General features: G+C 43.6%; 57 protein-coding genes (2 of these 57 running past the window's edge). 32 read left to right on the plus strand and 25 right to left on the minus strand.

The genetic code is table 11. From position 1 onward, the window contains the following. On the plus strand, window positions 1–2,224 hold the 3' portion of the coding sequence (locus MSHOH_RS25440; RefSeq protein WP_394297775.1) for a PKD domain-containing protein. The gene continues 716 nt to the left of window position 1, outside the view; the window shows 2,224 of its 2,940 coding nt (coding positions 717–2,940); the start codon falls outside the window, past its left edge; its stop codon occupies window positions 2,222–2,224. Between the two features lie 152 nt (window positions 2,225–2,376). On the opposite strand, the gene MSHOH_RS20275 is transcribed toward MSHOH_RS25440, so the two are convergent. Then, window positions 2,377–4,731: an ATP-dependent DNA helicase gene (locus tag MSHOH_RS20275; RefSeq protein WP_048142416.1), complete on the minus strand. Its 2,355-nt coding sequence runs from the start codon at window positions 4,729–4,731 to the stop codon at window positions 2,377–2,379. Window positions 4,732–5,033: 302 nt separating this feature from the next. Here MSHOH_RS20275 and MSHOH_RS20280 point away from each other — a divergent pair, with 302 nt between their 5' ends. Beyond that, complete coding sequence (locus tag MSHOH_RS20280) at window positions 5,034–6,437, plus strand: MATE family efflux transporter (protein ID WP_048142418.1); 1,404 nt, start codon at window positions 5,034–5,036, stop codon at window positions 6,435–6,437. A 45-nt stretch (window positions 6,438–6,482) separates the two neighbouring features. Here MSHOH_RS20280 and MSHOH_RS20285 read toward each other — a convergent pair whose 3' ends face one another. After that, window positions 6,483–6,869 (minus strand): winged helix-turn-helix transcriptional regulator, encoded by a 387-nt coding sequence (locus tag MSHOH_RS20285; protein WP_048142420.1) that lies wholly within the window; start codon window positions 6,867–6,869, stop codon window positions 6,483–6,485. 162 nt (window positions 6,870–7,031) lie between these two features. Between MSHOH_RS20285 and MSHOH_RS20290 the strand changes: the two genes are divergently transcribed. The 11 genes from MSHOH_RS20290 to MSHOH_RS20340 all read left to right on the plus strand — a co-directional run bounded on the left by MSHOH_RS20290 (window position 7,032) and on the right by MSHOH_RS20340 (window position 15,298). Then, entirely contained in the window at window positions 7,032–7,589 is a 558-nt protein-coding gene (locus tag MSHOH_RS20290; RefSeq protein WP_048142422.1) for a flavodoxin family protein, read from the plus strand. 106 nt (window positions 7,590–7,695) lie between these two features. Next, window positions 7,696–8,220, plus strand: a complete 525-nt coding sequence (locus MSHOH_RS20295) for a nitroreductase family protein (protein ID WP_048142424.1) — start codon at window positions 7,696–7,698, stop codon at window positions 8,218–8,220. Between the two features lie 50 nt (window positions 8,221–8,270). Continuing rightward, window positions 8,271–8,561, plus strand: a complete 291-nt coding sequence (locus MSHOH_RS20300) for a putative quinol monooxygenase (RefSeq protein WP_052730949.1) — start codon at window positions 8,271–8,273, stop codon at window positions 8,559–8,561. 121 nt (window positions 8,562–8,682) lie between these two features. Further along, window positions 8,683–9,270 carry a flavin reductase family protein gene (locus MSHOH_RS20305; RefSeq protein WP_048142426.1) on the plus strand — a complete coding sequence of 196 codons (588 nt, stop codon included), beginning with the start codon at window positions 8,683–8,685 and terminating at the stop codon, window positions 9,268–9,270. A 55-nt stretch (window positions 9,271–9,325) separates the two neighbouring features. Then, window positions 9,326–9,901, plus strand: coding sequence for a flavodoxin family protein (locus MSHOH_RS20310; RefSeq protein WP_048142428.1), 576 nt, complete (start codon window positions 9,326–9,328; stop codon window positions 9,899–9,901). Window positions 9,902–9,973: 72 nt separating this feature from the next. Beyond that, window positions 9,974–10,615: an NAD(P)H-dependent oxidoreductase gene (locus MSHOH_RS20315; RefSeq protein WP_048143720.1), complete on the plus strand. Its 642-nt coding sequence runs from the start codon at window positions 9,974–9,976 to the stop codon at window positions 10,613–10,615. Between the two features lie 172 nt (window positions 10,616–10,787). Continuing rightward, on the plus strand, window positions 10,788–11,606 hold the full coding sequence (gene modA, locus MSHOH_RS20320; RefSeq protein WP_048142430.1) for a molybdate ABC transporter substrate-binding protein: 819 nt from the start codon (window positions 10,788–10,790) through the stop codon (window positions 11,604–11,606). A gap of 68 nt (window positions 11,607–11,674) precedes the next feature. Then, entirely contained in the window at window positions 11,675–12,472 is a 798-nt protein-coding gene (locus tag MSHOH_RS20325) for an ABC transporter permease (protein ID WP_048143722.1), read from the plus strand. Then, window positions 12,469–13,530, plus strand: a complete 1,062-nt coding sequence (locus MSHOH_RS20330) for an ATP-binding cassette domain-containing protein (protein ID WP_048142431.1) — start codon at window positions 12,469–12,471, stop codon at window positions 13,528–13,530. Before MSHOH_RS20325 ends, MSHOH_RS20330 begins: the two co-directional genes overlap by 4 nt. A gap of 112 nt (window positions 13,531–13,642) precedes the next feature. After that, a complete protein-coding gene (locus MSHOH_RS20335; RefSeq protein WP_048142433.1) occupies window positions 13,643–14,434 on the plus strand; it encodes a beta/alpha barrel domain-containing protein in 792 nt (263 codons plus the stop codon). A 27-nt stretch (window positions 14,435–14,461) separates the two neighbouring features. Next, entirely contained in the window at window positions 14,462–15,298 is an 837-nt protein-coding gene (locus MSHOH_RS20340) for a Rossmann-like domain-containing protein (protein ID WP_048142435.1), read from the plus strand. Window positions 15,299–15,370: 72 nt separating this feature from the next. On the opposite strand, the gene MSHOH_RS20345 is transcribed toward MSHOH_RS20340, so the two are convergent. Together MSHOH_RS20345 and MSHOH_RS20350 are read right to left on the minus strand one after the other, a co-directional pair. Continuing rightward, on the minus strand, window positions 15,371–15,991 hold the full coding sequence (locus MSHOH_RS20345; protein ID WP_052730950.1) for a hypothetical protein: 621 nt from the start codon (window positions 15,989–15,991) through the stop codon (window positions 15,371–15,373). A 297-nt stretch (window positions 15,992–16,288) separates the two neighbouring features. After that, entirely contained in the window at window positions 16,289–17,038 is a 750-nt protein-coding gene (locus MSHOH_RS20350) for an SIMPL domain-containing protein (protein WP_048142437.1), read from the minus strand. Between the two features lie 502 nt (window positions 17,039–17,540). Between MSHOH_RS20350 and MSHOH_RS20355 the strand changes: the two genes are divergently transcribed. Further along, entirely contained in the window at window positions 17,541–18,287 is a 747-nt protein-coding gene (locus MSHOH_RS20355; RefSeq protein ID WP_048142439.1) for a class I SAM-dependent methyltransferase, read from the plus strand. A gap of 275 nt (window positions 18,288–18,562) precedes the next feature. Here the strand turns inward: MSHOH_RS20355 and MSHOH_RS20360 are convergent, their stop codons facing one another. From MSHOH_RS20360 to MSHOH_RS20390, 7 genes are all read right to left on the minus strand, one after another. After that, window positions 18,563–18,868 carry a PKD domain-containing protein gene (locus MSHOH_RS20360; protein WP_048142441.1) on the minus strand — a complete coding sequence of 102 codons (306 nt, stop codon included), beginning with the start codon at window positions 18,866–18,868 and terminating at the stop codon, window positions 18,563–18,565. Window positions 18,869–19,278: 410 nt separating this feature from the next. After that, entirely contained in the window at window positions 19,279–20,580 is a 1,302-nt protein-coding gene (locus MSHOH_RS20365) for a formylmethanofuran dehydrogenase subunit B (RefSeq protein ID WP_048142443.1), read from the minus strand. A gap of 2 nt (window positions 20,581–20,582) precedes the next feature. Further along, window positions 20,583–20,972, minus strand: coding sequence for a molybdopterin dinucleotide binding domain-containing protein (locus MSHOH_RS20370; RefSeq protein WP_048142444.1), 390 nt, complete (start codon window positions 20,970–20,972; stop codon window positions 20,583–20,585). Between the two features lie 10 nt (window positions 20,973–20,982). Further along, window positions 20,983–21,849 carry a formylmethanofuran dehydrogenase subunit C gene (locus MSHOH_RS20375; protein ID WP_048142446.1) on the minus strand — a complete coding sequence of 289 codons (867 nt, stop codon included), beginning with the start codon at window positions 21,847–21,849 and terminating at the stop codon, window positions 20,983–20,985. A gap of 4 nt (window positions 21,850–21,853) precedes the next feature. After that, on the minus strand, window positions 21,854–23,608 hold the full coding sequence (locus tag MSHOH_RS20380; protein WP_048142447.1) for a formylmethanofuran dehydrogenase subunit A: 1,755 nt from the start codon (window positions 23,606–23,608) through the stop codon (window positions 21,854–21,856). Further along, window positions 23,609–24,649 carry a 4Fe-4S binding protein gene (locus MSHOH_RS20385; protein WP_048142449.1) on the minus strand — a complete coding sequence of 347 codons (1,041 nt, stop codon included), beginning with the start codon at window positions 24,647–24,649 and terminating at the stop codon, window positions 23,609–23,611. An 18-nt stretch (window positions 24,650–24,667) separates the two neighbouring features. Then, complete coding sequence (locus tag MSHOH_RS20390) at window positions 24,668–25,237, minus strand: FmdE family protein (RefSeq protein WP_239451083.1); 570 nt, start codon at window positions 25,235–25,237, stop codon at window positions 24,668–24,670. Window positions 25,238–26,253: 1,016 nt separating this feature from the next. Here MSHOH_RS20390 and MSHOH_RS20395 point away from each other — a divergent pair. The 7 genes from MSHOH_RS20395 (at window position 26,254) to MSHOH_RS20425 (ending at window position 33,080) form a co-directional block, all read left to right on the plus strand. Beyond that, window positions 26,254–27,021: a class I SAM-dependent methyltransferase gene (locus MSHOH_RS20395; RefSeq protein ID WP_048142453.1), complete on the plus strand. Its 768-nt coding sequence runs from the start codon at window positions 26,254–26,256 to the stop codon at window positions 27,019–27,021. Between the two features lie 43 nt (window positions 27,022–27,064). After that, entirely contained in the window at window positions 27,065–28,717 is a 1,653-nt protein-coding gene (locus MSHOH_RS20400; RefSeq protein WP_048142454.1) for an ABC transporter substrate-binding protein, read from the plus strand. A gap of 113 nt (window positions 28,718–28,830) precedes the next feature. After that, entirely contained in the window at window positions 28,831–29,772 is a 942-nt protein-coding gene (locus MSHOH_RS20405; protein WP_048142456.1) for an ABC transporter permease, read from the plus strand. A 4-nt stretch (window positions 29,773–29,776) separates the two neighbouring features. Beyond that, window positions 29,777–30,682 carry an ABC transporter permease gene (locus MSHOH_RS20410; protein WP_048142458.1) on the plus strand — a complete coding sequence of 302 codons (906 nt, stop codon included), beginning with the start codon at window positions 29,777–29,779 and terminating at the stop codon, window positions 30,680–30,682. A gap of 15 nt (window positions 30,683–30,697) precedes the next feature. Next, on the plus strand, window positions 30,698–31,639 hold the full coding sequence (locus MSHOH_RS20415; protein WP_048142460.1) for an ABC transporter ATP-binding protein: 942 nt from the start codon (window positions 30,698–30,700) through the stop codon (window positions 31,637–31,639). Next, entirely contained in the window at window positions 31,615–32,322 is a 708-nt protein-coding gene (locus tag MSHOH_RS20420) for an ABC transporter ATP-binding protein (protein ID WP_052730951.1), read from the plus strand. The genes MSHOH_RS20415 and MSHOH_RS20420 overlap by 25 nt, the downstream gene beginning before the upstream one ends. Beyond that, window positions 32,319–33,080, plus strand: a complete 762-nt coding sequence (locus MSHOH_RS20425; RefSeq protein WP_048142462.1) for a class I SAM-dependent methyltransferase — start codon at window positions 32,319–32,321, stop codon at window positions 33,078–33,080. The genes MSHOH_RS20420 and MSHOH_RS20425 overlap by 4 nt, the downstream gene beginning before the upstream one ends. A 297-nt stretch (window positions 33,081–33,377) precedes the next feature. Here the strand turns inward: MSHOH_RS20425 and MSHOH_RS20430 are convergent, their stop codons facing one another. Further along, window positions 33,378–33,758: a hypothetical protein gene (locus MSHOH_RS20430; protein WP_048142464.1), complete on the minus strand. Its 381-nt coding sequence runs from the start codon at window positions 33,756–33,758 to the stop codon at window positions 33,378–33,380. Window positions 33,759–34,656: 898 nt separating this feature from the next. Between MSHOH_RS20430 and MSHOH_RS20435 the strand changes: the two genes are divergently transcribed. Further along, on the plus strand, window positions 34,657–34,863 hold the full coding sequence (locus MSHOH_RS20435; protein WP_162197671.1) for a hypothetical protein: 207 nt from the start codon (window positions 34,657–34,659) through the stop codon (window positions 34,861–34,863). Between the two features lie 336 nt (window positions 34,864–35,199). On the opposite strand, the gene MSHOH_RS20440 is transcribed toward MSHOH_RS20435, so the two are convergent. The 5 genes from MSHOH_RS20440 to MSHOH_RS20460 all read right to left on the minus strand — a co-directional run bounded on the left by MSHOH_RS20440 (window position 35,200) and on the right by MSHOH_RS20460 (window position 39,161). Beyond that, complete coding sequence (locus MSHOH_RS20440) at window positions 35,200–35,505, minus strand: hypothetical protein (RefSeq protein WP_048142468.1); 306 nt, start codon at window positions 35,503–35,505, stop codon at window positions 35,200–35,202. Between the two features lie 230 nt (window positions 35,506–35,735). Next, on the minus strand, window positions 35,736–36,077 hold the full coding sequence (locus tag MSHOH_RS20445; RefSeq protein ID WP_048142470.1) for a hypothetical protein: 342 nt from the start codon (window positions 36,075–36,077) through the stop codon (window positions 35,736–35,738). 969 nt (window positions 36,078–37,046) lie between these two features. Beyond that, on the minus strand, window positions 37,047–37,724 hold the full coding sequence (locus MSHOH_RS20450; protein ID WP_048142472.1) for a type IV pilin N-terminal domain-containing protein: 678 nt from the start codon (window positions 37,722–37,724) through the stop codon (window positions 37,047–37,049). Between the two features lie 115 nt (window positions 37,725–37,839). Further along, window positions 37,840–38,703 (minus strand): DUF5803 family protein, encoded by an 864-nt coding sequence (locus MSHOH_RS20455; RefSeq protein ID WP_239451408.1) that lies wholly within the window; start codon window positions 38,701–38,703, stop codon window positions 37,840–37,842. A gap of 200 nt (window positions 38,704–38,903) precedes the next feature. After that, window positions 38,904–39,161, minus strand: a complete 258-nt coding sequence (locus MSHOH_RS20460; RefSeq protein WP_048142476.1) for a hypothetical protein — start codon at window positions 39,159–39,161, stop codon at window positions 38,904–38,906. A gap of 185 nt (window positions 39,162–39,346) precedes the next feature. Between MSHOH_RS20460 and MSHOH_RS20465 the strand changes: the two genes are divergently transcribed. After that, complete coding sequence (locus MSHOH_RS20465; protein ID WP_048143728.1) at window positions 39,347–39,652, plus strand: signal recognition particle protein Srp19; 306 nt, start codon at window positions 39,347–39,349, stop codon at window positions 39,650–39,652. 369 nt (window positions 39,653–40,021) lie between these two features. Next, window positions 40,022–40,291: a hypothetical protein gene (locus tag MSHOH_RS20470; RefSeq protein ID WP_158024248.1), complete on the plus strand. Its 270-nt coding sequence runs from the start codon at window positions 40,022–40,024 to the stop codon at window positions 40,289–40,291. Window positions 40,292–40,325: 34 nt separating this feature from the next. On the opposite strand, the gene MSHOH_RS20475 is transcribed toward MSHOH_RS20470, so the two are convergent. The 3 genes from MSHOH_RS20475 to MSHOH_RS20485 form a co-directional block, all read right to left on the minus strand. Further along, entirely contained in the window at window positions 40,326–40,649 is a 324-nt protein-coding gene (locus MSHOH_RS20475) for a ribonuclease P protein component 4 (RefSeq protein ID WP_048142479.1), read from the minus strand. Between the two features lie 113 nt (window positions 40,650–40,762). Continuing rightward, the gene (locus tag MSHOH_RS20480) at window positions 40,763–41,434 is read right to left on the minus strand and encodes an MBL fold metallo-hydrolase (RefSeq protein WP_048142481.1); all 672 of its coding nucleotides are present in this window, start codon (window positions 41,432–41,434) and stop codon (window positions 40,763–40,765) included. Window positions 41,435–41,570: 136 nt separating this feature from the next. Beyond that, entirely contained in the window at window positions 41,571–42,350 is a 780-nt protein-coding gene (locus MSHOH_RS20485; RefSeq protein ID WP_048142483.1) for a TrmB family transcriptional regulator, read from the minus strand. A gap of 223 nt (window positions 42,351–42,573) precedes the next feature. Here MSHOH_RS20485 and MSHOH_RS20490 point away from each other — a divergent pair, with 223 nt between their 5' ends. Genes MSHOH_RS20490 through MSHOH_RS20500 form a run of 3 tightly spaced genes read left to right on the plus strand, consistent with a single transcriptional unit; the run spans window position 42,574 to window position 47,163 of the window. Then, window positions 42,574–44,934: a hydrophobe/amphiphile efflux-3 (HAE3) family transporter gene (locus MSHOH_RS20490; RefSeq protein ID WP_052730952.1), complete on the plus strand. Its 2,361-nt coding sequence runs from the start codon at window positions 42,574–42,576 to the stop codon at window positions 44,932–44,934. Then, window positions 44,931–46,109: a COG1361 S-layer family protein gene (locus MSHOH_RS20495; RefSeq protein ID WP_048142487.1), complete on the plus strand. Its 1,179-nt coding sequence runs from the start codon at window positions 44,931–44,933 to the stop codon at window positions 46,107–46,109. Before MSHOH_RS20490 ends, MSHOH_RS20495 begins: the two co-directional genes overlap by 4 nt. Beyond that, on the plus strand, window positions 46,102–47,163 hold the full coding sequence (locus MSHOH_RS20500) for a COG1361 S-layer family protein (RefSeq protein WP_048142489.1): 1,062 nt from the start codon (window positions 46,102–46,104) through the stop codon (window positions 47,161–47,163). Before MSHOH_RS20495 ends, MSHOH_RS20500 begins: the two co-directional genes overlap by 8 nt. A gap of 142 nt (window positions 47,164–47,305) precedes the next feature. Here the strand turns inward: MSHOH_RS20500 and MSHOH_RS20505 are convergent, their stop codons facing one another. From MSHOH_RS20505 to wtpA, 4 genes are all read right to left on the minus strand, one after another. Further along, window positions 47,306–47,893, minus strand: coding sequence for a TOBE domain-containing protein (locus tag MSHOH_RS20505; protein ID WP_048142491.1), 588 nt, complete (start codon window positions 47,891–47,893; stop codon window positions 47,306–47,308). A gap of 13 nt (window positions 47,894–47,906) precedes the next feature. Continuing rightward, complete coding sequence (locus MSHOH_RS20510) at window positions 47,907–48,953, minus strand: ATP-binding cassette domain-containing protein (RefSeq protein WP_048142493.1); 1,047 nt, start codon at window positions 48,951–48,953, stop codon at window positions 47,907–47,909. Further along, window positions 48,940–49,758: an ABC transporter permease gene (locus MSHOH_RS20515; RefSeq protein ID WP_048142495.1), complete on the minus strand. Its 819-nt coding sequence runs from the start codon at window positions 49,756–49,758 to the stop codon at window positions 48,940–48,942. Before MSHOH_RS20515 ends, MSHOH_RS20510 begins: the two co-directional genes overlap by 14 nt. A gap of 117 nt (window positions 49,759–49,875) precedes the next feature. Beyond that, window positions 49,876–50,964 carry a tungstate ABC transporter substrate-binding protein WtpA gene (gene wtpA, locus MSHOH_RS20520; protein ID WP_048143730.1) on the minus strand — a complete coding sequence of 363 codons (1,089 nt, stop codon included), beginning with the start codon at window positions 50,962–50,964 and terminating at the stop codon, window positions 49,876–49,878. Window positions 50,965–51,461: 497 nt separating this feature from the next. Between wtpA and MSHOH_RS20525 the strand changes: the two genes are divergently transcribed. Beyond that, entirely contained in the window at window positions 51,462–53,381 is a 1,920-nt protein-coding gene (locus tag MSHOH_RS20525; protein ID WP_048142497.1) for a sodium:solute symporter family protein, read from the plus strand. 74 nt (window positions 53,382–53,455) lie between these two features. On the opposite strand, the gene MSHOH_RS20530 is transcribed toward MSHOH_RS20525, so the two are convergent. Next, window positions 53,456–54,265 carry a sugar phosphate isomerase/epimerase family protein gene (locus MSHOH_RS20530; protein WP_048142499.1) on the minus strand — a complete coding sequence of 270 codons (810 nt, stop codon included), beginning with the start codon at window positions 54,263–54,265 and terminating at the stop codon, window positions 53,456–53,458. A gap of 805 nt (window positions 54,266–55,070) precedes the next feature. Between MSHOH_RS20530 and mtrE the strand changes: the two genes are divergently transcribed. The 4 genes in view from mtrE to MSHOH_RS20550 are tightly spaced (at most 1 nt apart) and all read left to right on the plus strand, a layout consistent with a single transcriptional unit that may run on beyond the window. Beyond that, window positions 55,071–55,985 carry a tetrahydromethanopterin S-methyltransferase subunit E gene (gene mtrE / locus MSHOH_RS20535; RefSeq protein ID WP_048142501.1) on the plus strand — a complete coding sequence of 305 codons (915 nt, stop codon included), beginning with the start codon at window positions 55,071–55,073 and terminating at the stop codon, window positions 55,983–55,985. Then, a complete protein-coding gene (gene mtrD, locus MSHOH_RS20540; RefSeq protein ID WP_048142503.1) occupies window positions 55,982–56,731 on the plus strand; it encodes a tetrahydromethanopterin S-methyltransferase subunit D in 750 nt (249 codons plus the stop codon). The genes mtrE and mtrD overlap by 4 nt, the downstream gene beginning before the upstream one ends. Window position 56,732: 1 nt before the next feature. Then, entirely contained in the window at window positions 56,733–57,536 is an 804-nt protein-coding gene (gene mtrC, locus MSHOH_RS20545; RefSeq protein WP_048142506.1) for a tetrahydromethanopterin S-methyltransferase subunit MtrC, read from the plus strand. Beyond that, on the plus strand, window positions 57,533–57,671 hold the beginning of the coding sequence (locus MSHOH_RS20550; protein ID WP_048142508.1) for a tetrahydromethanopterin S-methyltransferase subunit B. The gene runs 188 nt beyond the window's last position; 139 of the gene's 327 nt are visible here — the first part of the coding sequence; the start codon lies at window positions 57,533–57,535; the stop codon falls past the right edge of the window. The genes mtrC and MSHOH_RS20550 overlap by 4 nt, the downstream gene beginning before the upstream one ends.

The raw sequence follows: 57,671 nt of genomic DNA on the forward strand, positions 1-57,671 counted from the left end.
CATTGTCAGTGGAACCTATATTGGTGGGAACTACTGGGGAAAACCTGATGGCACGGGCTTTTCAGATACAGCAGTAGATAGGGATGGGGACGGAATTTCAGATTCCGCATACACCAGTATAACGAGCAGTATATACTCGGATTATCTGCCCCTCGTAAACCCTTCCAACCCCGCAGCCCCTGATGCGGATTTCAGCAGCAATGTTACCTCAGGAAACCTGCCCCTGAATGTCTTATTTACCGATGCAAGCACAGGAACGGCCACCGCATGGAACTGGAGTTTTGGGGACGGGACATATTCAACTCTGAAAAATCCGGTGCATACATATTCAGCAGCAGGAAATTATACGGTTAAGCTGACAGCAAGCAATGCGGCCGGAAACGATACAAAAATAAAAGAGAATTATATCAAGGTGACTACCCCTCAAACTCCGGCTGTAAACTTCTGGGGCTCTCCGGTCTCAGGAAATGCACCGCTGAATGTAACCTTTAAAGACAATACTACTGGCTCACCCACAGCATGGAACTGGAGTTTCGGAGACGGAACATACTCAACAGATCAGAACCCAAAGCACACATATTCAGCAGCAGGAAACTACACGGTTAAGCTAACAGCAACCAATGCCGCAGGCAGCAATACTGTGACAAAATCGAATTACATAAAAGTGACTGGAAGTTCTTTGCAAACTCCGATTGCAAGTTTCAGCAGCAATATCACTTCAGGAAGTGCACCATTAAACGTCCTGTTTACCGATACGAGTACAGGAACTCCCATTGCATGGAACTGGAACTTTGGAGACGGAACTAATTCAGCAGTCCAGAATCCTGTACATGCTTACTCCACAGCAGGAAATTACACAGTAGTACTTACGGTAAGCAATGCTGCAGGCAATACTACGGTAACAAAATCAAATTACATAACAGTTACAGGAACAGTTGCACAAAAACCTGTCGCCGCATTTTCGGCATCTCCAACTTCAGGAAATGCACCCCTGAATGTGACCTTTACTGACAGCAGTACAGGTTCGCCAGTAGCATGGAACTGGAACTTTGGTGACGGAACCAGTTCAACTGAAAAAAATCCAGCGCATACTTATTCGACGGCAGGGAACTACACAGTAACACTTACAGTAACTAATGCTGCAGGCAGCAATACCGCAACAAAGTCCAGTTATATAAGTGTGGGGACAACTGCACAAAAACCGGTCATAAACTGCTGGGGTTCTCCGAGATCGGGAAATGCACCCCTAACTGTAACTTTTAAGGACGATTCATCCGGCTCTCCCACAGCATGGAACTGGAGTTTCGGAGACGGAACGACATCAACACTCCAGAATCCGAAGCACACATATTCAGCAGCAGGGAGTTACACGATAAAACTGACAGTAACCAATGCAGCGGGAAACACCACGGCAACAAAGAACAATTACATAACAGTCACAGGAACATCCGTGCAGATGCCGATTGCAGGATTTAGCAGCAACGTTACCTCCGGAAATTTGCCATTAAGTGTCAGTTTTACTGACACGAGTACAGGGACGCCAACGGCGTGGAACTGGAGTTTCGGAGACGGGACATACTCAACAGTCAAGAATCCTGTACACATATACTCCACAGCAGGAAGTTACACGGTAACGCTCACAGCAACTAATGCTGCAGGCAGTAACACGGCAACGAAATCAAATTACATAACAGTAGCAGGAACCTCTTCACAAAAGCCGGTTGCCTCGTTTTCGGCATCTCCAACCTCAGGAAACGCACCATTGGGCGTCAGTTTTACTGACAGCAGCACAGGTTCTCCAACAGCCTGGAGCTGGAACTTTGGTGATGGAACCAGTTCAACTCAGAAAAGTCCAACGCATACTTATTCGACAGCAGGAAACTACACCGTAACACTTACAGCAAGTAATACGGCAGGCAGCAATACGGTGACAAAAACAAATTATATAACAGTCACAGGAACAACAGCACAAAAACCAGTCATAAACTGCTGGGGCTCTCCCAGGTCAGGAACTGCACCCCTGACTGTTTACTTTAAGGACAGTTCCTCAGGCTCTCCCACATCCTGGAACTGGAGTTTCGGAGACGGAACGACATCAACACTCCAGAATCCGAAGCACACATATTCAGCAGCAGGGAGTTACACGATAAAACTGACAGTAACCAATGCAGCAGGAAGCACCACGGCAACAAAGAACAATTACATAGTGGTATCAAAGGCCTGAAAGCACCGTGAAAATCAGTTTAACGGAGAAAAGAGCAATAAAAGCGAAAATAAGAAAATAAAAAAGTAAGAAACAAAAAATAAGAAGAAAATCAGGAATTTAACTGAAATAATTCAAAAAGCCAGGCTGGAGTAACGGAGCTATTTTCCGTCTCAGAGTTTTTCTGCGAGGCTCCCGAATTCCGGCCGGCGTGAAGCCGGAGACTCCGGCTCTTTTTTTCCAGTCTTTTTGATTTCAGTTTCCTTGTTTTCAGATTCATAGGGAACTATATTTGCAAAAAACTCTTCTACCAGGCTTCCTACTTCCCTGGGAGTCACATCAAGAAACTCTCTACTTTCTTCGGGTGGGAAATATCCAAAAACAGAAAATTTGCCCAGCTTGCGCATCTGAGAGCCCTGATAGCGGGCATCAAGGAGGATCCTTACCCCGAAGTCTCCGGGAGAACGGACAACCCTTCCCATTGCCTGCCTTACCTTCCTTATAGTTGGCACCTGAACTGCAAATTCCCAGCCTTCTCCGCAGCCAAAGACGGTATCATATGCCGATTCGACAGCTTTTATCCTGTCGTTCAGGGCAGGGTACCCCACGCCCACAACAATCACGGTTCTGCCGCGAGAATCTCTGAAGTCAACACCTTCGCTTAACGTTCCCCATAGATAGGTGATGAGTACAGCCTTTCCTCCCTGTTCCCCTATTTTGAAAAACTCTTGCCTGATTTCCTGAGCTGAAACCCCTACCTCATCAAGAAAAATCGGAACCGAAAGCTCAGGCTCAAGGAGTTTTGTATAGCGGAGGGCTTCGGCGTAGCTCTGGAAGTAAATAATTACATTCCCAGGTGAGGCAGCAGTAGCAGCAAGAAGCGAGTCTTTCAAACTTTCCAGAGTTTCAGGGCTGTCCCTGTTTTTTGCAAAGAGAGGAGGAACTGAAACTGCGAGAGTAAGCCTTCTTTCCTGTGGAAAAGTGGTCCCATAAGTTATTTCTTCCACTTCCCGGGCAATACCAAGTGTGGATTTAACCATCTCGAAAGGCCGGAGTGTGGCAGACATCAGAACTGCCGAATAAACGGAATCAAGCAAAGGTTGGGTCACATTCTTGGGAATGCAGGTGAAAAGTTCAAGCCTCCCGACCACCCTGTCACTTTTGAAGTCCCTCCGCATGTTTAGGATCGGATAATAGTTCTGCCTGTCCGAAAGCACAAGATAGGAAGAAAGAAAATCGGCAACATATCGGATCTGGGATCGTTTGGGCACGGAAAGGAGACCTTTTTTGTAATTTTCAGCGTAGATCTCTTCCAGCCTGCCCCCGAACTCTCCGATCTCCCGCAGCCGTGTCAGTACTTTTTCTTCATCTGCAAACCCTTCTTTCTTTGCATCCCGCAAAAAGCGAGCCTTCAGGATGTCGAGACGTTCATAAGGGTCGCTGATCTGGATATCCTGCCAGTGTTTTCCAAGCCTGTTCCTTTCCCCGAACTTCAGTTTTGAGTCATAGGTTTCCCTTACAGAGGTCAGGAGGCAGGAAAAAAGCCTCTTGGCATAGAGCCGGGATGCATAGTCCTGGTCGAGAGGAATCCCTATACCCGGTCCTGAGCCTGCTCCGAATATGGGGGAATTTTCAGGCTCAGGAATTTCCCCAACTTCGGAAAGGGCTTTTTCAATGGTCAGCTCTGAGAGCATTATGGAGGAATGGGATCGGGCTGAAGCCTCAATGTTGTGAGCTTCGTCAAAGATAAGAATAATATCTTCAGGGTCTTTTTCAAGCCATTTAAGGAGAGTTATGAAAATATCAGCGTTTAACACATGATGGAAGTTGCAGATCAGGAGTTCCGTGTTTTTGAGTTCCTTTTTAAGAAGCTCGTACCCGCACATGTCCCGATCTTCCGCATATTCCATTACTTCTTCGGGACTCTTTACATCGGAAAAAAGCCAGGAAGAAAACTCACTTCCCTCGAACCTGAGGACTTCATAAAGCCTGGGACAGGAGTGGTTCCTCAAGGACTGAGCTTTTTTTCTGGCTTCTTCAAGTTCTTTTTCAAGCTCGTTCCTGAGGGTATAAAGCGCAGGATCTTTTGTTTTTTTGTGTTTTTCATAGGCGTCTTTGAGTTCTTTTTCCTTTGAAGAGACTTCCCGTTCAAAATCAAGGAGGTCGTAGGTATTTTCACCTTTGAGCCGACATTCTTCATAGTCGAGATTATCTGGACACATGGAAGTCTTGCCCTTAAAAACAATTGTTTTTATACTGTTGTCCCTGTTGATATCCCTGGCTTCATTGATGAACTGAACCATCTGCTGGTGGACATTTGTGACTATAATTACTACCTTGTTGAGTTTCTTCCCCACATGCAGTGCAGGAGCAAGTGCACTCAGAGTCTTGCCTGTGCCACATGCCCCTTCAAAGAGCACTATTTTCTCACTCAAGAGAGCAGAATGAATCTTCTCCATAGCTTCTGCCTGGTTGGGGTAGCAGCTCTTTTTTGTAAAGTATCTCATGTATCCGTTCTTCTGTTCCATGCGCTTAATCCTGTGTTTTATCTCCGAATTTAAAAATTTCCAGACAGGGCATCAACTTAATACAGGCTTACGGGTGGAAGACTTATGTATCTGTTGAGTGGTATTCTACCTGATGGATGGCTATTTCTACCTGTCGGGGAGGTTTCTCATCGTGTTGACAGTTGAATGCATTTTCCTGCTGAGTTAATACTGATTCTCCGGCATACAGAGCATTGCCAATAAACCTTATATTATATAGGTTATTTTGAGAGTACTCACATCAGGTATAAAAAGAACATACGAAAAAATCGAGGAATTTTCAGGTGGACGAAAGAAGTCAGATGCTTGCAAACGAAAAAATAAGTAAACTTCTCCTTAAACTTTCAGTACCGGCAATTGTAGGAATGCTGGTACAGGCTTTCTACAACCTTGTGGATACGATATTTGTAGGCCATGCTTATGGAGCAGATAGTGTCCAGGCTATAGGAGGAATTGCCGTAGCCTTCCCGATCCAGATGGTAGGGATGGCTGTAAGCCTTGCCATAGGGATAGGGGGTGCATCAATAATCTCCCGTCGCATGGGAGAAAAGGAGATGAAAAAAGCCGACAAAACATTTTCAAACCTGATATTCCTGTCCATCCTTTCAAGCCTGCTGATCACCGGAGCCGGGATTTACTTCATAGTGCCCCTCCTGAAAATATTTGGAGCTACGGATACTATCCTTCCCTACTCCCTCGAATACCTGGAAGTAATCCTTTACGGTACAGTCTTCTTTTCACTTGCAATGGTGACAAATGCTGTTGCCCGTTCCGAGGGAAATGCAAAGGTTGCCATGAATTCCATGATGATGTCCGGAGGCCTGAATATAATACTTGACCCCATCTTTATTTTTGGCTTCGGGATGGGGATCAGGGGAGCCGCTATCGCAACGGTTCTGGCCCAGGTGATAGGAGTGCTTTACATTGCCCGCTACTTCCTGAGCGGGAAAAGTATACTCAAGTTTCACCATGCTGATCTTAAGCCTGACATCAAAATCATAAAAGAAGTCCTGGAAATAGGAATGTCGCCCTTTGCACGAAACGTGTCAAGCAGCCTCATGGTAATAATCCTGAATAACTTCCTTGCTCTCTATGGTGGAGACATAGCGATTGCTGTCTTCGGGATTATCAGCAGGCTTCTTATGTTTACCCTCATGCCGATGTTCGGAATTATCCAGGGACTTCAGCCGATTGTAGGCTTCAACTACGGAGCAAAAAACTTTGAGCGTGTAAGGGAATCGGTAAAACTTGCTATTATTATCACCACGTGCATGTCCATTGCAGGTTTTCTGGTACTCTACCTGTTTCCTGAGCAGCTTTTCGGTATTTTCAGCGGAGACCACCAGCTGATAATTGAAGGAAAACACGCCGTAAGAATAGTTGTGCTTGCAACTCCACTTGTAGGTTTTCAGGTAGTTGGAGGAGCACTTTACCAGGCACTCGGCAAAGCAAAACCCTCCCTGTTTTTATCCATGTGCAGGCAGGTGCTTTTCCTGATCCCTCTTGTACTTGTACTTCCCAGGTATCTGGAACTCTTCGGGGTCTGGGCAGCCTTCCCGCTTGCGGATACCCTGGCTTTTGCAGTAACCCTGATCATGGTTATCCGGGAATTCAAATTGCTTGCTGAAAAAGGAGAAAATGTGAGAGGTGACCCGGTTGCAGGAAACTTACCTGCTCGCGGGAATTGACAGGTTGTAATAAGCAGTTACTGCAAAATAGATACTGAAAAATAGTTACTGTAGAGCGGGACCATCAGCTGCTTCTAATTCCTCATTTTTACCAAGAACACATTCTCTGTCAAGGTATTTATTTCCCCATTCGCAAAGCGCATCCAGAACAGGGAGCACGGTTTTTCCAAATTCTGTCAGAGAATATTCAACTCTGGGCGGGATTTCAGGATAAACCTCTCTTAAAACAAGTCCGGCTTCTTCAAGCTCTCTGAGCTGTTTTGTTAGCATTTTAGGAGAAATTCCCTGCATGCTTTGCTGGAGCCCTGAAAATCTCAGTTTTTCTGCTTTTAACTGCCAGAGAATAAGAGGTTTCCATTTGCCGCCTATTACGTCCAGAGTCGCTTCAACTGGACAACGATAGCGTTTATTGTTTTTTGCCTCACTTACCATAAGCTTTCATTGTATCCTTTTTGTTACTAAGTACCCAGACTGTATGTATAGTATATAAGTATAGTTGCTGTAAATTAAATATCAATAAATGGAAGTTATTGACAGAGAAACCTTTGTATTGCTAAAAAAAGCTCAAATCAACAGATAAAAGGTGTAAACAAAATGAAAGTCATAGGTATTGTTGGAAGTCCCCGAAAGAACGGAAATACAAATATCCTCGTCCAGCAGGTCCTCGAAGGCGCAGCAGAAGCAGGTGCTGAGACCCGGAACTTCTTCCTCAATGAGATGAACTACAGAGGCTGCCAGGGCTGCAACTACTGTAAAGCCAATGACAAATGCAAACTTGAAGACGACCTTATGGAATTATTCGATGAACTTGCAGCAGCTGATGGCGTTGTATTTGGTTCTCCGATATACTTTGGTCAGTTTACAGGCCAGATGCGGCTATTCCTTGACCGCTGCTATTCCCTTATAAATGCTGATTTCTCTTCCCGCCTCCCTGCAGGGAAAAAAGCTGTGATTATAGGAACACAGGGAGCCCCTGAAGCTACAGCTTTCAAAGGAGTCTATGAGGAATTCGCAGGGCAGATCTCAAACTTCATGCACATGGATGTAAAGGATACGATAGTAGGAGTTGGATACCACGCCCCCGGAGAAGTAAAGAGCGATTCCGAACTTATGGAAAAAGCGAAAAACACAGGTCTTAACCTGTTTAAATAAAAAACCCGAGAAAGAAATCAAAAAGGAGAAAATAAATCGGGTGAGAGAAACTTTGAGAGAGGTTTTCTCACCCTGATCTTTCAGGAATGAACAGGAGGAAGCTGAATTGGAAACTCTTGAAGCAATCCACACTCGCCGAAGCATTCGAAAATACACTGACAGACCGATTCCAAGAGAGCTTGTTACTGAACTGCTCAGAGCTGCAATGAGTGCTCCGTCCGCGGTTAATGCCCAGCCCTGGGTCTTCATTGTAATTGATGACAGAAAACTTCTGGATGAGATTCCTACATTCAGCCCTTATGCCGGCATGTGCCGGGAGGCTCCTCTTGCAATCCTGGTCTGCGGGGATACGACCCAGGAAAAAGCGCCTGGATATTGGGTACAGGACTGCTCTGCAGCCGTTCAGAACCTCCTGCTCACAGCTCATGATGCCGGGCTAGGAGCCGTCTGGACAGGGATTTTTCCCATGACAGACAGAATCAAAGGTTTCAGGAAAACTTTTGGACTGCCGGACTACGTATTTCCTCTCGCGCTTGTGCCTGTTGGCTACCCTGCCGAAAAACCCGGACCTCAGGACAGGTACAGGGAAGATAAAGTATACCATAACAGGTACGGTCAGAGGAAAGAATGATACTGTAAGTACCAGTAGAGAATCAGGACTATTTACAGGCTGGTGATTTATTGACAATAAGAGTCGTTGCAAAAAACCAGGTCAAACCTGAAAAAGTTCAGGAATTTATGGGTTTGTGCAAAAACCTTGTTGAAGAGACATTAAAAGAAGAAGGCTGCATAGAATATGGGGTATATCAGGAACTGGAGAATCCGGAGGCCCTGACAATGTTAGAAGAGTGGAAAGATGAAAGCAGCCTGGATGAACACTTAAAATCCAATCATTTTAGAGAGATATTCCCTTTGCTTTCAGAGTGCCTTGAAAAAGAAACTGAAATAAGCATATGCAGAAAAAAGCTGTGACGTATAAATTTCAGTCCTCAAACTGTGCTCTCATTCGTTTTTTGAAGATTTTCCGTCAAACTCGGTATACACGAATTAACATAGAGGCATTAATGCGTAAGAGGGTTGGGGATAAGTAGCTATGGCAGAGAAAATCAAGATAGATAACAATGTATTCGTCTACCCAATGCCTGTGACCCTCCTCGGGGCAAACTTGAAAGGAAAAGCCAATTTCATGGCTCTGGGCTGGGTCAGTCGTGTAAATGCAAACCCGCCAATGCTTGGAGTGGGAGTTCACAAATCCCATTATACACCAGAGGGTATTATGGAGAACAGAAGTTTCAGCGTGAATTTCCCTCACTCCGAAATGGTGAAAAAAACTGACTACTGCGGGCTTGTTTCCGGGGAAAAGGTTGACAAATCAGGTCTGTTCGAAGTATTCTACGGAGAGCTCGAAACCGCTCCCATGATCAAAGAATGTACACTGAACCTCGAGTGCAGGCTTATTGAAACTCTGGAGTTTCCGACAAACTTCTTTTTTGTGGGAGAAATCGTTGCTGCTTATTCGGAAGAGCAGTACCTGACACAGGGAAAGCCCGATATTAAAAAGATGGAGTCACTGCTCCTTACCATGCCTGATAACAGCTACTGGACCGTGGGAGATTATGGGAGAGAAGCCTGGAAAACAGGTAAAAACCTGATTGGCAAAAAAGAAATTGAAAAGAATTAACCACTCAAGAGAAAGAACTTGAAAAAACAGGCAATAAGTAGTAGGAGAGATAGCAATGAAAGTCGTAGCATTTAACGGAAGCCCTCGGAAGGAAGGCAATACAGCTTCTCTAATTAAGCATGTCCTTTCCGAACTTGAAAAAGAAGGAATAGAAACCGAAGTCGTGCAGATAGGGGGAAAAAGTGTACACGGCTGTATTGCCTGTGCAAAATGTTTTGAAAAATTGGACCGAAAATGTGTAATTGACAAAGACATTGTCAATGAGTGCATTGAAAAAATGCTTGAAGCCGATGGCATAATCCTTGCCTCACCTACATATTTTGCAGACCTGACTCCCGAGCTCAAAGCCCTTATAGACAGGGCAGGCTTTGTTGCAAAGGCGAATAACGAAATGTTCAGGTACAAAGTGGGAGCAGCTGTTGTTGCGGTAAGGAGAGCCGGATCGGTCCATGTCTTTGATTCCATCAACCATTTCTTCACGATTTCCCAGATGATAATTCCAGGATCCAGTTACTGGAACATAGGGATAGGGCTTGCCGAAGGGGATGTCGAAAAAGATGAAGAAGGCATCCGGACCATGCAGGCTCTGGGCCAGAACATGGCCTGGCTTTTGAAGAAACTTCATCAGTAACTTAGCGAAAGAGGCAGCCTTAATTATTTATTCAGGGAAACGAATTTCATGGATAGAACAAGGGGGAATAAAATGAAAGTACTTTACATCCTTGCACATCCTGAGCCAAAATCCTTTAACGCTGCCATGAAAAATACAGCTCTCACCGCCCTGAAGGAAAAAGGGCACGAAGCAAAGCTCTCCGACCTTTATGCAATGGAATTTGACCCTATCCTGAAGGCTTCGGACTTTCCTGAAAGAAAAAACCAGGATTTTTTTAACCCATTCCTCGAAGCTATCAAAGCCTCAAAAACAGGGGCTTTTTCACCGGATATTAAAGAAGAAATGGAAAAAGTAAAATGGGCTGACCTGCTGATATTTCAGTTCCCTATTTACTTTACAGCCATGCCAGCCATAATGAAAGGCTGGATTGACCGCGTCCTGGCTCCGGGGTTTGGCTTTAATCCCGTAACTAACAGTGCCTACGACACCGGACTTTTCAAAGGAAAATCGGCAATGCTCTCCTTTACTACCGGCGCTCCGAAAGAAATGTATTCTGAAGGGGGAGCGCATGGGGATATTCATAAACATCTCGAGTCCGTAACTCACTGCATCTTTGAGTTTATGGGAATGAAAGTGCTGCCCTCTTTCATAGTTTATGAGGCCAGTGCCATGAAGCGGGAAAAAGGAACTGAAGAACTGGAGAGATATCGAAAGAGAATCTCTGAACTATAAATACAGAGGAAAACGCCTTATTTCTTTTTTTTGAGATTCAGGACCGGAAAACCAGCTTGAATCTCCTACTACTTTTAAATAATATTTATATAGAATATTATTATAAAAAACTTTATTAACCGTTATGTATGTTCAGACATATCATTTAACTTCCATCTGAAGAGGTTCTTGAATGAAAAAAGTCTGCACATTCATAATTATCATGTTACTTGCAATGGTTCTGTCTGGCTCAGGGTGTGCTGAGAAAGGAGCGTCCATCCCTGTTTCGGAAAACCAGGAGAAAGAGTTTACCGGGAGGCAGATTACGGTTTGTTCCGGCGCCGGGCTGATAAAACCAATGAACGAATTGATTGCAAATTTTGAAAACGAAACCGGGGCAGATATCGAGGTCCGCTACGGAGGAAGTGCCGAAATCTTCGGAATCCTTACCTCAAAAGAGTGTGACGTTTTTATCCCGGGGGATTACTTCTACACAGGACAGGCTATGGAAAAGAATTACGTTTTCAATGAAAGCGTGGCAAACCTGACCCTGCATGTCCCTGTAATTGCAGTTCCCGAGGAAAACCCGGCAAACATAAGCGGGCTTGAAGACCTGGCAAATCCCAGAGTAAAACTGGCCCTAGGTGACCCAAACGGACCTGCAATAGGCAGAGTCTCGGAAGCAATCTTCACAAAGGCGGGAATCCTTCCCGAAGTAGAGAATAACACAATTGTAAAAACTGCGACCGTAAACCAGCTTCTCATTTACGTTGTATCCGGAGAAGTTGATGCGACAATCATCTGGGAAGATATGGCAAGCTGGAGTGAAGCCAGCGGAAAACTCGAAATTATCCCTATTCCCGAAGAACAGAACAAAATAAAGACCATACCCACAGCAGTTTCCATATACACCGAAGACCCTGAACTGGCAGAAGCATTCAACGTTTATATTGCTGGAGAAGAAGCAGAAGAGGTCTGGGAAAAATGGGGCTTTGAGCCATGCGATTCCTAAAGTCCCGGTATATCTTAAGATTTCTGGACATCTTAAAATCCCTGGATATTTTAAAGTATCCAGACATCTTGAAATCTCCGGACACGAACCATTCCTGGTTCAGGAACCTCACTATAGGCATTGCCTTCTTCTTTACCTTTTTACTGTTATTATCAATCGGAGTCCTGCTCTTCGTCCTTAAACCCTCGGAAATCCTCTCAGCCCTGCTTTCGGAAGAGATGTTCTATTCCATGAAGCTTTCCATGCTGACCTCATCAGCTTCGACCCTTTCGGTCATGTGCTGTTCGATCCCGACAGCCTATGCCCTTTCCCGATTTTCATTTCCGGGAAAAAGTCTCATAAAGGCAGTGCTTGGGCTTCCGATGGCTTTTCCGGAACTGGTAATGGGCCTTGCCCTCCTGCTCCTTTTCGGGCACGGTTTTCTCGGGCCTTATCTTGAGGCAGCAGGAATAAAGGTGACCTTCACAAAGCTCGGGATAGTAGTTGCCCAGTTTTTTGTTGCTTTTCCTTATGCTGTAAGGGTTATCTACTCCACCTTTGAAGACATAAACCCGCGGTACGAACAGGTCTCAAGGAGTTTCGGGTACGGAGAATTCGAAACTTTCAGGCATGTAACCCTTCCCATGGCCAGAAGCGGGCTCTTTGCTTCGAGCATAATTACCTTTGCCCGCTGCATAGGGGCTTTTGGAGCCGTACTCGTACTTGCCGGAGGCTCTTACATGCACACCGAAGTCCTGCCCGTAACCCTCTATCTGAACATTTCCTACGGGAATCTGGAAATGGCGGTGACAAGCGGGATTTTACTTATGGGAATTGCTTTTCTTGCAATCCTTAGCTTTGAAAGGTTTGAAGGAGGAAAGCTGTGAGTTTTCTGGAAGTCAGGGACATCTGCCTTGATGTGGGGAGCTTCGAGCTTAAAGGCATATACCTGAAAGCTGAAAAAGGGGACTATGTGGCGCTGATAGGTCCCACAGGCAGCGGAAAGTCTCTCCTGCTTGAAACCATAATAGGGTTTTACGAACCCCGGAAAGGAAAAGTTTTCCTTGAAGGCAGGGACATAACCTCCTTTTCTCCTGACAAAAGGCAGATCAGCATAGTGTACCAGGACAACATGCTCTTTCCACATATGGATATTTTTGAAAATATCGCATACGCCCTCAGGAAAAAGCTCAGGGACAAAAAGCAGATAGAAATCGAGGTAACGCAGATTGCCGGAGTCCTCGGGATAAAAGAACTTCTGCACAGGAAGCCGGATACCCTGAGCGGAGGAGAAAAGCAAAGGGCATCCCTTGCAAGAAGCCTTATTGCCAGACCAAAACTGCTCCTGCTGGACGAGCCTTTCAGCGCACTTGATGCGAGAACAAGGGAAAAACTCAGGGAGATGCTGAAAAAGGCAATTGCGGACTACAGCACCACTGTCCTGCATGTAACCCATGATTTCGAAGATGTCTGGGCCCTGGCAAATAAGGTTGTAGTCATAAGAAAAGGGGAAGTTATGCAGGCAGGAGACCCTGAATCTGTCTTCAGGCGGCCATCTCCCGATTTTGTGGCTGAATTTCTGGGTACAAACGTGCTCAAAGGAACGGTAAAGGCTCTCGAAGGAAAACTCGCTGTACTCGATGCCGAAAGCCTGGAAATCTATTCCGCAGACCCAGCCGAACCCGGAGAAGATGTCACGGTTTCCATCCGCCCGGAAGAGATAATTCTTGCCAGAGAGGCCGTGGAAAGTTCGGCCCGGAACACCTTGAGGGGAAGGATTTCGGGAATTTTCAAAAAGGAACACCTTGTTGTGGTCGAGGTGAAGATGGGAAGTGCAGAAATTAAAGCCGTGGTTACACCGACTTCATGTGAGATGCTCGGGCTCGAACCGGGCAGGGAAATATATGCTGTATTTAAAGCTTCAAATGCCAGGATAATAAGGTAAATTCAGAGATAAGATAAATTCACAGGCAAATTGATACGAAAAAAGGCAGCAAAGGAAAAGGAAAGAGAAACACAGAAAAAGAAATTTATGAAGAGAATTATTGAGGCAAAGCATGATAGACCTTTTTGACCTTTACTTTTACGAGGATTGCCCCTATCAGGATGAAAGCGCAGAACTGCTCAGACTTGAAGGCTGGGGAAAAATGAGGATTGTTTCAAGAGAAAACGGGACCTGTGCCTGCGCTGGAGAGCTGGCAGAATATTACGAAAGAAAAGGCCTGAAAATCCGGAATTACCTCGAAGATGGGATGACCTTCAAGCCCGGAGATGCAATTTTCGAAGCCGAAGGAGATCTCAAACTCCTGTTCAAGCTCTGGAGAGTTTCCCAGACCTTCCTCTCCCTCATGTGTGCCATTTCCACAAAAACAGCCTCTCTGGTGAGTGCAGGCCGAAAAGCAAACCCGGATCTTATTATTGCAACAAGCCGAAAGACCCATCCGGGATCCAGGATATTTGAGCTTAAAGCTGTCCGGGCAGGCGGGGGAGATATCCACAGGAACTCCCTCAGCGACTCCATCCAGCTCAGTCAAAACCACCTGGAAGTTGCCGGAGAACTGGGAAAACTCAGGGCTATGAAAAAGATAGAAATCGAACCCCGGACAAGGAAAGAAGCATTTAAATATGTCGAAATGTCGAATATAATGCTCCTTGACCACCTTTCTCCGGAAGAACTGCGGGAACTGGGACCCGAACTTAAGAAGATCAACCCCAAGCTTGAACTTGCAGTGGGAGGAATTGAGGCAAAAAGGATTCCTGAATACGCTCCCTTTGTCGATATCATCGTCATAAGCGCTCCCTATTACGCAAATCCCCTTGACTTTACAACGAAAATCGAAAGGCTGTAAGCTGAGAAAAAAGTAAAAGGTGGACGCATGTCAGAAAGCAAAAACCTGCACGAAATCGGGAAGAAGGAAGAAAGCGGAATCCTGCCCGCCCTCGTAAGTGCGCTCAAAAACGATCTGGGTCCTGCCCTTGAAGAAATCGAAGTAAAGGATGTAAGAATAGGGCTCGCCTATACAGGAGTCCTGCTTTCAGAAAACTACGGAGGCGTTGCCTGCACCCCCCTCTACGAGTTTTCCTGCTGCCCTGCCCTCGGTTTTGCGGGCTTTCTGAAAGGTAAAACTGCGGATAAGTTGCTTGAACTCTCCCTGTCAAAAAATCCCCTTGAAGCAGCCGTTGGAATTGCAACAGCAAATGCACTTTCCCATATGCTCCGTGATATGGAGCCTGAAAGCTTCCCAGTTTCAAATGCAGACATCCTTGACCTTGTAAAACCTGAAGACAAGGTTGCAATGGTAGGCTATTTTGGACCTCTCATCCCGAGAATCCTGAAAATAACCAGGAACTTCACAGTCCTTGAAAAACGCGAAATCGATTCCCCTAAAACCAGGATCCTGCCCTCGGAAAAAGCCAGAGAAATCCTTCCTGCATCGGATGTGATCATCCTTAGCGCAAGTACTCTCGCCAACCGGACTTTTGATGAACTCCTTTCCCTCAGGAGTACAGCAAGGGAAGTGGTCCTGCTCGGCCCAAGCACTCCTCTCTACCCTGCCCCATTTTTTAAGAGAGGAATTACTGCAATAATGGGAACCCTAATTATTGATCCCTGGACAATGCTTACGGTGGTCAGTGAGGCAGGAGGTACCAAGAAACTGCACAAGTGCTGTGGGGAGAAGATCGCGTTCCAAAATAAAAAAAAGCTAGGATAAGTCCTCTTGAGCGAGCAGAAAGAGACAGTACCGATATAGTAATGAAACCATTGAGCTTGCATATTTATCTTATTAGCGTTTGAAAACCAGTAACGATAGAAGCCCTAAAATGACCATTATTGAAGTAAATCCGGGTGTTTGACGCGTTGTTGTTTCACCATCTGCGCCCTTTTCGCCTCCACGATCTTCAATTGCCACTTCTCCCCAAATAAAAACGACTGGTACTTCATTTATTCCTTCCTTTTCACAATGATCCTCGATTATTTGATATATTTCATCAATTATTGACTCATTAATATTTTCCGGAGTATTTTTATCGAATTCTACATACAAATATCCCCCCATTCCACTACAACCAAAGGTCACTACAGAGCCACCATTTGATCGCATATATGGGTCTATTTTAAATGGAAGATCACTAAAACCAGAACAGTTAGTAAGTAAATTAATCCATTTTTGTTTTTCTTCTTCTTCCTTTCCTATTTCAGGCATTGTTCCTCGAGCAGCTATAAATCTTGGATCATTTTTAATTTCTTCGAAAAGCTCCGGTCCATAGTTAGGTAATGCAGGAATCTCTTCATCATATTCGGAGTCATTTAATTCGTTATCATCTGCACTTGCGGAAGCGCACAAAAAAACAGAAACACAAATGATAAGCGTCAGCCATTTGCCAATATTCCTTCTTTTGAGCATTTAATCAGACCTTATTAGTTATTTTAGAATTCTAACTTGCATCATTGTATAAAATAATCTCAAAATCAATCAACTGCATAATTTCCTTATGCAAAAAATTGGCAGAGCATGAAATACTTTTTAAATTTTATAAGTTTTATAGTTACGTGCTTAAAAAGAGAATATTTTAAAAATACTTTTTCTGCTTACTGTGGCTGTGACTGTCAAAAATTGACCTGAGAAGTTGCAAACAACGTCGTCATCTGCAACTCCTGATCATTTATATACTTCAATGTTCAAATTACTTAGCCCAATTTATTATTCAATGTAGTACGTGACCTGTACTGACATTGAAACGGTAGACTCGCCTGGCTGAACAGGAGTGGAACCTGCTCCCATATCTTTTTCTGCTGTTGCCATATCGTATTCGTAATATACTCTGGAACCGCTGCTTTCACTTATAGATGAGGTCTGTACACCAATTACCTCAACTCCCAGGCTCTTAGCAAGCGTAGCGGCTTTTGATGATGCATCAGCTACTGCTTCACTCATCAGGTCTTCACGAAGCTGCTTTTGCATGTCATTAGATACTGAGAAGGAAATACTTCCTATCTCATTAGCTCCGGCAGCTGTGGACCTGTCAATGATCTCACTAAGGTTGTTGAGCTTTGTGGTTGTGATCTGCACGCTGTTGGATGCAGAGTAGCCTGTAATTATTTGTTCTTTATCATAATTATATACCGGGTACACGGAAACATAGGATGTCTGTATCTCCCTGTCCTGCAATCCCATTGCTTTCAGTTCTGCTATTACAGCGCTCATAAGGGCTGCATTTTCATCGGCTGCTTCCTTTGCAGTTGCAGACTGAATTACAACACCTATTCTCAATGTTGCTGTGTCAGGGACAACTTTCTGTTCAGCATACCCACTCATGGAAATAGTACTTTCCGCATCCTTTTCGGATCCATTCTGCGAAATAGCGTAGATTGATGCCGACATTAGCACCAGAACAATTGATAGCGCAATGATACTGTAATAAAACTTATCGTTTTTATCTTCCTGTGGCATTTTTCACATACTCCTCTTTCAATGCTTTGTTAACTGGAAATTCAACTAATTCTAGCAAGTCATAGATGTACACGCACATATTAAATAATTACTTAAACTTCAACTGCAACCGCAGTTATGATAATCGCATGATATTGAAGGAAAAATATACATAAAGTAATGAAAAGAGAAAGGGTTAAAAGATGAAAAAAAGGACCCAGTTCTCCCGAAATAGGTTCTTAAAAATTATATCCATGTGTAATAATGGCATTTGATATCTTTTTTCATTAATTTGGATTAAATGCAAGAAATGGGGAGTACAAAACAATAAAAAGAAAAATAAAGGCTTATTAATTCTTAGAATTGAATATAATTTATTGACATATTGTTTTTTTATTAGGGAATCAATAAGAATATATTTAAGTCATGAAATAAGCTCTATAAGCTCTTAAATAATAGATTATTTTGGGGATACTATAGGGGATAGATAAAGAAAAACGCGAGACCTGGGGGTATGTAAAATATGTTTGGAGGATACGAAAAAAACGTTTCCAAACAAAAGGATTTCTGGATAGAGTTTTTCGCAAATAGGAGAGACGGTGGCCATAGATCTTCATCTGAAGAATTTATTTCCATGGAGGCTAAGGAAAAACTATTCCATCTTGATGGGGGCAAAACACTACTTGACTTCGGATGCGGTGCAGGCGAACTTCTGATTTATTACGCACCGGGATATGAAAAGCTTGTAGGAGTTGACTTTTCCGCATCCATGCTTGACGAAGCAAGCAAAAGAGTCAGGGAAAGAAAATGTGGGAATGTATCATTAATCCAGGCTGATGACAAAACTGTCTGGGATAAACTGGAATCTTCTTTTGATCGAATAACCGCAGCTGGGGTGCTTCAATATTTGACATTGAAAGAAATAGATAGTTTTGTCTTTAATGCATCAAACTATCTTAATAACGGGGGTAAAATAGTATTGTTCGACATACTGGACCCTCGTTTATATCCATTGTGGAAAATAGGACTGTTCTCAGAAGATGCAGATATCTGGAAAATTTTACGCAAAATCGGTTTTGAGTTAAAGGTTATATTATCGGCAAGCCTGAACAATCGCCCAAAAGATATTCTCGGGTTTGCCCACAATCCCGGTACAATTAAGAAAGTAGCAAACAAGTATGGTTTTGAGACTATTTTCGTACAATCAATGTATTATGAATACAAATATCATGCAATAATATCTCGAATTTCAGAGGCTAAGCCTCAATGATCAAAATAAAAGGGAATAGCATCGTTAAAAGAGCTTCTAAAGTTCAGAAAAAAAGGAGGAATATATTTCTTCCTTACTTCATATACTGACCCTATACCGTCCAAAGTTCTCCTTCAGCCTATTTTCACAGTCCCTATCGTCGGCATCAAACCCTCTATCTTTTCATCCTGATAAGAATAAGGAAATGACATCCATATATGCTGATTGAAGGAGTTGGATCTAAATAAATAGTGAGAAGGAAATAAATCCTTAACGAGTAACTAACGTATTATGTTTCAACAACTTATATCGACTTCATTATTATCAGTAACTTCACCAGAATCCGTTACTTCCAGATGTACCGTATAATCCCCACATTTATTGTATGTGTGTATGGGATTCGGCTCGGTTGAGGTTGTTCCGTCTCCAAAATCCCACAAATATTTAGAACCTTGACTTCCTTCTGAAGAAAAGTTTACTGTAAAAGATTTAATTGAAGCCTGAGCTATTGGGACTGCGTTTACCGATGCAGCTGTCACTGATGCTACAAAGAGTACTACCAGCAAAACAGCCAGTATCTTCTTTACTGTTAATTTCATCATTTATTTACGCTCCCTACTTTGTTTTATTTGATACAATTTAAAATCTTAATTTTACATGCCAGTAAAAGTGACTCCAAATTGTATCAATAGGGAATTATTATTCAAATAATGTAATATAACAAGAATTATAAATTAGAAATCGATTTTTAAATTTTCTAAATTTATGCTTATTCGCTTAAAAAGAGGATTTTTTTAAAAATATTCTTATTTATGCCTACTTCGACTGCAATTCTGCCGAAAAATCTGGATCGATATTGAAAGAAGAAAGTCGCTTTCGGAATACCAAGAACTGTTAAAAAATAGATTTGAAATGTATGAATGCCATACATTTTCTTTTTTTAAAAACATAAGGAGGTGTTACCCTCCTTTCATTGCTTATTCTTCCCTGGTGCAGGGAAAAACTGAATCGTTTACTTCCTTGCTTTGATCTTCTCAAAGAGCTGTTTCAACGTATCTTCGTTACTCTTCGTAAACTCAAAGGGCGAGGTTGTGAAAGGTTCGAAGTGCACTGGCACGTCATCGAGCCTGTAGAAGGTTCCATCACATTCCATGGCATCAATAACTCCCGGAAGCACAACATCCGAAGCGGCTGTGCTCGGGCAGGGAGCGATATCCAGACAGACCATTGGAATTTCGGCAAGATAGGCTGCACAATCCGCAGGGATATGGCAGACAAGATCAGCGCACATCACAAAGGCCGCATCTACATCTTTTTCCCTCAGCACGTCCACAGTTGTATACTCCCCTGGGTTGTAACGTGGATGTCCGCGCATGAAATCAAGCCCGAAGGGGTAACCGTACATATAGGAAGCAACCTGATTAAAGCCTGCAACGTTGCAGTGGCCTCTGAGAGCTCCGAGAGTGAACTTGGCATAGTTGTTCAGTTCCTTCACAAAGTTCATGGCAATCTCGGCATTCCTGTGCTTTCCGATGGATGAAGAAAGTCCGAGACCCACAGAGATGGCTCCGAAGTTGCAGTTCTTCATCATATCAAGCATCTCTTCCATGACCGGGATAGGAACTCCTGTTATCTCTTCCACTGACGGGTGGGGAGTTTTCCCGTGGAGAAGTGTAAGGAGAGCACTTATCAGTTCGTAGTCAGAGCTGGGTTTGAGCTGCACGTGCAGGTCGGAAGCTACGGCAGTCGGAGTTTTTCTTGGGTCCACAGTAATAACCGTACGGTCAAAACGCCCGCGTTTGGTCCAGTAACCTCTCGGGAAAACCCCGTACCTGGACATCTGTCTCGGCATTGATTCGAGAGGGTTAGTTCCCCAGTAAACTATAAGGTCGCCCCTGTTTTTCTTCTGCCCTTCGGTTGCACCGACTTTTCCGGATTCTTGAATTCCCATTGCTGTCGGGCCGTGGCAGATAGTAGCATTGGAGTCAACAAGCGCACCCAGGTATTCTCCGATCTTGAGACCGATTTCGTGAGCCTCGCAGGAGGTTTCACTGCCCATGAAAAGCAGGGGTCGCTTTGCCGAAACAAGGATATCGGCAGCTCTTTCAAGGGCTTCGTCCCAGGCTGCAGGAGTCAGTTTCCCATCAGTCTTTATAAGGGGCTGCCTGAGCCGGTGGGAACTTAAAACCTCCTTGAACTTGGCATTTCCCATTTTACATGCATTTCTGGCCTCAATCTTTCCGTCCCCGAACTCAACCTGGATATCATCACAGGACGCCCCACAGACCGGACAGATTATGTTTTTGTAAATCATGCTCACTGCCCTCCGATATAAACTTTCAGTACCACATCTTCGGCGCTGAGAACCTCTTCTTCCGAGGGTTCAATATTTACAGGTGCACCCTTGTAGAGAGGAGAGCCCGTAGAAAGGGTATCAGGATCAATAACAACATTTGACCAGATAGCCCTCGGCATGAAAACCTGTCCCGGCTGGACCGAATCCGTACATTTAGTATAAACGACAATCGAATATTTTCCGTTCCTGCTTGTTACTTTCACCTTATCAGGGGAACAGAGGGACACGAAGTCCACAGGAGAGATCCAGCAGGACGCACACTCCATAGTGTAATCATCCGTGAACTTATCCCCGCCTTTGGCAAGCCTGCCTTCATCAATCGTACTTCCGGTAATGAGTAATACTTCCATACCTCTCACCTCAGAGCTCCGGGTTTGCATCTGCAGACACATAGAGAGCTCCTTTTGCCCTCTTGCTGATCGCATAGTCCCCTGTGAACTTCTTGAACTCACCTATTATCTCAGTCTCACCCAGAGTGACTCTGTTTTCCATGGACACGAATTCGAAACCAGGGGAGAAGCGCTGTATTTTGCCTCCTATAACTATGGTTCCGCCTGCCATTTCTACGCCTACTGTGCGGAGAGCTCCACCTTTTACAACAATGAGACCACCGTTCTGGCGAATCCCGCAGAAGCCTTCAACATTACCTTCTACAAGAATTTCACCGCCGTCCATGCCGCCTCCGAGCTGGTGCCTTGCCGAGCCTTCAATAACTATGCAGCCACCTTTCATGCCATGCCATTTGCCTCTGTAAGCACAGCCCACATGATCTCCGGCATTGCCTTTAATGTGCAAAAGTCCTCCCAGTATTTCCATGCCAGCCCAGGAATCGGCATCTCCGTAAACGACTATTTCTCCTCCTTTCATCCCTGTTCCAACATGCATGCCTGCAGAACCTTCGATCTCAATTTTTCCCGCACTCATGCCTTCTCCGATCCTTTTGATCCTCATTGCATCACCTTTTATGCGGATCAGGGTCTCAGATGCAGAGCTGCCTGCGTTGCCTATCACTTCAAAGAAATCGGAAAGAGGGTAGGTTTTGGGACCCTGCCAGATGGATAGAGCTCCTATTTCCTCTGAAGTTTTGCCTGCAAAGGAGTCAGGAGTTATAACATCTGCTTCCAGTTTGATGTCAATCTCTTTTTTAGGAATAAGCGTTACTTCTTCCATTTCTCCAACGCTTTTTCCGGTATCGGTATTTTTATGAATAAGTACTCCCTCTGTCATCACTTCACCTCTCACCGTTAACCTGTATGGGAATCGGGTTTGCCAGGTATTTTTCTGGAGTCGGGTAGTTGGCAAAACCAAGGGTGTAGTATCTGAACCACTCCTTCACGTCAGCCAGCATCTCTTTTTCCCGCTCGTTTTCGACATGCACTTCGGAATAGTAGGTCCGCTTCTCAGGCAGGGAGACAATTTCTCCTTTAGCCGCCACAATTTCGCCGTCCTTCACAGTGTATTCTGCCTTTCTGAAGGTCTGGAGGAGAGCTTCGTAATTGTTTGCGTCAAGCTGCTGCGGGTTTATATTGTAAACCGTAACATCCCCGTCTGCGCCTACTCCAAGAGAGCCTTTTCTGTGAATCATACCAATCGTCTTTGCAGGGTTGGCCCTTGTCAGGATCGCAAGGTCATATAGGGAAAGTTCCCGGTTTACGCTTCCGAGCTCACTCCTGTCATTTGCCCACTTGTGGCACTCACTGAAGGTCTGCTTCCTGAAAGCCTCGGACATGAGCCAGGTCATGACTTCAGGGTATTTCGTAAACGGTCCGCCGTTCGGACTGTCCGTGGTCATTATGGTCTTCCAGGGGTCATTGATAAGCAGGAGGCATTCAAGCCCCATTGCCCACTGCAAACTGTGCACAGGGTTGGACTTGAGGTAGGTAAAGGGAAGGACACCCGAGCCACACTCCATTTCAACGTCAGTGTTCGACCACTTGTTTCCTGTAAGGGTATAAAGGTCGTGAATGGCAGGCCCGTCTCCGGTCATAACTGTCGCTTCTCCGAAGGGAGTACATCCACTGTCGATTACCACATGGTCCCTGTTGTTGACGTAATCTGCAATGTCCTTAACTCCGGACTCGCAGTCTGCCCAGGTTGTGCCTGCAAAACTGTTGAACATCAGATGGGTAAGGTATACGGAACGGTCCCTTGAAGGGTCCATTTTAGTTTCAGCCCATTCCACATCCATGTTCTGCTTTGTCTTTACTCCATCAGGGATCTTAAGAGAATCTTTGGTAATTGCATAGCAGCCAGGGTGGCCCAGGTTATTTGCGTGCAGGTGGACTGGCATTGGCATGCCGAGGGTTTCGTTGATCTCGGTAAGCCCCTTAATGACTTCTCTAGGAGTAATCTCGAAATGGATGTTGGTTTCGTCAAGAGTGCTTATGTTCTTGCCCCATGCCCAGTTTTCGACTCCTGCAGGGTTGACGCATTTGATCCCGTATGTCTTGTGAGTCTTCATCATCCAGGCCACATAAGCAGCCGCCTTTTCCATGTCCCCGTCCCTGAAGTAGCGCATCAGGAAAAAGTTGTTTCCGAGCACCAGATACCCTCCCATATCAAGAAGAGGGGTTGCACACATCTCTTCATGGGTGTGACGGGCTTCGAGAGGAGGAACCGCAGCTTCAAAAACAGTTGTATAACCCATTGCTGCGTAGTCATATCCCTGCTTGTAGACAGAGGGGACGGTATAACCCGAACCGGCATGAGTGAGAGAGGTCTTCTGAAGATTGGCTTTATAATGGTCTTCAGGGCGCATCATTCTGCCTGCATTGACCTTTGCACCTGCTACGTGGGAATGAGAGTCAACCCCTCCTGGCATAACAGTCATGCCTGAAGCATCAATAACCTTTGACTCTTTCATTTCAGCTGCAGAAAGCTCTTTTACGACTTTTCCGTCCCTGACGAAGATATCCATAACTTCCCCGTTTATTTCGTTGAGGGGGTCAAAGACGTATCCGTTCTTGATTGCAATTGTTCCTGCCATTCATTCCACCTCTTTTTTCACAAGCCAGATAGCATTAACAGGGCAGATAAGGGCGCAGGCTCCGTCTGCTCCGCAGCGTTCCTGGTTTACAACCGAAACTTTCCCATTTCTAACCTCAAGGAGAGCTTTTTCATCCATATCGTTCAGGTACCCGGAAGCAAGTTCACGGCTATCCAGAGCATTTACAGGACAGACGATCACACAGTTCCCGCAGCCCAGACAAGCAGCATCATCCGTTTCCAGGCGGGTGCGGAGCAGGGCTTCAGGGACAGGAACTTCAAGCAGCTTTTTCTCGAGGGGACCCTTTTTCTCCACATCCGGCAGAATTGAAGTTTTTCTGACGTCAATGGCATCCACAGGACATGAAACAGCACATGCCCCGCAGTAAATGCAGGCATCCGGACGGTGACTAATCTTTTCGACTCTTTCTCCAGATTTAGCTTTTTTATTGAAAATAGCATTAGCAGGACAGACTTCCACACAGGTATGGCAGGTCTGACAGACATTTTCATCCCGTGTCCAGCGTCCTTCAAAGGGCTTTTCCACAGAAATAGCATTTACAGGACAGACTGCCGCACACCAGCCGCAGTGAATGCAGCACTCTGTATCAATGAGGGTCTTTCCGACCAGTTTCAGGCTTCCATCCCCTGAAATCTCCCGGGTTACCTCAATGCAGCCTCTGGGACAGATGTCCGCGCATAGCCCGCAGTGGACACAGTTTTCATTTACTGTTGTTGGCTTCATAGCCTCGAAAACATAGGATTTGTCATTGAGGGTTTTTCCTTCCTGCCTCAACTCAAGAGCCCCTGTGGGACAGACTCTCGCACAAATCCCGCAGACAATGCAGTTTTCACTTTCTTTCATTTCCAGGAAATCAGCATCCAGGAGCCCTCTAGCTATAGCTCCCACGGCCCCCACTGCCAGGGTACCTTTGGGGCATGCCTGTACGCAGGTCCCGCAGCCAATGCATTTTTCGGGCTTATAGACCAGCTGCCTGTCTTTTTTTTCGGAAAAGACTGACAATCGCATCTCATCTTGCATTTTATTTACCTCTCAACGTTATTCTGTGCATCCGCCGCACAGCAGCTCATTATCATGTTGAATGAACATTTCACCGCATTTTTTGCAGCACTGTATCCGCTTTTTCTTGCGGACCGGAACTTCCAGGTCCACAGGTTTCCAGGAGTACACTTTTTCCCCGGCTTCCAGGAGAACGGGCACAACCTCTTCATGAGGGAGCTTTTCAGTGTTCAGGTACCAGGCGTGGAGTTTGGGATAGTCCTTTGTCTTCTCAGGATCAAGGTAGATCCTGATACCTTTTATGCCGTGCACTTCTTCAGGCGCCTGTTTGTTTATCGTGACCGCCATCTTCCCCAGGTTACTGATCTTTAACCCGTTGTTTCCGATGGTAGCTCCGGCAAGAATCTGGAAGGGGTCAGGCATGCAGCTTTTCGTTTCGCAGGTCACGTATATGCGCTCCCCGTCCCGGACATCGAGCTCTCTTCTTGCAATATTGAGCATCTGAATGCCGATTAATGCCCCGGAGGTCAGGAAGCCGTGAAAGGGGACGACCTTTTCGATCTGTGAAAGAAGCTCAGGGTCCTTTATCTGCTTCAGGATTGCCTCCATGTTGCGTTTCTCTTGGTCTGAATTTTTATGCAATGTGTACACCGCCATGGGTTTCACCGTTATGTTTATTTAAACATAACGGTGAAAATATTGAGTACAGACAGGGTGAATTTAAGACAGCCAGGTTATTTGGAGGAATTTATATTATGTAAATTCCAACATAACGCAGAAGGATACACTGTATTTATAGGTAACTTTCTAACAGAAACTTATCTCATTTGTAGTATGATTCAGAGGGATTCAGGGGTGAGATTTAATGTAGGGGACAGAAACCCTCTTGGCCGGGCATAGAAAAGAAACACCAGCCAGAACTCTACAGCTTCCAGATATGTAAAGCTCAACATATCTATAAAAAACGGAAGACAGGTCTTTTGCGCTCAAAATATATAAACAGGTATTTTATAAAATTATCGATCAAAAAGGGATTTTCCTTCAAGAGAAATGTTGTTTCTTAATTAGTTGAAATTCTAATTGTTCATAATCCAACAGCTTCGTTAACGTCTTCTTCCTTATAGCAGTGCCTTACTCGTAACAATACCTAATTTCTGCGCAAGTAATGTTTTGTGCAAGTAGTTTCTTTTTTAAATTTCCTTTTCCAGAACTACTATAGAAGTTTAGCTCTTGATTGGACAAAAATTTGGTGAATTATGGATTCGTCATTTTTTTTAGATTTATTACGACCTTAATAATATAAACGCTAAATATAAAATTAACTATATATAAAACTGAAAAATAAGTAAACAGATAATATGAAAAATCTGGTATCGAATATTCAAAATTAAGTAGCGTCAACCATCCATCATAAATAACAACAACTCTGGATATGAAGGCACTTACGTATAATTCATTCCATTTTTGATCAGAACATTTAGATAACAAATATAGTTAATTTATTATCATTTTGTAATTAATACAAAATGAATATTCCGAGTTAATATTACTAAAAAAAATAGTTAATTATAGTTAGTAACACAAAATAGAAAATTATTAATCATAAAATGAATAAGTACTGGTTGATGTCTTCTTCAGAACTCCAGATTAAAGAGATGGTAGCCCATAAATGGGATCTTGCATCCGAGACTTTTGATACTCACGTCGGACATGGTATCCGGAGTAAAAAAGAAAGAGATGCCTGGAAACGTACTTTCCTGGAGGTTTTTCCGGAAAAGGGTTTGAAAATCCTTGATGTCGGCTGCGGAACAGGAGAGTTAAGCCTACTGTTTGCTGAGATGGGGCATGAGGTCTCAGGGATCGACATTTCCAGACAAATGCTAAAAATAGCAAAAGCGAAGGCTGAAGCCTGTGGAGCTGACATAAACTTTGGGGAGGGAGATGCGGAAAACCCTCCTTTTGATACATCTTCTTTTGACATTGTATTCAGCCGCCACCTCCTCTGGACCCTGCCAGATCCGAAAACAGCCGTGGAGAACTGGAAGAGGATCCTGCGGAAGAATGGGAAGATTGTGATTATCGACGGGGTGTGGGACAGCAAGTCCCTGGAGTCCAGAGTACGCAGAAATGCGGGTGCCCTTTTGACCCTGCTCCTTGAAAGAAAAGACCCCCGAAAAGGACACGCCGGGTATTCCGACGAACTCAAATCCCGGCTCCCTCATGCCGGAGGGGCTCCGCTTGAAAAAGTAAAGGAGTACCTTTCGAGTACGGGTTTTGAAAAGATCCAGGTTTTTGACCTGAAAGAAGTAAGAGAAGCCCAGAAAGAGAACATGCCGTTAGGCGAACGGATCGTACGCAGTTATCAGTACTATCTCATCTGCGGCCGGAAGTAAAATTTATAAAAAACACTTATAAAAAACAGACGGAGGTTCCGAAATGAAAAATAAAAGCTCCCCCCTGCTGATATTGTTAATTATCCTGCTGACCTGCGCCATCCTGGTGACTTCCGGGTGCAGCAGTACAAAAGAAAGCGAAGCAAAAGAAGCGATCTCCGGGCTGGAAGTAACCTCAGGATCAGAGGCTGCCTCTCAGCCGGAAGGAGGCTCTGAAGCTGACTCTGAAGCTAGCACACTTGTACTTGGAGAGATGTGGGAAATAGACTCTGTCGATACTATTAATGGAGGTGCCGGCACCCTGATCTGTGAGAAGGCCGCAGTGACAGAAACCCTTGTTGGCGCAAATGAAGACTTCTCCCTGAAACCCGGACTTGCAACCTCCTGGGAGCAACTTGATGAAAATACCTGGGAGTTCAGGCTAAGAGATAACGTTGTCTTCCATGATGGGAGCAGGATGACTGCAGAAGAAGTAAAGTTCACGCTGGAAAAAGTCATTGAAGCAAACTCGAAAGTCGCTTCCATGCTCAAGGTCGATACTATCGAGGCAGTCGACAATTATACCCTCAAAATCAAAACCACGGAAATCAACCCAATCCTTCCCGGAATCCTCCATTACCCGGATACTGCCATAATAAGCCCTTCTTCTTTTGACGCAGCCGGAGAGTTCGTAAAGCCTGTTGGGACAGGGCCGTATAAATTTGAATCTTTTGATGAGCGGACCAGGGTCCTGACAGTCGTTAAAAATGAAAACTGGTGGGGAGGAGAAGTCGGGCTTGACAGGATGGTCCTTAGAGGGATACCTGATCCGAACACAAGAGCAATGGCAATCGAAAATGGAGAGGTAGACTTTACAGTCGATGTGCCTTACAGTGAAACGGATAGAATTGACGCTATAGATGGTATTAATGTAGAGAAGTACAGGACTCCAAGGGTTTACAAACTCGATATAAACCTGAAACATGAGCCTCTTGAAGACGTCAGGGTCAGGCAGGCGATGTCCTATGCCATTGATAGGTATGGAATCGTGGAACATGTACTCTACAACGTAGGAGAAGCTGCTGCAGGTCCCTTCCTTCCAACAATGGTCTGGGCAAATCAGAGCCTGAGCCCTTACACCAGGGACCTGGAAAAAGCCGATGAACTCCTGACAGCCGCAGGCTGGGTAGACACCGACGGGGACGGGATAAGGGATAGAGACGGAAAAACCCTCAAGCTCAACCTGATGACCTATTCCGCAAGACCAGGCCTCCCTCCAATGGCTGAAGCCATGGCTGCCCAGTTAAAGGAGGCAGGTATAGATGTAGAGACAGAGGTAATGGAAATGGGGTCAATTGATGACAGAAGGGAAAAAGGCAACTGGGACCTTTACCTTGCCGCTTACAACATTGCAATGGTTCCAGACCCCGAATATATTCTCACAAACTGGTACATAACGGATGGGCCTGACAACGGACCCGGGTACTCCAATCCGGAAGTAGACGCCCTGATAAAGGAAGCCAGACAGATCACTGACCTGGGAGAGCGTTATAAAAAATTCAATGATGTAGAAGCTATTGTGTATGAAGAACAGCCAATGATCATTGTGGCTTACTACGGCTGCGCAATTGTAAAGAAGGACTATGTAAAAGGCTATGTTTTCGACCCGACAGCGCACGACTATCGCATAAATGCAGAGATGTATCTCGAGAAATAAAAAGAAAGGAGGCTCGAAAGGGTACGGGTTCCGGACCTGTACCTGAGTTTCCTTCCACTCAAAGTAAAATGGAAAGAATGGGGTTTTGCTCTCTGTTCACATAAGGAGGAAGCATGAAATATTTCTTGAAAAGGGCAGGTTTCATGATACTTACGCTTTTTGCAGCCTGTGCTCTGACCTTTTTCCTGATGAACGTGATTCCTGGGGGCACGGCTGAGCTGATCATCAAGCATACCTTCGTGGGGCTGGAGGAGAGCGTAACCGAAGAACAGATTAACCAGGTCTCAAGCCGGTACAACCTTGATGACCCTCTTTATCTGCAATTCTTCATGTGGGTAAAAGAAGCCGTATTGAGAGGAGACATTGGAACTTCCTATGTCTTTAAGAAACCGGTCCTTTACCTCCTAACTTTGCGTCTGCCGGCAACGGTCCAGCTTGCAGGGGCAAGTATGGGGCTTTCAGTGGTTGCGGGAGTAAGCCTGGGAATTTATTCTGCCCTCCGGGAAAACCGGATTTCGGACCACGTCCTCAGGGTTATAACGCTTTTTGGAGTTTCGATGCCCGGTTTCTGGGTAGCCCTGCTCCTTATCCTGGTATTTTCCCTGAAACTGAAACTTGTTCCTGTATCAGGGTACGGGAACCTGGAAAACCTGTTTTTGCCCGCAGCAGCCCTTTCCCTCCATTCCGCTGCTGCGATTATGAGAGTCACCAGGACAAGCATGCTTGAAACTCTGGGACAGGAGTATATCAGGTTTGCAAAAGCCAAAGGGCTGCCTGTATGGAAAATCATGAGCCGGCACGCCCTTAAAAATGCCATGCTCCCTGTCATCACGGTGATCGGTTTTCAGATGGGAAGCCTGCTTGGGGGAGCGGTTGTAATTGAAAAAATCTTTGCCTGGCCGGGAATAGGAAGCCTGCTTGTTGACTCGATTTCTGCCAGGGACCTGCCCATGGTGCAGGGCTGTGTGCTTGCCATTGTTACGATGTTTCTCCTTGTGCATTTCCTTGTGGATATGCTCTATACGCATCTTGACCCACGGATAAGGTACGGCTGATATTATGGATAATGCATTTGCTGATAGGTTAAGAAAAAAAAGCTTTTTGCTGCTGGACGCTTACGGAAGCGAATTTGTAAAAAGAGTATTTCAAAGAAAAGATATGCTTTTTGCACTGGCAGCACTTCTGGTTTTTATCGGGATTGCCCTTTTTGCTCCCCTGATTTCTCCTTACGACCCCAATGCCATTGACCTGAAGAATAAGAACCTGAGCCCGTCAGGAGAGCATCTCCTGGGTACTGATTATCTCGGGAGGGACCTTTTTAGCAGGATCTTAATTGGAGCCTGGACTTCTCTTTCCATTGCCTCGGGGGTTGTGCTTACTTCCCTGTTTCTGGGAACTGCCGCGGGATGTGCAGCAGGCTATTATGGAGGGTTTGCGGACGAAAGTATCTCAAGGATTATAGACATTTTTCTCTCTTTTCCTGGCATCATCTTTGCCCTCACCATTATGGGGGTACTTGGGAGCGGGGTTTTCAACCTGATGCTTGCCCTTTCTATTGTCCACTGGGCAAAGTATGCAAGAATGATGCGGGGACAGGTCCTTTCCGTCAAAAAACAGGAGTTTATCCTTTCCGCCATAACAGGAGGAGCCGGAGATTTTCATATAATCCGCAAACATATCGTGCCCAATACAATCGCTCCTCTTCTCGTACTTGCTACAATCGACTTCGGGCATGTAATCCTCTCAATTGCCACACTGAGTTTTCTCGGAATAGGGCTGCCTGCCGATGTCCCGGAATGGGGTGCCATGCTTTCCGCAGGAAAGGAGTTTATGAGGACAGCCCCTTACCAGACGGTCTTTCCTGGGCTTGCCATAACCGTTATTGTGGTTATTTTCAGCATTCTGGGAGACGGTATGAGAGATATCCTTGACCCGAACCGTGAAGGAGGAGAAATCTATTCATGAAGGAGGGGAAATCTATTGAGCCTGCTTGAAATAAGAGACCTTTCCATAGAATTTCCTTCAGGAGAGAACACGGTAAAAGCCGTTTCTGATGTCTCTTTCGATGTAAGGGAAGGGGAGGTCTTCGGGATTATAGGAGAAAGCGGGTCAGGGAAATCAGTTATCGGACTTGCCCTGCTCAGGCTCCTGCCTGCAAATGCAACGGTTTCGGGAACAGCCTTTTTTCAGGGACAGGACCTTTTTTCCCTTAAACCCTCAGAGCTCCGGAAAATCCGGGGAAAACGGATCTCGCTTATGCCCCAGAATCCGGCTGGCGCCCTTAACCCTGTCCTGAAAAACGGGCTTCAAATGGAGGAAGTGTTCGAAGGGAACGGGAAGGAAAAAAAGGAAGGAATGAAAAAAGCTCTGAAACTGATGAAACAGCTCTTTTTGAAAGATCCAGAAAGACTTTGCGGCCTTTATCCTCACCAGTTATCCGGAGGCATGAGGCAACGGTTGATCGCCTGCATGTCTCTCTCTTTTGAGCCCGAACTTTTGATTGCGGATGAACCTACAAAAGGGCTGGACCCTGAGGCAAAGACAGGAGCTATCGAGCTTTTCACCAAAATAAAAAAAGAGTACGGGAAGACAATGCTCCTGATTACTCACGACCTTGACCTGGCTCTTGAAGTCTGCGATCGCATAGCCGTGATGTATGCAGGAGAGATTGTGGAGCTGGATAAGGCTTCAAAAGTCCTGAGCACACCCCTTCACCCGTATACAAAAGGGCTTGTCCGGGCTCAGCCAAGAAACGGGCTTGTCCCCATGAGCGGACAGAGCCCAAGCAGGATAAGTCTTCCAGACGGCTGTTTTTTTCATGAGAGGTGCAGGTACTCGGGTATTGAATGCTCCAGAAAACACCCTGAAATGAAAAACCATAAAGGAGGCGGAGTAAGGTGCCACTTCCAGTCCTTACAATAAACGGACTGGCAATGAGCTTCGGGGCTTCGGAGGTACTCAAAAACGTCAGTTTTTCAGTAGCGCCGGGGGAGACCATGGGGCTTTTCGGAAAAAGCGGGTCAGGAAAAACTACAATTGGAAGGTGCATCGTGTGGCTTGAAAAACCTACGGGAGGGGAAATCCTGGTTCATGGAATGGATATCCTGAGCATGAGAAAAAAGGAGTTTCGGAAACTGCGCCCGAAAATCCAGATGATTTTCCAGCACCCGGAAACCTCCCTTGATCCTCGCATGAAAGCTTTTGAGAACCTTATAGAGCCATTGAAACTTCATTCCGGGCTCAAAAAAGATGCCCTCCTTAAGCGAGGAGAAGAACTGGCAAAACTCACAGGATTGCGCCCGGAACACCTTGCCCGCTATCCGGGCCAGCTCAGCGGAGGGGAAATTCAGAGGATAGTGCTTGCCAGGATTATGGCTTTGTCCCCGGACTTTATCGTTGCTGACGAGCCTACTTCCATGCTTGATGTTTCAGTCCAGGCCCAGATCCTGCATCTTATGCAGAAACTCCAGAGGGAAACAGGGGTCTCCTACCTGCTGATTTCCCACGACCTTGAGGTGTTAAGGAAAATTTGCCACAGGATTGCCTATCTTGAAAACGGGACCATTACCTCAATTGAAAACATAAACAGAGGCATTAGAATATGACCATTCAGGAAAACCAGATCAAACAAAATATTGCTCGCGTATGGGACATCTCGTCCGAGACCTACGACAGCCATGAAGGACATGGGATCCAGAGTGAAACCGAAAAGGAAGCCTGGAAAAATGTTTTTAAAAGCCTGCTCCCTCCAGGCAGGCTGAAGGTACTTGACGTCGGCTGCGGGACCTGCGAAATCGGGTTGCTGTTTGCTGAAATGGGGCACCATGTTACAGGCCTTGACCTTTCGGAAAAGATGCTTGCAAAAGCCAGGGAAAAAGCTTCCAGAAGAGGATTTGACAGTACTTTCAAAAAAGGGGATGCCGAAGCTCCTCCTTTTGAGGCAGAGACATTCGACATCATTGTCAATCGCCACCTGCTCTGGACCCTTCCGCACCCCGACACCGCGGTCCGGAACTGGAAAAAGATGCTCAGGGAAGGAGGAAAGCTTATTGTTGTTGATGGAGTCTGGAATGATGGTTCACTGGAAACAAATGCAAGGAGGCTTGTAAGTGATTGTTGCACCTTACTTGTTGAGAGAAGGAACCCCAGAAAAGGACATTACTCCAGAGAGATAGACAGCGAACTTCCCAACCGGCACGGGGTCCCACCTGAAAAGATGCTTGAATATTTCAGGGCTGCCGGATTCAAAAGTATAAAGGATCTGGATCTGAAAGAAATCATGGAACTTCAGAAAAAGGAGATGCCTTTCCGGAAGCGGATAGCTTATAATTACAATTATCATTTGATCTGCGGAGAAAAATAAATCTGAAGGGGAGAGCTCCGTGAAAATAAAAAACGGAATTGAAGGTAAAGAAGTTCATATTTAAATAGGATTTACGCACCTGAATAGGGAATAAAGTAACATTAAATATCAAAGAATCCGAACTACAATATCTAATACAGATTTCATTTATGCAGATATCGTCTATGACAGATCTTCGTGCTTTATTTTGCTCCCCGGGCGCGTAAATCCTGTCATGAAATGAGCTCATTTTGTATTCAAGTTCTTCATTTTATTTCATTGCGGTTTTTCGGTATATTTTGCAGTCAATTTCAATCTTCAATGGTTATTTCTCCATTGATTATAATTTGTTTCCCATTTCCTGTGATTACTTTCCCATTTGTTGTGCTTGCTGAACCAACTATTATATTTATTTAGCCAGATATTGTAGTTATTTAACCAGATATCATAATCGTTTCCTTTTTTGTTCTTATCCCACTTCTTTTTCTCTTCCTCCCACTTCTTCCTTTCCTTATCCCAGGTATTCTTCTCATTGTCCCATGTCTTTTTCTCTGAATCCCATTTTTCCTTTTCCTGGTTCCATTTACCGGCATCATTTGACTCTGCACTTACTGACGCAGCTGTCACTGACATTACAAAAAAGATCAGTGTAAACATACACATGATCTTTTTTGTTTTGTCAAATGTTTGTTTCCCCATACCTTATACTCCCAATTTTTGTTCAGTTTAACACAATTTTATACACTTTAAAAGGTTTTCGTTTTGCATCTTTTACATCTATCCACACAGAACCCATGACATGAAGTTCATCAGAAAGTACAAACAAATCTTGTCATAAATACTAAGATTCAGATTGTTGTGGTTTCATGCTACTGTTCGTGCTGCTTTTTTTAGATCCCGAACATGAGTCCTGCTTTGTTCAAATGTCTTGCCGACTATCCGGCGACGTTGACATTCCTGAAATTATCCGGCTTAAATATAAGAATACTTATAGAAATAGAGGTTTTTAGTTGAATAGATTTATAAAATAAGCTTCATAATTAATTTAATTCGGATATGGTTCTAAATAACGGGATTAACCCTTATAGGGCCCCTTAAATGCCCCATATTTGGACAGGAAAAATGACAAAGGATTCAAAAAAGCAAATTTTGAGGTTCAGAATAAGAATTTAAATTCAGTATCAATTGCACATATGAAACAAAAAATCACGCACAACCAAGGTTATAACCTGGAATCTTAATTCAACAGGTGATTATTAATTCTGCTGGATTTTTATCCCCCATATATGAGACAGATTAAACAGAAAAGCCCAAAATAATACCAATGAAGCTTTTTGGGGAAATTTATCCCGGAAATGCTAGTGTTAAAGAGAATTAAATAGCTTGATCAGAAAAAGAATGTTCCTTAAAGAATAGATATTAAATTTAATCCAGAAATAGACCTGAAAAAGAAAGCATATACTTATATTCAGATTCAGATACGGCATCTCTGTCAGAAACAAACAGAATTTCCGACCAGAATAAAGCCGAAGCTTCCAATACTTTGAAATGGATGCTTTGAAAAGAAATGAACAAAAGAGTTTCTCCGATAGCAAAAATGACGCAGACGGCCTACATGTCAAGCAGCGAAATAAAAGGCGTTAAGTTTCAAATTCCTTGTCCTTGCCATCCATGCGGCAGGCCTGATACACGGCTTTATGAATACAGGAAATTCGTGGCTGTGCCCATTTCATGGCTTGCTGAGGTAGTTATTGCCCGGAAATTTCACCTGATAGTCATCGCTACTACTCTCAACTGCCCGTGACTATGATGACCTCCTCTGGGGAATATTTCATCGACTTCTCCCTTCTGAACCCCAATTTCAGACCTGATGAAGATGTGGTTTTCTGGATATTTGACAAACAGCAGGGATGGAGATTTTGAAGCCCGGTAAATAATCCTTAAAAAATAGAGAAGGACCGATTGTTAAAAACCAGATTGAGAAATTGAATAAATTCAATTAGGGATCGATATTATCCATCCGTAAGTTCTACAACAACTTTTTGTTCAGAAGGGGCAGAACTCTCCCTCTCTGTCAAGAATTTTCAGGGCAATCCCAGAGCCTTTTTGATTACAATCAGTTCTTCATCGTACTTTACAGTCAGTTCTCACGGCTATTTTTCCATTTGTTATAATTGGTTTCCCAGACCTTATATTTGCTCAACCACTTATTGTAGTTATATAGCCATTCATTATAACCATTGTCAAGGTTCGTATTTTTGCTCCAGTTTTTTTTCTCTTCTTCCCAATTTTTCTTCTCTTCAGCCCACTTAGTTTTCTCTTCATCCCATTTCTTCGTATTATTTGGCTCTGCATTTACTGGCGCAATTGTTACTGATATTACAAGACAGACTAGAGTGAAAACACACAGAATTCTTTTCGCTCTGCCAAACATTTGTTTTCCCATGAATCTTTAATACTCCTGTCTTTGTTCAATTAAATATAATTTGATACAATTTGCAAAGTACATGAAAATAGAGTAGGAGTTACATTCTTGAACTGAGAAACCAATAGCATGAAACTCAAACAGTTTTGTGACAGATCTGATCTTGCTTTATTTTGTCCCTCAAGAGTAACTCCTATCAGGAAATCAATTTATTTTACAGCCAGTTATTCAGTTTTTTTGATAGTCAAGTCTTACTGGCTATTTTTCCATTCATTGTAATTTGTCTCCCACTTCTTGTGGTTGGCTTCCCAAATCTTATGTTTGCTTAGCCACTTGTTATAATCGCATAACCAACTCTTATAATCACTGCCAGTTTTATCTTTCTTTTCCCACTTCTTCTTTTCTTCTTCCCATTTCTTCTTCTCTTTTTCCCACTTAGTTTTTTCTTTGTCCCAGTTTGCCTTTTCTTCATTCCATTTTTTAGCATCATTCGACTGCGCACTTGCTGACGCAGCTGTCAATGACATCACGAAAAAGACCAGAGTAAACATACACAGGATCTTTTTCATTCTGTCAAATATTTGTTTTTCCATAAGTCTTTATACTCCTAACTTTTGTTCGATTTCGAAAGTTTTGATATAACTTAGAATATTATTTCATACAATGCTCCTATTTTTGTTTGATTTAGTGCATTTTGCTACATTTCAAGAGATTTGTGTCTAATTTTAGCTCGCAGGACTTATGCACGTAAGGTCATAATAAAGCACAGATAAACCCGTAGTAAATATTGGTATTTAGACTGTTATATGTTTCATGCTAGTGTTTACTCAGTTCAACAGCATAAATCCTGATTTGTTTTAATTATCTTGCCGACTCTCATCGGAAGACATTCCTGAAATTAACCGGCTTAAATAAAAGAATACTTATAAAAGAAAGAGATTTTAAAGGAATGAATTTATAAAATAAGCTTTATGAGTCACTTAATTATGCATATAGCTTCAAATAAAAGAACTAATTCTTATCAAAGCCCTTGCATATTATATTTTGAAAAGGAAAGTGGATACAAGATTTAAACGAATAAATTTTAAGGTTCAGGCTAAAAACTTAAATTAAGTATTGGTCTCGTGTGAAGGGTGAAAAATAAAACACGATAAAGATCATAGCCAAAATAGTTTGATTGTATGTGTGATTGATCGATGTTATTGATTTTTCCCTACAATGTAATTCATACTTAAGAGAAAAGCTCAAAGTAATGTCAACAAAACTTTTTAAGGGATTCCCGTTCCAGAAACGTTAATGTTACAGAAAATTAAACAGCTGGATCAGAAAAAAATATCCCTTAAAGAATGGATATGAAATTGAGCCCAAAAAAGACCTGAAAAAGAAAGCATACTGTTATTTTCAGATTCAGATACAGCATCTCTCTCAGAAACAAACAGAATCTTCGCCAATTATCATTATGTGAACCGGATGGAATAGACCAGAATAAATCTAAGGCGTCAATGCTTCGTAACGGGCGCCCGGAAAAGAAGCATGGGTTCCTACCGTCCATAGTTTTTGTGTCAATCAGCAAGCTTGACAACAGCCTTTTGTTCAGCAATAACATTCCTGCCTTTAGAATCAATTATTTTCAGAGTTATTTCAGTACCTGCTTTAAAGCCATAGTTGTCGGAGGTATTATCGTCTCCGTCTACACTAACTTTTACGCTGGATTTAACGGTTCCTACTGCACTGTCCTGCCCGCAGAGTACAAGCCTTTCTCCCACATCCCATGAACCATCTTCAAGAGTGGCTTTATTATTGATAAGATAATATGAAGGATTTTTTCCTCTGCAATTCAAATCCAGGTAGAAAACAGAGAGATTTCCCCTGAGAGTGCCCTGCCCAAAAACAGGCCTGTAGGAGTTTCCATACCCTGAGATCTTTATAGAGATGGAATCTAATGAAAGGGAATCTCCTCCATCGTGCATAAGAACGATCCTGTTTTCTTCAAATTTGACCATCTCGGCATTTGGCCAAACTCCGTAAATCCCTCCTTCACAGGATTCAAGAGTGATCCTTGCAACAGGAGGCTGAAGGTTTGTTCTGCTTCCAGAGAGATCAATAGTGCTAACAATTGCACCCACAAATACAAACGTAATTAGCAGAAGGAGAAGGGAACCGATAACAGGAGAGAGACCTTTCGGTTCAGACCTTAAGAAATAAAAGAGTTTATGTCGTAGATTTCCCAATGCCTTCATCAAGAAGATAATACATCAGATTCGAATAAATAATTTACTTCTTGACTAAATATAGTCTTTTTTTTCCAAGAAGTACATAGAAAAAAAGGAGAATAAAGAAAAAGGTTATCTTAAGTTATTTATTTTTCCTACGTCCTTTCTCCTCATATTCTTTTTCGAGTTCAAAGATCTCTCGAACACTTTCCAATTCTTTTTTACTTCTGGAGTAACGCGAAAGCACCATAGCAACCCCGAAGAGCAGAGCTATAATTGCAGCGAAGAAATACATAGGTGCAGACTCGGTATAGTATTTAACCTGAATAGCTTCCTCACGATCTCCCATTTTGGAAGAGATCCACAGAAGAGTCTGCCTTCCTTTCTCATCAAAACTTGTGTCAGAGGGCTCAGGCCTTGCTATTCCGAACACCCTGTTACCTGTGACATAGCCTTCGGGAAGAACTACACGGATGAACTCGGAGTCAGGTCTCATAAAAGTGAAACTCTGGGTTCCGGGTGTTTCAAGGGTGTATGCAATAAAACCTGTAACAGGTTCTTCAAACTCAAGGTTTACCACCTTCATACTCCGGACAATATCCTGCGTTAGAGTATAGTTGATATCCGAAACGTTGCTGTTGTTTGAAAGTCTCACAAAGGTTTCTGAACTCGCCACAGTTTCATTTGCAGGTTCTACCAGGAGTACAAAGTTTTTAATAGGATCTTTCTCAGGGCCACCGCCGCCAAGGGAATCAGGAGGGAAAATTTCAAGCTTGCTGCTATTTATGACGATATGTACAGCCTGCACTTCTGTTTTATCGCTCATAATATAGTATGTGGTGGTGTTTGCTGGAATTTCATTATCCCATTCATCCAGAAAGACTTCAAATTCATAGCTGGAAATATTGCCAGGTTCATCCAGAGTGATCTCCTTTTTTTGATCAATACAGCCCGATATGAAGATCACCAGAAGGGCAAGAAGTATAAATACATATTTTGTTTTCATTTTCACGGAAGAATTCTCCCTTGGGCTTGAAACGAGCCTTTTTCAGCCTTTAGCCTTTTTCGTAAATTTTCTACTAAGAGCAAAGCTTGCAGGATCATAACAGGTTAGCCTTTATCCTATGCTCTCTCTTCTTAATAAACAAAACGGATAACCTGTCAGAAAAAACTGAATTGCTCCTCCTTAACACCTTTGCTGAAGGCTCAAGTTTTTGATTCCTTTGAAGAATTCAGATATCTTTCTACCATAGGCCAGTCAATTTTTTTGATATATTTTGCCTGAAGTTTGGAAACATAAAGAATATTGCCGCCAACAAGGATTTTCATATCAGAAGATTTGGGAGAGAATTCCCCAAGAGGGAGAAGTACAGGGCCATCTGGAGAAGTGGAAAGCCTGAAGTCCTGTCCGCTCTTCCTGACGTAAGCCCTGACTTTTTCATCAATTGAAAATGCCGGGATCATATATTCACCATGAAGAAATTATCCGGGAAAGATAAATAATTACATGTTAGCAGATCGAGTTAAAGGTTATCAGCTTATAGAAAAACCGGAAATTTCACATTGACAAGAACAATCTCCGACACTGCGGAATCTGCAGGGCAGTTTTAAATTCCATGAAAACAATTTAGGACAAAGATAGCATGATGATGAAAGATAAGGGAAAACTTGTAATCTGGCCTGCATACATAGACCAGACGAAATCCAGAAGCAGTGGAAGGATAATCTCCCGAAAGAATGCGATAAAAGAACCTCACCTGAATGAAATCAAAGAAGCTGCCAGGCAGCTGGGCCTGAACCCCGAAGTAGAGCCTGAGAAAGCTTATCCCAAATCATGGTGGGAAGTTAGTGGTAGAGTGCTGGTGGATGATAAAGGCCCAAAATCCGTTATTGCAAAACAAATCTCATTATCCATAAAGAAGATGAGAGGACAGGAAACCCCTGCCCGTGCATGAATTAGAAGTTTCTCTGAATGTAAGTTTCTTTGAAGAAAAGAGGCATTTATAGGGGGCTTTTGAATAGATTTCAGTCCCGAAAGATCTTTTTCTAACCAGCCTCATTTCCCTCAAAGAACTGAACATATTCATTTTAAGGACCTGTCTTGTGTATGAACCTATTCTATACAATTCTTTGCATAAATCTGTGAAATTCTTGAAGGCAACAAAGTTTCAAATACAAATGCATATATTATATATTAGATCGGTATTATAATAGTAATTGAATATAATAATGAAACGAGAGACTCTGGTTAAAGGATCTAATCGAAAAACTGTACAGGAAATTAAAAAGAATGTTTATATCATTTGAAAACAAAACCTGCAGATATGACAGAAAATAACAAAAAAACGCTGCCCGTTATAAATAACGGACCAGGTAGTTCCCAAAAAGTAATCCAGAGCTCTTACAAGGAAATAAATCTCGGATGCGGGTGCGGAGCTGCTTCCTGTGAAAACTGTCCAGGAGCCCTTGGAATGAAGGCAGGATCAGACAAAGATGTGGTTTACAGAAATGTTTTTGTATACCTCATGATTGTGACAGTGATCCTCGTTGCTACCTACGTTGTAAAGGAAGCTTTAACCTCGCTGCTTATTTAATCTGAACATAATAAAGCAGCCATACAATTAGTCCTTACTTTAATCTTTTATAAGGGTATCTCATTTCCTTTCCACAGTGCTCACAGGATATGACAATAAACCCTTCTTTCAATCTATAGCGAGCATTATGTCCGGGCATTAGTAAAGCATAGCAGTGTTTGCAAATCCTGCTTTTAATTTCCCTTGGAATGCTCATCCTGTTCCTCATAGAGATGTTGCGTATGAGCTGCACGTAACGCCTGCTGCGTTCAGGGTTTTCTGGACATTCGCTTTTTGCAAGCTCAAAAAGCCGCCACATACGTTGGGCTGCGATATTCTGGATAAGGTTTTTCTGCTGTTTCCTGGCTGCTTTAGGCATTGGTAGACCTGTTCCTGGTATTTTTATTGCGAGGTATTTTTGTTACCCAATATTTTTATTCCCCGGTATTTCATTCCCGGAAATCCTGCTTCAATCTTTTTAAAAAAGTAAGATCAGGATTTAAGGGTGGAGTTAAGAATAATTACTTTAATATTCGGGTTCTTGCTATGCACAAGAGCTTTAAACTTTTCGGGATCTCCGTCGATTCCTTCCGAACCATAGTGCATGGGAATAACAAAGTCCGGAGAAATAACTGCTGTTGCGCTGGCAGCTTCTTCCTCGTCCATGGTATACGTCCCCCCAACAGGCAGAAGAGCCACATCAGCTTTAATGGAATCCATTTCAGGGATAAAATCAGAATCTCCTGCATGGTAAATCCTCAGTCCCGCAAGTTCTACGATATACCCAACTCCAAGCCCCCTGAGATGGTAGGGTTTATCAAGGTTATAGGCTGGCACCACCTCAATACGGGTCCCTTTGATCTCAAGCCCGTCAGCCAGAATATCGCCTTCTGCAACTCTTCTTGCATCTCCTCTGAACTCAAGGGAACAGCTCTCAGGAATAAGGGTGGTAGTGTCTGATCTCCTGACCTTCCGGATATCCTCAGGACTGCAATGGTCAAGATGTTCATGCGTGATAAGGAGAATGTCTGCCTTGTTGTCAAAAGCCGGCTCTTCATCTATCTGATAGGGGTCGATGTAGATTTTTTTGCCGTCCCCTTCAAGCAAAAAACCGGAATGGCCTAACCATTGAATACTAATGCCTTCAATTTCCACAGTATTCATCATGTACACCTGCTGAACTCCGCTTCCTCATCAGTAAAAAGAATCCTGTTAGATAACTCTATTTTTCAGATTTATTGGATCATATTAATAGTATCCGAAAACACTGATCTTCTTTGAGAGGTAGAGAGCAAGGTTTTCACACAGGTTTAAGATCCTTTTTAACGAAACTTGGTTCAAGCACCCTATCATAGATCATTTTCTGCAAGAAACAAACAACTGGAAGTTTGATTACAACTGCTTCTCTTTTATTTCCTGCACAATGGACACCTATTGATTCTTTACCATCCGCCATCATAAAAAATTCTTCATCATACCTGACTCCATCAACTACAATATTGTTTATAAACTCACTAAACTCTTTTGTAGTTTCCAGGAACTCAAATGGCAGCGATTCGAACTTGTTAATATCATTCACAATTAGGGTTAACCTGCAGGATTTTTCCAGTTTTTTCAGTTCTGCCTCAAACTCCTGCAAGAGTTCAGGGCTGGATGAGAAAATGATCAGCTCTTCCTTTACACCGCTAAGGATTTCACGAATTCTATTTTTTATTCCCCACTCACTCTGGATACACCAGACAGGAGACGTTTTAGGAAGTTCATAACTCAATTCATTAAGCTGATCAAGAGCCTCGATTGCACAGTTAATGAATTCATCTTTTATCTTGCCAATCACCTGTTTGGGGTCAACTGCGCGGAAATAAGTCGGAGATCCCTGTCGAATTTCCAGATAGCCTTTTTTTGCCAGCACTTTAAGGACTTCATATATCTTGGCTCTTGGCACATTCGTAAGTTCATGGACTTCCCTGGCAGTAGCCTCTCTCAGACTGACAATTCCTACATAGGCTTTTGCTTCATTTTCAGTTAGCCCTAGTCTCTCCAGATTGCAAATTAACTGAGGATTAATTTGTGAAAACATTTGTTACCCCTAAAGTAACAATAGATTTAAATCTTTTCTACATATACATACCACTCAGAGAGCAAACATTAAATAACTATTCATACAGTAAAAAAGAAAAACTGTACTAACAGGGAATAAGTTTTCAATCACAAACCTCCGGTCCAGAGAGACTTCCAGCTGGAGAGATACACCAAGATCCCTAAACTGTACTTCGTAATAAAAATTATGAGGGGAATTCACTATTAAAAATACTTTTGAAAAACTGGGATTTTTTGTTCAGAATAACCGTTTTTCCGTACTCCTGATAGCTTTCCTGTTTATAATCATAGCAATGCAGGGCGCACAGCTAATCGAGATGAAATCAGGCACGGAAACCTTTGTTGGAAAAGACTCTCCTCTCTACCAGGACTATGATCACCTTTATCAGAGTATTTTTCAGACACAATCCATCGTGGTAATGGTAGAGGGCAATGAAGTGAAGAATGCCGACCTGATGGAAGCTGTAGACAGGCTGGAACATCAGTTAAGAGCAACAAATGGAGTAATTGAGACTACAAGCCCTGCCTCCCTGATCAAAACTGTCAACTATCAGATGACAGGGAGGTATGAACTTCCTGAAACCGATGAAGAAATTAAAGCCATAATAGATGGAAATCCTGATATTTTCAGCCAGATTATTCCTGACAATACTCATATGCTGATTTCGGTAGTTATGGCTGGTTCAGCCAGTGATAAAACACAGGAAGATATCCTTACTGCAACTGAAGATGCTGTATCGTTTGCTGAATTTCCACCTTCTTATAATATCATTGTTACAGGTGACCCGGCATTTAGCATCTCCATGAACTACGAAATGAACTCCAGCATGGGTATCCTTTTAGGGCTTTCCGCCATTTTCATGCTTATTGTACTGCTCATTGTGTTCAAACATGTCCGCTGGTGTATTCTTCCTCTACCAGTGGTTCTTCTAGGCATTGTTTATACTTTTGGAGCTATGGGTTACATTGGAATTTCGATGTCAATGGTTACCATGTCTGCATTCCCAATCCTCATAGGTGTAGGGATTGACTATGCGATTCAGTTCCATAACAGGCTTGAAGAAGAAATGGTGGATAAAGGGAATAAAAGTAGAGCAGTTATAGAAACCATAAAACATACAGGTCCTGCTGTTCTTATAGCTCTGGTAATGACAGCACTTGGCTTTTTCTCCCTTTTCACATCTACTGTGCCAATGATTCAGGACTTTGGAAAACTGCTCCTGATAGGCATTGCCATGTGTTACCTTGCTTCCATATTTGTAGGGGTTGTAATACTTTCAATATTTGATAGCTACTCAGATAGGAACCCCTTGAACAAAATAACAAAAAAGATAAAGCCTTCAAATCCGGAAAAAAAGAAAAAGCCTGAAGGAGAGAGTGAAAGCGACCGTCTAATAGGGAAAGTTCTCCAGAAAACTACCATTCTGACAATTAAATACGATGTTATCGTGCTGGGAATTGCATGCTTACTCTGTTTTGGCGGCCTCTACCTCGATCAGTCCGTACCTATTCAGACTGATGTTCAGACTTTTGTACCTCAGGATATGCCTGCCCTTGTGGACCTCAGTCACATGGGAGATGTCATGGGTGGAACCGATGAACTAAATCTGATCATTAAAGTTGAGGATACAGCCAGCCCGGATGTCCTGAAATGGATTGAACAGTTTTCCGAACATGGGGTGGCATCCAATAGCCATATTTACAGTGCCTCGAGCATTGTAGATCTTGTAAAGGAATATAATGGGGGAGTAATTCCTGATACCAGCCAGGAGATAGAGAATATTTATTCCGAAATCCCTGAGGCTCAAAAAGACCGCTATATCTATGGGAAAAATATGCTTCTCCTGAATTTCAATATAGGGAATGCGGTTGCAGACATTAAGGTAACAGGAATTAAGGAACTTACAAACATTGTCGAAGAGGATATGCAGTGGATGCCAGCTCCACCAGGTACAGCAGTTACTATTACGGGAAACAATGTGGTTTTTATAGAAGTGATTACTGCACTTACCAGCGGAAGAGTGGCAATGACTTTCCTGGGCCTTGTGCTCGTGCTCATAGGTCTCTTCGTTGTTTACAGAGACTGGGTGAAAGCCCTCGTCCCTGTGATCCCAATGGTTATAGTTATCGGCTGGTCAGGAGGAGTAATGAGCTTGCTCAACATCAGCTACACTCCTTTAACAGCTACTCTTGGAGCTCTTATTCTGGGAGTCGGATCCGAGTATGCTATCCTTATGATGGAACGTTACTTTGAAGAAAAAGATAAAGGGCTGCATCCTATGGAAGCAATCAATATGGCCAGTTCCAAAATAGGAAGCGCAATCGTCGCTTCAGGAGCTACAACAGTATTCGGGTTTATGGCATTGCTGGCTTCTCCTTTCCCAATGATATCTGACTTTGGGATGGTTACGGTTATTGACATCGTGCTGGCACTCCTGGCAACCTTTGTGGTCTTCCCACCACTTATGATCTTACTTGATACGTGGCGCGATAAAAGAAAAGGATCCAAGGCAGCAGAAAAACAGACAGAGATAAAAAAACAAATTCAGGGGGCCGAGATATGACACGAATGCCCAGAAAATTAAGGCAAAAAATGATTAAGAAAGTTACTTCATTTGCGTTAATTCTATTAATTGTATCAGTGACTGCACTTCCAGCCCTCGGGGACGATGATGATGAAACTAATTTCATTGTTCTGGATCAAGGGTCTACTGTAGACTACTACAAGAGTTACGGAGAGCCAATTATAAAGGCATCAGTGACAGGAGATCCCGAGTTAACAAGAGGAGAAACAGTAGACTTGAAGGTAAAAATCGCAAACACTGGAGTAATAGATGGTTTTAAGAGGCTCAATGCAAACCAGAAAAGAATAAACGACTCAACTGAGGAAACAATCGCACTGGCAGAGATGGAAGAAGAAGAAGAAGCCACAACGGCAAAAGATATCGAGGCTACCCTTCGATCGGAAACCAAATACATCGAAGTCGAATCCACAGCCAATCTCCAGAGTGTAGAAGAACTTGAAACAGGAGATACAGAAACCCTCAGTTACACCATCAAAATAGATAGTGATACACCTGCCGGAAATTATGAGCTCATCCTGCCTGTAAGTTATCAATACCAAGCAAATGTCAAAACCGTAACTGCGGATGCAATAAATCTCGGGATTACAGGTGTGGAATATTCAAGAGTGTATGAAACAAAGAATGAAACTCTCAGAATACCCATTTCCGTAAAAAGCGGGCCTAAATTCAAAGTAACCAATGTCACTGGAAGCCTTGTACAGGGAGAAAGCAAACTCATTAATGTTACCTATAAAAACACAAGAGAAGAAGTAGCAAGAGACGCTTTATCCCGGATAATCGTTATGAGCCCCCTGAGCACTGAGAAGTCTATAGTAAGGCTCGGAGATATAGGTCCTGGAGAAGAAAAAACTGCCAGTTTTGAAATTTCGGCAGATCAGGAAGCCCTTGCAAAGAACTACGGAATTAACAGCGAAATAAAATATATCGATGAAGACGGAGAGACCTCATTTTCAGAAAGCATGAAAGTGCATATACCTCTAAAAGCTACAGAGAAAAAATTTAGCATAACAGGAATAGCAATTATACTGATTATCGTTATCGCCCTTTACCAAATCGTGAATATGCACCGGAAAAGAAACAAGAATGATGAAAATGCATCAAACGATGAAAATGCACCAAGCGATGAAAATGCATCAGGTGATGAAAATGAATAAAAATGGATTATTTGCTACTATTACAACCCTTCTGATCCTCTGCTCTGCAGCCCTGCCAGCACAGGCTGCTTTCCCCAAAAATTTCGATATTAGTGAGAACTATTACAATGTGTATGGAAGTCCTGACCTTAATGCAACGCTCATTGGAGACAACCAGTATTCCAGAGGAGATACTGTAACCCTTAATATTGAAATGATGAATAAAGGAACAATCACAGGCTTTGAGGCTGATAAAGACGTGAGATTTGGGGAATCACTGGATCTGGTGCTCCAGCAGACAGAAATGCAGTATGAGTCGCAGGTTACAACAGCAGTAGGCATTCTTGCAACTCTTAAATCCGATGATCCAAATATTAAGGTCAAATCCGGAGCCCAGCAGGCAGGTACCCTCAAACAGGGAAAACAGAGCTCAAGTCCTACAAAGTTCACTGTAGAGATTAATAAAAACACTTCTGCAGGTATATATCCTCTGACTCTTGAACTTGCATACCAGTACCAGAACAATGTTCAGCTTGGGGGAGACGAATATGATACTACTACAGGCATTGTGACAAATAAGGACGTAGGTATCTGGTACGAAAACAAGACTCAGACTCAAACTATATACATAAAAGTCAAAGAGGAGCCTTACTTTGAAGTTACAAATGTAACGGGTGACCTTTACCCTGATGAAGGTGGAGTGCTCCGCGTCACATACAAGAATACTGGGGAAGAACCTGCAAAAGATGTAACTGTTAGACTCAGTGCAGCTGACCCCTTCAGTACTACCGACGACCAGGCTTACCTTGGAACATTGAATCCGGGAGAAGAAGCTGTTGCTGTTTTTGATATGGATGTAGACGAAACTGCAACTCCAAAGCCATACTCTCTAAGCAGTGAGATTCTCTATGAAGATGCAGACGGGCATGACCAGGTCTCAGATACTGTCAAGATTAATGTAGAGGTTCTGCCTGCCAAAGAAAGCCTTCCAGGATACCAGTTTGGAACCGGTATTGTATTCATGGCTCTTGCCGCCTGTTTCGTCATTTTCAGAAAAAAACAGAAGCAGGAATAAGTGGAAAGCTGGAAGACTGAGAAGTCAAGCAAACGTGCCTGTAAATATGACTCTTTCAGGCACACATATCCTTTTTTGTTGCTTTGTTACAGATCTTAAAATTAAAGATCTCAAAAATATACTGGATCTAAAAAAGAGATACTCAGTCTGAGAGATCAGACTTTTTTGAACTGGAACTTTCAGACTCTTTCTCACCGACAGCTATTGCGACCATTACTTCAGTGGATTTTATGACTGCATAAACCCGGTCTCCGGGTTTGATGTCAAGCTTTTCTACTGCCTCTTCCGTAACTACGGAGGTCAGTACTGAAGGTTCGATCTCAATGGTGAGCTTCGAGACAAGCCCGCTTTTTTCGACTTCAATTACTTTTCCGGGAAGCTTGTTTCGGGCCGAAAGCTTAAAACTTACGTTTTCCCAGGAGGTTTCGTCCCCTACGGCTTCATTAATCACCTTTTTATTTGTCTCGTACTCGACCAGCAGTTTTCTTCCGAGCTCGGTCAGGAAAGTGCCCTGCTCCTTTCCCCCACGCACAGTAACTACCGCAGGCTCGCCGAGGGCATCGTTCATTTTTTTAAGCATCATCCAGGCATGCTTGTATGAGATTCCGAGTTTCTGGCAGGCTTTCCGAAGGGAGCGTTCTTCGTCAATCGTTTTCAATAACTCGGCTCTGCCAGCACCCATAACTGTTTTTCCATCTTCGGTAAACCAGAGCTTTGTTTTCGCTTTCACAGACTTTCACCTTTTAACGGAGAATATGGACAGAACTTGCTTTAAACTGGGCATATACAGGGACTCCCGGAGAGATATTCATATCTTCTGCCGATTGCCGGGTTATAAGGGCATTCAGGTGGATCCCGCAATCAATCTTTACCCGTACAAGAGCTCCAAGTATCCAGACTTCCGTGACCCTGCCCTGCAGAGAGTTTCTGATGCTGGATTGTGCGGAAGTTTTACTTAAAGCTATGTTTTCAGGTCTCAGGAAGGCGTATACTGCATCTCCCACTTCTGCCTCACCTGAAGCATCAAAAAATGTCTCTCCGGCTTCTATCTTTAGAAGTCCGCGATCAGCAGAAATAACCCTGCCTTTCAGCACATTCTCAAATCCTACAAAGCTTGCTACCTGACTGTTAACCGGTTTTTCGAAGATTTCTTCCGGAGTCCCAACCTGCACAAGTTTTCCATCCATTATAATTGCAATCCTATCAGCCATTATGCGGGCCTCGGTTTGATCATGCGTTATATGCAATACAGTAAGCCTTTTATTTTTGTGAAGATCTGAAAGTAGTTCTCTTGCACTTTCCTGCGTTCTGGGATCAAGTGCGCTAAGAGGCTCGTCCAGAAGTAGAATTTTAGGGTCGGTAACAAGAGCTCTGGCAAGGGCAACTCTCTGCTGTTCACCTCCTGAAAGCGTAAGAGGATAGCGATCAAGAAGATGAGTGATTTTCAGGTCTCTGGAAACTTCAGAGAGTTTCTCCCTTGACTTTATTTTCTTCATTCGCATTCCAAACTCAATATTCTTTTTCACACTCATGTGAGGAAAGAGAGAATAATCCTGGTAGACAAAGGCAAGTTTATGTTTTTCCGGAGGCTGGTAGGTTACCTCTTCACCGTCAATCAATATTCTTCCGGAATCAGGAGAATGAAAGCCCGCTATCAGTTCCAAAAGAAGAGTTTTTCCTGCACCCGTAGGTCCAAGGATCACAAAGTATTCCCCTGACTCAATTTTAAGACTGAGGCTGTCGAGAGCAAAGTTTTTCCATTTCCGGGAGAGGAATTCAATCTCTATCATATATACTCCAGCTTGCGGAGAGAATTCTTATAATAAGAAATATCGAAAGCGTGACCAGTATGAGCAGTACGGCTATGGGTCTGGATGCCGAAAGCCCGTAAGAAATAAAACGGTCATAGATAAGAGTGGGACCTATCATAGGATAGTAGGCGATAATCACAACCGCTCCGAATTCACTTATAGCTCTGGCCCAGGTCATGACCGAACCTATTAAGAGATGCCTTGCTGAAAGCGGGAGGGTTATAAAGAAAAATACTTTCCATAGGGGGGCACCCAGAGAACGGGCTGCGTTTTCAAGCCTCGGATCCACACTTTTGAAGCCTTCCCTTGCAGAATTTGCCAGGTATGGAAGGGATACGAAAAGCATTGCAACTACAATTCCAGGAAGAGCGTCACGGAACTGAATATAGGGCTCAAGAGGACCGCCAATAAGCCCCCTTGATCCAAAAACCGTAAGAAGAGCGATTCCTGCAACCGTGTGCGGGACTACAACAGGAACATCAATTATACTCTCAACCAGCCTTTTCCCGGGAAAATCGAACCTTGCAAGGATGTAGCCTGCAGGAGCTCCGAGGAACAGAGACAGCAGGGTTGCAAGAAAACCAGCATATAAAGAAAATAATATAGCGGCCATTACCGAGCGGTTTCCTGCAGCTTTCACCAAACCTGGAAAATCTTCCAGAATTTGGCCGAAAATCATGTTTGAAAGGGTCAGAAAAATAAAAAGAAAGAGAACAAGCAGTAAGAGGGAAAAGACGAAAGTCAGAGGCTCAATTCTAAGGGTTTTTCGGGTAATGGCTTTCATTCTTATACTCTGTTACTGCCGTTTTTGCTTTTAAGTAATTCCCTGAATCCTTGCTTTCTGTTACTAACCTTTTACCAGGGGTGTTTGATACAGTTTTCTGCAGGGAAAAATTAATCTTTATTCCACAAGAGCCTGTAATTGCTCAGGCATTGCATCTTTTCCTTCAGAGATGGCAGGAACAATCGGAGGCTGTCCGTTCTCGATGAAAATCTGCCGGCCTGGTTCTTCAAGAAGGAGTTTTACGAACTCAGTGGCAAGTTCCGGGTTCTCAGCATTCTTCGGGATGGTTACACCATATACGATAGGAGAGCCGGTAACCACTTCTCCGTTTACCATTTCGACCTGGACTGTTGAGTAATTGTCAGCATATTCGATTGAACTAAGATCAATCTCAGGAGGGAGTTCCACATAATTAAAGCCATGCTGCACAGCTACACTCCGGTAAATATAGAGATAATCTATTTCCCCGGTCTCAAGGGCAGAAGAAAGTTCGACTTCCATGCTCCTGAGCATGATTTTACTTGTATTAGGAGAAATTTCTTCAGTTGCAGGAGTATGCACCACAAAGGTCCCATTTTCCTCTTCAGTAATAGTTATACCAGTGTTATCCAGGATAAGGTCGTCATAGATCTGATCATCGTTATAATAGGATTCAGCTAACTGAGTTACCATCTGTGACCTGTAGCCTGCAGGGTCATCGTTAGGGTTGGAAAAGCCGAAGCGGACATCGGGGCGCCTGAGGATTTCATACCAGTTATCCTTGTTGATTTCGTTGCTGTACTTACTTTCATTCGTATAGGCAATTATCATCTGGTTCCTTGCAAAAGCAGCATACCAGTCTGCATATTCGGGCATCATCATGGATGGAATCAGAGCATAGTCTGCAGATGCAAGCACGTCAGCATTTTTCCCAAGGTCGGTGATCTTTCTTACACTCTGTGCACTGCCTGCAGCTTCCCGCTGAACATCGACGCCTGGATGCTGTGATTCAAATTCCGCTTCAAGTTCTTCAAAGGGCACACTCAGGCTTCCTGCGTGGAAAATCGTAAGGACCATACCTTCACCTGAGGGGCTATTTTCAGAGTTGTTTTCCATCAATACTGTACTCTCTTCCTCTGCCTGATTGTCAATACAGCCAAGGCCGGCAAATACAACCAGGATTAAAAAAATAGTAATTACCTTGAAAACTTTCATCCTACCTTTCATTTTGAAAACTCCCATTTATTTCTATCTTGAAAATTCACTTTTTGCTTTTTTTAATAGTTATGTGGTCTTTAACATAACAGATATAAATCTTTTTAGTAAAACTTTTGAATTTTCACATTAAATAAACCGAAATAAGCAAGAAAGAAGGAACTGAGATTTAAAAAATCGTTTTCCATGTGGAAAGATCGGATCGGATAAAAAGATCGAATTAGGAATCAAAAATTAAAATAAGGACCTGGATCAAAACAAGAATCCTGAACCAGGTCAGGGAGTTGAAATGAACAAACCCAAGTTAACTTGCACACATTCGTAAAAAGGAGTCCATAAAGCACTTGAGGAATAAATAAATAGTAGAATTGAAGTAAATTTTACTTATCTTTAGATTAATAATATGAAAATATATAAAAGCAAAATTCCTGAAAAGCTATGATTTCAGGAAAATTTCTATGAAATGATAACAATCATATACATTATTTAATTCTTTTAAAGGTGCCCTTATGGATGGTTATAGTGTCTTTTTGGCGTTACTTGCAGTCTACATAGCCGGACTTGTGGCTATTGGCTGGTATTTTAATAAAAAACAGAAATCCGTTACCGATTTCTGGCTTGCGGGACGAAGAATCGGGCCCTCAGCCCTCGGGTTTTCAGCAGCAGCTTCCTGGCTTACGGCCGGAGGAATTCTTGCAGTTATCGGGTACTACATGCTACAGGGAATGGGGTCTGTATGGGCTTTTGTTGCCCCTAATATCCTGGCTCTCCTTATCATCGCTCTGCTTGTTGGGAAGATCAAGAACCTGCCCGCAATCACGCAGCCCGAACTTCTGGAACAGCGTTATGGCAGCGCAGTTCGATGGCCGATTGCTCTAATTATTACTGTAGTGATGATTCTTTTTGCCGTAGCAGATGTTACGGGGCTTTCCCTGGTGCTTCAGGTATTTTACGGGCTTGACCCTCTCTATGCCGCAGCCATTGTTGCAATTGCAGTCTCCCTTTACGTAACCCTGGGAGGTCTATCGGCAGTAGTCTGGACGGATGTGGTTCAGTTTGCTTTCCTTTCCATATTCACAATCGCAATGGCTTTTGCCGCAGTAGGGACAGTAGCTGATGGGGGCTTTGGTACTCCTGCAATAAGCAGTTCCGAGCTCTTCGGAAACGTACCTGATGTTTGGTGGAACCCATTCTCAATCGGCATTCCCATGGTTCTCATTTTTGTCCTGGCAATTGTTCCGGGCTGGATTACGGAACAGGACCCCTGGCAGAAGGTCTGGGCTGCACGGGATGCAAAATCAGCAAGGCTAGGGATGATCATAGGTTCCCTTATGATCACTGTAGTTTTCGCGGCATGTGCTGTAATTGCCATAGCCCTCAACAACATTTATCCTGATATAGCAGGAATGGGCTTCCCTGCAGGGATGGCACTGGCAGAGCCTGCACTTCTTGCTTTTGTTAGTGAACGTTTCGCCTCAGCTCCCCTGCTTATAGCTCTCAGCGCAATCGGACTGGCAGCAGCTTCCATGTCCTGTGCTGACACTTTTGCAACATCAGGAGCTTCCTGTATTTCAAGAGACATTTACCAGAGGTACATAAAGCCTGATGCTACAATGAAGGAGATGCTTGTTGTAAACAGAATAAGTGTGCTCATCATCGTACTTGCAGCAACAGCGGGTTCATTTGTCATTCCCAATATTATCGACGCGATTCATATTGCAACCTTTATTGCAAGTGCTTCCTATTTCTTCCCTCTCATGGGAGGTCTTTACTGGAAAAGAGCGACAAAAGAAGGAGCATTTGCAGGAATGGTACTCGGATTTGTTGTCCAGGTAGCTCTTGTAATTCTGGATCTTGTGAACACCCCCCCTATGGCATCCAGCTACCTTGAAACCATCCACCCGGCTCTCATGAGTCACGGAGTTATTGTGGGGATGGGACTGAGCGCAATTGCATTCTTTGGAGTCTCCCTGATGACGAAACCCTCAAGCAGGGTTAACCTTGCACCTTTCTTCGAAGAGGAGGCAGAAGAGCTTGCCCGCTATGAGACACGTGAGATAAGTGAGACAGATCCCTCATACAGTGCCTTCCTCAAAAATATTGACGAGAACGTTGCAGGGGAGCGCACCCACCTCCAGCTTAACCTCCGGGCTTCAGGAGCCCTCAGCTGGCACGAACTTGTAGAAAAATTGAAAAGCAGTTCTCCGGCATGGGTTACTCCGACAGGACTTGATTCCGTATACAGGTTGACCCATGGGGATATGCTTGCCTGCGTAGCTGTTACAAGAGGAAGCGGTGAGCAGGATATTTGGCTCAAAGCCGAACCAAAACTTGAAACCGTGGGAAGGCAGAGAAAAGAGCTTTTTACAGCTTATGAAGAGCTGAAAAAAGTGCTTGGTCAGAAAGGAGTTAAACTGGACTTTTACTAACTGAAATATGAACAAATAAGACTGAGGTTCTTGACCGAACCCGGCCTTAATTTCTTTTTTGGAATTTAGCTGTATCAGGAATACAGAGCTTTCTCAACGACTTCTTTTCCAGCCTGAACATCTTCCAGAGAGAAGACTTCCAGATTGTAAACACCGCTGTAGTCGGAGAGCAGTTTGAGGACTGAGAAATCAACACATCCTTTCCCTGGTGCCATATGCTCGTCTCCATCGTATTTTTCGGTCCACTGCCCGCTGTTATCATGCAGATGAATGTGAATAATATGTTTTTGCAGGGTTCGGACAAAGGTCCTGAGTTTTTCAGGGTTGCCCCCACAGGTAAGATTCGCGTGTCCGATATCAAGCGTAGCCTTAAGATGGTCTGAATTCACAATTTCAATGGTTCTGGAGAGTTCTTCGGCCTCACAGCAAAAGTTCGAGAGATCTGTTCCTTCTTTGTTTTCAAGCCCCAGTATTACTCCGTAATCCTCAGCCAGAGAGGCAAGGGACCCGAGGTTGTTGACCATTGAAGCAAAGGACTTTTTTCTATCCAGTCCGATCCTGCCGGGGTGGATCACCACTACATGAGATCCTATCCGGCTTGCAATTGCCATGGACTCTTCAAGTAAAGTAAACTCTTTTTTCCCCATGTTTGCAGTATCTACCTGCAGGGCTGCAGGATACCTGAGATCTGCTGCAGAATAGGGAGCATGAACTGTGCCTGCAAAACCGTATATCGACATTTCATCAAGGATAGGCTCAAGCTTTTTCGGTTCAAGTGACGAACCATTGTAAATTCCGAGTTTAGGGACATATAATTCTATAGACCCTACGTTTTCCTTCAGCTCCTGAAGGGGGCCAGCAAAAGATGAAGCTCCGAAAATCACGTACTAAGCAAGGAGACCAGATATAAAGTTCTTTTGCGGTGCCGTAACAACTATGAAATCGCAAGCTGCAGGAAATTGTGGACTGTAAAAATAAATACATAATTTTATGAAAAACCCCCATCGCCGAAGGAAAAAGATAAGTTTGAACTTAACCCGGGGCAGAAGGCGTTAAGTTTTCATGAAGATTATAAGATAGCCAACATATTTATATATAATAAATTGTTACCCGGCCCTCTTTTCAAAAGAATTTGTAAATAGATTCTAAACAAATATATAGTTTTATCCTTATGAACGTATTTTCGCTGGGAAGAAGAACAATGAAAAATAATTGGAATCTCATGTGTGAAGAAAAGTGTCCTTTTTATCCCTGAATAAATGGAAGAAATTGGTGTGATCTACATTATATAAAATTTATTAATATAAAAACCACATCAGCATAACTGGTTATTATAAAAATAAATATTATATTTTTAAAAATAAATAAAAAAATTCATTACTAATAATCGGAATCTTTATATGATACTGAAGAAAGTATAATTTATTTGTTTTTATATATATAGGACTTTGTTTATTTTACCCGGTCCAATACATCATATAAAATTGATTGTATATTATATAATCATATAATAATATTTTAAAAGCATCGTTATTTCGAAAGGTTTATGAATGATCCTCTCTAATCCAAAATTTAACGCTCGTCCTCATCATTTTTCTTTGCAATGATGTGGCAGACGATTTTAAAAAAATGTTTAACGTTTTTGAATCCAGCTTATTAACATGTTAATAACATAAAGGAGGAAAATGAATGGAACCACTCATAGGCATGGGAGTGCTGGCACTTATTGGCGTAGCTGCAACCATTGCAGGTGCTTCAGAAGACCTAGAATCCGATGTCGGATCCCAGAGTAACCCCAACTCACAGGTCCAGTTAGCTCCCCAAATGATGTTTCCGCACAGAATATATAACAAAGCGGTATCAGGGGAACCCCCCTCAAACGCATTGATGTGCTCGGTCGGTGCAGCCATCGCTACAGTATTAATAAGTGAGTTCACTTTGTCTCCGCTCTTTGCACTTGTCTTCGGCGCCCTTATTGCAGCATGTGTCCATGCTACTTTTGCCGTCACATCTACAATGGGCAGATGTGCTAGCCAGAGGCGTTTCAAGCAGCCGGTTTATCTGGATATGATCAGAAGCCATACACCTGTAATTATGGGATACTCATTCATAACGACTTTCTGTGTCCTTATAGTATCATACCTGATGACCGTTGTTCTCGGACATCCTTTCCCGCTAACCATGCTGGCTTTTATCTGGGGTATCACGGTAGGCGCAATTGGCTCATCCACAGGTGACGTCCACTACGGTGCAGAGCGTGAATTCCAGCAGTTCGAGTTCGGCTCAGGACTCAACGCTTCAAACTCGGGAAACATTGTCAGATATGCAGAATCCGGACTCAGGAACGGGTACGATAACTCCTGGTTCTGTGCCAAATTCGGAGGTCCTGTTACAGGTATTGCTTTTGGTATGACCGTATTCCTTGGTAGCTGGATTACCACTGTTTTTGATCCTGCAAGAGGTCTCTCGCAGGGCTGGTACTCTGTTATCGCAGGTGTCATTATTGTCCTTATCTTAATTATCTGGAACTGGAAAATTGAAGTCAAAGCCCGCAGCGATTTCGGACCTTATAAGGAAGACAAAAGCGAGGAGGCTTCAGCATGATTGACGCCCTCATGGAAAACATCCTGTCGATGGTATACATTATAATTGGTGGCGTCCTGATTTCCTGGAGTGTCCACTTCGTGCCTGTAGGCGGTGCACCTGCAGCTATGGCTCAGGCAACCGGTATCGGTACAGGTACCGTGCAGCTGGCAGCCGGAGCAGGCCTGACAGGGCTTGTAAGTGCCGGGTTCATGATGAACGTAACAGACAACCTTCCACTGATTCTCGCATCGGGTGCAGTGGGAGCAATGATCATGATTTCCGTAACCATGATTGTCGGAACCTGGGTCTATGTATATGGTGTGGGCTGTGTACCTTCCTCAGCAAAGGTAAAAACCGACCCAATTACAAAATACAGACAGGACCTGTATGTATCTCAGGGTACTGAGGGACATGGGCTTCCAACAGTCTCTTTTGTCAGCGGTGTAATCGGTGGCTGTCTTGGTGGAATTGGCGGTGCCCTCGTATATTACGCTCTTATAGAAGTGGGCCTTGCTGTAGGTCTTACTGCAGGAGCAGCCTCTACTGTTACAGGGAATGAACTTGTAGGAATTGCTGCAATGTTCGCAATAGGGATTTTCTTCGTAAACGCTGTCATTCCTTCCTATAACATCGGAGGTACGATCGAAGGTTTCCACGACCCCAAGTGGAAGAAGTGGCCAAAAGCCGTAGTATCTTCCTTTGTCGCAACTATACTCTGTGCCGTCGTGGCAGTAATCGCAATTTCACAGCTTGGAGTGATCTAAAATGTCTGCAGGTGGATCAGGAGGAGGAGCCACAGCCGCGTATCCTCCACAAACAATAATGGCTATAGGCGCAATAGGCGGCCTTGCAGGAATTTACCTGGGTCACTTCATGCCTCCAGCGTTTTCCTTCTTCGGAGGCCTTGGAGCAATCTGCGCCATTGTCTGGGGTGCTGATGCGGTTCGCCGTGTTGCAAGCTACGGACTTGGTACAGGTGTTCCGTCTATCGGTATGATCTCCCTCGGGATGGGTATAGTCGCTGCCCTTTTCGGACTTTCAGTAGGAGGCGTAGCAGGGCCCATAGTGTCCTTTATCGCAGCCGCAATTATAGGCGCCGTTATTGGTGTCCTTGCAAACAAGGTAATCGGAATGGGAATCCCCATCATGGAACAGGCAATGGTAGAAATCGCAGGTGCAGGTACTCTTGCAATTATCGGACTGAGCGTTGTCATTGCTGGATCCTTCAATTATGCAGATGTCGTTCAGTACGTCGTAGCCAACGGATACATTGCATTGATCTTTATCATAGGCGGTATGGGAATCCTTCACCCCTTCAATGCAAACCTTGGACCTGACGAAAAGCAGGACAGGACTCTGTCTGTGGCTGTTGAAAAAGCAGCTATTGCATTAGTCATTACAGGATTTGCATCTTCACTCCATGAAGGACTGATGTCAGCCGGATTAAATATCGCCGTAGGGCTTGTTATCTGGGCCTGGGCCTTTATGAAGTACTATGGATTTATCAAGAGAGATGCACATGCGGTTGTTGGAACCGGGCTGCTGCCAAGTGCGGAGGAATTACAATGAGCATGATTCGCATAGCTCCCGAAGTACATCTGGTCATGGACCCGGACACTGCAGTTGTAGCAGAAGAAAGGTCAGACTCGATTCTCTATTCCATGGACCCCGTCTTTGAGAGGATGGACAAACTGGACGGGATTG

It is taken from the genome of Methanosarcina horonobensis HB-1 = JCM 15518 (assembly GCF_000970285.1).
GTDB classification, from domain to species: Archaea; Halobacteriota; Methanosarcinia; order Methanosarcinales; family Methanosarcinaceae; genus Methanosarcina; species Methanosarcina horonobensis.

Bases quoted from the DNA above. Each gene is read 5' to 3' on its own strand.
- MSHOH_RS20275 (WP_048142416.1), bottom strand. From the start codon at position 4,731: ATGGAACAGAAGAACGGATACATGAGATACTTTACAAAAAAGAGCTGC.
- MSHOH_RS20285 (WP_048142420.1), bottom strand. From the start codon at position 6,869: ATGGTAAGTGAGGCAAAAAACAATAAACGCTATCGTTGTCCAGTTGAA.
- MSHOH_RS20290 (WP_048142422.1), top strand. From the start codon at position 7,032: ATGAAAGTCATAGGTATTGTTGGAAGTCCCCGAAAGAACGGAAATACA.
- MSHOH_RS20305 (WP_048142426.1), top strand. From the start codon at position 8,683: ATGGCAGAGAAAATCAAGATAGATAACAATGTATTCGTCTACCCAATG.
- MSHOH_RS20310 (WP_048142428.1), top strand. From the start codon at position 9,326: ATGAAAGTCGTAGCATTTAACGGAAGCCCTCGGAAGGAAGGCAATACA.
- MSHOH_RS20315 (WP_048143720.1), top strand. From the start codon at position 9,974: ATGAAAGTACTTTACATCCTTGCACATCCTGAGCCAAAATCCTTTAAC.
- modA (WP_048142430.1), top strand. From the start codon at position 10,788: ATGAAAAAAGTCTGCACATTCATAATTATCATGTTACTTGCAATGGTT.
- MSHOH_RS20335 (WP_048142433.1), top strand. From the start codon at position 13,643: ATGATAGACCTTTTTGACCTTTACTTTTACGAGGATTGCCCCTATCAG.
- MSHOH_RS20340 (WP_048142435.1), top strand. From the start codon at position 14,462: ATGTCAGAAAGCAAAAACCTGCACGAAATCGGGAAGAAGGAAGAAAGC.
- MSHOH_RS20345 (WP_052730950.1), bottom strand. From the start codon at position 15,991: ATGCTCAAAAGAAGGAATATTGGCAAATGGCTGACGCTTATCATTTGT.
- MSHOH_RS20350 (WP_048142437.1), bottom strand. From the start codon at position 17,038: ATGCCACAGGAAGATAAAAACGATAAGTTTTATTACAGTATCATTGCG.
- MSHOH_RS20355 (WP_048142439.1), top strand. From the start codon at position 17,541: ATGTTTGGAGGATACGAAAAAAACGTTTCCAAACAAAAGGATTTCTGG.
- MSHOH_RS20360 (WP_048142441.1), bottom strand. From the start codon at position 18,868: ATGATGAAATTAACAGTAAAGAAGATACTGGCTGTTTTGCTGGTAGTA.
- MSHOH_RS20365 (WP_048142443.1), bottom strand. From the start codon at position 20,580: ATGATTTACAAAAACATAATCTGTCCGGTCTGTGGGGCGTCCTGTGAT.
- MSHOH_RS20370 (WP_048142444.1), bottom strand. From the start codon at position 20,972: ATGGAAGTATTACTCATTACCGGAAGTACGATTGATGAAGGCAGGCTT.
- MSHOH_RS20375 (WP_048142446.1), bottom strand. From the start codon at position 21,849: ATGACAGAGGGAGTACTTATTCATAAAAATACCGATACCGGAAAAAGC.
- MSHOH_RS20380 (WP_048142447.1), bottom strand. From the start codon at position 23,608: ATGGCAGGAACAATTGCAATCAAGAACGGATACGTCTTTGACCCCCTC.
- MSHOH_RS20385 (WP_048142449.1), bottom strand. From the start codon at position 24,649: ATGCAAGATGAGATGCGATTGTCAGTCTTTTCCGAAAAAAAAGACAGG.
- MSHOH_RS20390 (WP_239451083.1), bottom strand. From the start codon at position 25,237: ATGGAGGCAATCCTGAAGCAGATAAAGGACCCTGAGCTTCTTTCACAG.
- MSHOH_RS20395 (WP_048142453.1), top strand. From the start codon at position 26,254: ATGTCTTCTTCAGAACTCCAGATTAAAGAGATGGTAGCCCATAAATGG.
- MSHOH_RS20400 (WP_048142454.1), top strand. From the start codon at position 27,065: ATGAAAAATAAAAGCTCCCCCCTGCTGATATTGTTAATTATCCTGCTG.
- MSHOH_RS20405 (WP_048142456.1), top strand. From the start codon at position 28,831: ATGAAATATTTCTTGAAAAGGGCAGGTTTCATGATACTTACGCTTTTT.
- MSHOH_RS20410 (WP_048142458.1), top strand. From the start codon at position 29,777: ATGGATAATGCATTTGCTGATAGGTTAAGAAAAAAAAGCTTTTTGCTG.
- MSHOH_RS20425 (WP_048142462.1), top strand. From the start codon at position 32,319: ATGACCATTCAGGAAAACCAGATCAAACAAAATATTGCTCGCGTATGG.
- MSHOH_RS20430 (WP_048142464.1), bottom strand. From the start codon at position 33,758: ATGGGGAAACAAACATTTGACAAAACAAAAAAGATCATGTGTATGTTT.
- MSHOH_RS20435 (WP_162197671.1), top strand. From the start codon at position 34,657: ATGACGCAGACGGCCTACATGTCAAGCAGCGAAATAAAAGGCGTTAAG.
- MSHOH_RS20440 (WP_048142468.1), bottom strand. From the start codon at position 35,505: ATGGGAAAACAAATGTTTGGCAGAGCGAAAAGAATTCTGTGTGTTTTC.
- MSHOH_RS20445 (WP_048142470.1), bottom strand. From the start codon at position 36,077: ATGGAAAAACAAATATTTGACAGAATGAAAAAGATCCTGTGTATGTTT.
- MSHOH_RS20450 (WP_048142472.1), bottom strand. From the start codon at position 37,724: ATGAAGGCATTGGGAAATCTACGACATAAACTCTTTTATTTCTTAAGG.
- MSHOH_RS20455 (WP_239451408.1), bottom strand. From the start codon at position 38,703: ATGAAAACAAAATATGTATTTATACTTCTTGCCCTTCTGGTGATCTTC.
- MSHOH_RS20460 (WP_048142476.1), bottom strand. From the start codon at position 39,161: ATGATCCCGGCATTTTCAATTGATGAAAAAGTCAGGGCTTACGTCAGG.
- MSHOH_RS20465 (WP_048143728.1), top strand. From the start codon at position 39,347: ATGAAAGATAAGGGAAAACTTGTAATCTGGCCTGCATACATAGACCAG.
- MSHOH_RS20470 (WP_158024248.1), top strand. From the start codon at position 40,022: ATGACAGAAAATAACAAAAAAACGCTGCCCGTTATAAATAACGGACCA.
- MSHOH_RS20475 (WP_048142479.1), bottom strand. From the start codon at position 40,649: ATGCCTAAAGCAGCCAGGAAACAGCAGAAAAACCTTATCCAGAATATC.
- MSHOH_RS20480 (WP_048142481.1), bottom strand. From the start codon at position 41,434: ATGAATACTGTGGAAATTGAAGGCATTAGTATTCAATGGTTAGGCCAT.
- MSHOH_RS20485 (WP_048142483.1), bottom strand. From the start codon at position 42,350: ATGTTTTCACAAATTAATCCTCAGTTAATTTGCAATCTGGAGAGACTA.
- MSHOH_RS20495 (WP_048142487.1), top strand. From the start codon at position 44,931: ATGACACGAATGCCCAGAAAATTAAGGCAAAAAATGATTAAGAAAGTT.
- MSHOH_RS20500 (WP_048142489.1), top strand. From the start codon at position 46,102: ATGAATAAAAATGGATTATTTGCTACTATTACAACCCTTCTGATCCTC.
- MSHOH_RS20510 (WP_048142493.1), bottom strand. From the start codon at position 48,953: ATGATAGAGATTGAATTCCTCTCCCGGAAATGGAAAAACTTTGCTCTC.
- MSHOH_RS20515 (WP_048142495.1), bottom strand. From the start codon at position 49,758: ATGAAAGCCATTACCCGAAAAACCCTTAGAATTGAGCCTCTGACTTTC.
- wtpA (WP_048143730.1), bottom strand. From the start codon at position 50,964: ATGAAAGGTAGGATGAAAGTTTTCAAGGTAATTACTATTTTTTTAATC.
- MSHOH_RS20525 (WP_048142497.1), top strand. From the start codon at position 51,462: ATGGATGGTTATAGTGTCTTTTTGGCGTTACTTGCAGTCTACATAGCC.
- mtrE (WP_048142501.1), top strand. From the start codon at position 55,071: ATGGAACCACTCATAGGCATGGGAGTGCTGGCACTTATTGGCGTAGCT.
- mtrD (WP_048142503.1), top strand. From the start codon at position 55,982: ATGATTGACGCCCTCATGGAAAACATCCTGTCGATGGTATACATTATA.
- mtrC (WP_048142506.1), top strand. From the start codon at position 56,733: ATGTCTGCAGGTGGATCAGGAGGAGGAGCCACAGCCGCGTATCCTCCA.